This window comes from Kribbella sp. NPDC004138 (assembly GCF_053603655.1).
Genome location: NZ_JBSGFZ010000020.1, coordinates 110,537 through 163,635 on the forward strand (window position 1 = coordinate 110,537; position 53,099 = coordinate 163,635).

61 protein-coding genes and 1 riboswitch (2 of these 62 running past the window's edge) are annotated in these 53,099 nt (G+C 69.6%); of the genes, 37 read left to right on the forward strand and 24 right to left on the reverse strand.

What is annotated here, in order from left to right:
• The 4 genes in view from ACWEOO_RS27005 to ACWEOO_RS27020 are tightly spaced (each overlapping or abutting the next) and all read left to right on the forward strand, a layout consistent with a single transcriptional unit that may run on beyond the window.
• Positions 1–270, forward strand: partial view of a pyridoxamine 5'-phosphate oxidase family protein gene (locus ACWEOO_RS27005; RefSeq protein ID WP_359941606.1) — the 3' portion only. Its footprint begins 111 nt before the window's first position; the window shows 270 of its 381 coding nt (coding positions 112–381); its start codon lies off the left edge, out of view; the stop codon is at positions 268–270.
• Entirely contained in the window at positions 260–1,462 is a 1,203-nt protein-coding gene (gene cbiE, locus ACWEOO_RS27010; RefSeq protein WP_452145405.1) for a precorrin-6y C5,15-methyltransferase (decarboxylating) subunit CbiE, read from the forward strand. Before ACWEOO_RS27005 ends, cbiE begins: the two co-directional genes overlap by 11 nt.
• On the forward strand, positions 1,459–2,199 hold the full coding sequence (gene cobM, locus ACWEOO_RS27015; RefSeq protein ID WP_452145406.1) for a precorrin-4 C(11)-methyltransferase: 741 nt from the start codon (positions 1,459–1,461) through the stop codon (positions 2,197–2,199). The genes cbiE and cobM overlap by 4 nt, the downstream gene beginning before the upstream one ends.
• Complete coding sequence (locus ACWEOO_RS27020) at positions 2,196–2,942, forward strand: cobalt-precorrin-6A reductase (RefSeq protein WP_452145407.1); 747 nt, start codon at positions 2,196–2,198, stop codon at positions 2,940–2,942. The genes cobM and ACWEOO_RS27020 overlap by 4 nt, the downstream gene beginning before the upstream one ends.
• On the opposite strand, the gene ACWEOO_RS27025 is transcribed toward ACWEOO_RS27020, so the two are convergent.
• On the reverse strand, positions 2,903–3,658 hold the full coding sequence (locus ACWEOO_RS27025) for a TetR/AcrR family transcriptional regulator (protein WP_452145408.1): 756 nt from the start codon (positions 3,656–3,658) through the stop codon (positions 2,903–2,905). The two genes, ACWEOO_RS27020 and ACWEOO_RS27025, sit on opposite strands and share 40 nt — an antisense overlap.
• 78 nt (positions 3,659–3,736) lie before the next feature.
• On the opposite strand from ACWEOO_RS27025, the gene ACWEOO_RS27030 reads away from it, so the two are divergent.
• Entirely contained in the window at positions 3,737–4,585 is an 849-nt protein-coding gene (locus ACWEOO_RS27030; RefSeq protein WP_452145409.1) for an NAD(P)H-binding protein, read from the forward strand.
• Positions 4,586–4,619: 34 nt separating this feature from the next.
• The gene (gene rpe / locus ACWEOO_RS27035; RefSeq protein ID WP_359941589.1) at positions 4,620–5,285 is read left to right on the forward strand and encodes a ribulose-phosphate 3-epimerase; all 666 of its coding nucleotides are present in this window, start codon (positions 4,620–4,622) and stop codon (positions 5,283–5,285) included.
• Here rpe and ACWEOO_RS27040 read toward each other — a convergent pair.
• Positions 5,250–6,461: an MFS transporter gene (locus ACWEOO_RS27040; RefSeq protein ID WP_452145410.1), complete on the reverse strand. Its 1,212-nt coding sequence runs from the start codon at positions 6,459–6,461 to the stop codon at positions 5,250–5,252. The two genes, rpe and ACWEOO_RS27040, sit on opposite strands and share 36 nt — an antisense overlap.
• A 42-nt stretch (positions 6,462–6,503) precedes the next feature.
• On the opposite strand from ACWEOO_RS27040, the gene ACWEOO_RS27045 reads away from it, so the two are divergent.
• Positions 6,504–7,295, forward strand: a complete 792-nt coding sequence (locus tag ACWEOO_RS27045) for an HAD-IIA family hydrolase (protein WP_359941583.1) — start codon at positions 6,504–6,506, stop codon at positions 7,293–7,295.
• On the opposite strand, the gene ACWEOO_RS27050 is transcribed toward ACWEOO_RS27045, so the two are convergent.
• From ACWEOO_RS27050 to ACWEOO_RS27075, 6 genes are all read right to left on the reverse strand, one after another.
• On the reverse strand, positions 7,292–8,023 hold the full coding sequence (locus ACWEOO_RS27050; protein WP_452145411.1) for a polysaccharide deacetylase family protein: 732 nt from the start codon (positions 8,021–8,023) through the stop codon (positions 7,292–7,294). The genes ACWEOO_RS27045 and ACWEOO_RS27050 overlap by 4 nt on opposite strands.
• A 134-nt stretch (positions 8,024–8,157) precedes the next feature.
• Entirely contained in the window at positions 8,158–8,880 is a 723-nt protein-coding gene (locus ACWEOO_RS27055; protein ID WP_452145412.1) for a polysaccharide deacetylase family protein, read from the reverse strand.
• A 95-nt stretch (positions 8,881–8,975) separates the two neighbouring features.
• Positions 8,976–9,713, reverse strand: coding sequence for an amino acid ABC transporter ATP-binding protein (locus ACWEOO_RS27060; protein ID WP_359941574.1), 738 nt, complete (start codon positions 9,711–9,713; stop codon positions 8,976–8,978).
• Positions 9,700–10,464: an amino acid ABC transporter permease gene (locus tag ACWEOO_RS27065; protein WP_355698968.1), complete on the reverse strand. Its 765-nt coding sequence runs from the start codon at positions 10,462–10,464 to the stop codon at positions 9,700–9,702. The genes ACWEOO_RS27060 and ACWEOO_RS27065 overlap by 14 nt, the downstream gene beginning before the upstream one ends.
• Positions 10,464–11,318 carry a substrate-binding periplasmic protein gene (locus tag ACWEOO_RS27070; RefSeq protein ID WP_452145413.1) on the reverse strand — a complete coding sequence of 285 codons (855 nt, stop codon included), beginning with the start codon at positions 11,316–11,318 and terminating at the stop codon, positions 10,464–10,466. The genes ACWEOO_RS27065 and ACWEOO_RS27070 overlap by 1 nt, the downstream gene beginning before the upstream one ends.
• Positions 11,319–11,462: 144 nt before the next feature.
• Positions 11,463–12,071 (reverse strand): helix-turn-helix domain-containing protein, encoded by a 609-nt coding sequence (locus ACWEOO_RS27075; RefSeq protein WP_452145414.1) that lies wholly within the window; start codon positions 12,069–12,071, stop codon positions 11,463–11,465.
• A 109-nt stretch (positions 12,072–12,180) separates the two neighbouring features.
• Between ACWEOO_RS27075 and ACWEOO_RS27080 the strand changes: the two genes are divergently transcribed.
• The 8 genes from ACWEOO_RS27080 to ribH all read left to right on the forward strand — a co-directional run bounded on the left by ACWEOO_RS27080 (position 12,181) and on the right by ribH (position 20,866).
• The gene (locus tag ACWEOO_RS27080; protein ID WP_452145415.1) at positions 12,181–14,085 is read left to right on the forward strand and encodes a vWA domain-containing protein; all 1,905 of its coding nucleotides are present in this window, start codon (positions 12,181–12,183) and stop codon (positions 14,083–14,085) included.
• Between the two features lie 10 nt (positions 14,086–14,095).
• On the forward strand, positions 14,096–15,238 hold the full coding sequence (locus ACWEOO_RS27085; protein WP_452145416.1) for a serine/threonine-protein kinase: 1,143 nt from the start codon (positions 14,096–14,098) through the stop codon (positions 15,236–15,238).
• 47 nt (positions 15,239–15,285) lie between these two features.
• A complete protein-coding gene (locus ACWEOO_RS27090; RefSeq protein WP_452145417.1) occupies positions 15,286–16,497 on the forward strand; it encodes an MFS transporter in 1,212 nt (403 codons plus the stop codon).
• 58 nt (positions 16,498–16,555) lie between these two features.
• Positions 16,556–16,687: riboswitch (FMN riboswitch) on the forward strand.
• Between the two features lie 158 nt (positions 16,688–16,845).
• Positions 16,846–17,856, forward strand: a complete 1,011-nt coding sequence (gene ribD / locus ACWEOO_RS27095; RefSeq protein ID WP_452145468.1) for a bifunctional diaminohydroxyphosphoribosylaminopyrimidine deaminase/5-amino-6-(5-phosphoribosylamino)uracil reductase RibD — start codon at positions 16,846–16,848, stop codon at positions 17,854–17,856.
• Positions 17,857–18,483: a riboflavin synthase gene (locus ACWEOO_RS27100; RefSeq protein WP_452145418.1), complete on the forward strand. Its 627-nt coding sequence runs from the start codon at positions 17,857–17,859 to the stop codon at positions 18,481–18,483.
• Positions 18,480–19,154: a nicotinamide riboside transporter PnuC gene (gene pnuC / locus ACWEOO_RS27105; protein ID WP_355698982.1), complete on the forward strand. Its 675-nt coding sequence runs from the start codon at positions 18,480–18,482 to the stop codon at positions 19,152–19,154. Before ACWEOO_RS27100 ends, pnuC begins: the two co-directional genes overlap by 4 nt.
• Entirely contained in the window at positions 19,155–20,393 is a 1,239-nt protein-coding gene (locus ACWEOO_RS27110) for a bifunctional 3,4-dihydroxy-2-butanone-4-phosphate synthase/GTP cyclohydrolase II (protein ID WP_355698984.1), read from the forward strand. It begins immediately after the preceding gene.
• Positions 20,393–20,866 (forward strand): 6,7-dimethyl-8-ribityllumazine synthase, encoded by a 474-nt coding sequence (gene ribH, locus ACWEOO_RS27115; RefSeq protein ID WP_452145419.1) that lies wholly within the window; start codon positions 20,393–20,395, stop codon positions 20,864–20,866. Before ACWEOO_RS27110 ends, ribH begins: the two co-directional genes overlap by 1 nt.
• Positions 20,867–20,950: 84 nt before the next feature.
• Here ribH and ACWEOO_RS27120 read toward each other — a convergent pair whose 3' ends face one another.
• The gene (locus ACWEOO_RS27120) at positions 20,951–21,913 is read right to left on the reverse strand and encodes a hypothetical protein (protein WP_452145420.1); all 963 of its coding nucleotides are present in this window, start codon (positions 21,911–21,913) and stop codon (positions 20,951–20,953) included.
• A 61-nt stretch (positions 21,914–21,974) separates the two neighbouring features.
• On the opposite strand from ACWEOO_RS27120, the gene ACWEOO_RS27125 reads away from it, so the two are divergent.
• From ACWEOO_RS27125 to ACWEOO_RS27135, 3 genes are all read left to right on the forward strand, one after another.
• The gene (locus tag ACWEOO_RS27125) at positions 21,975–22,940 is read left to right on the forward strand and encodes a helix-turn-helix transcriptional regulator (protein ID WP_452145421.1); all 966 of its coding nucleotides are present in this window, start codon (positions 21,975–21,977) and stop codon (positions 22,938–22,940) included.
• Positions 22,941–23,025: 85 nt separating this feature from the next.
• Complete coding sequence (locus ACWEOO_RS27130) at positions 23,026–23,664, forward strand: NAD(P)-dependent oxidoreductase (protein WP_452145422.1); 639 nt, start codon at positions 23,026–23,028, stop codon at positions 23,662–23,664.
• Positions 23,664–24,158, forward strand: coding sequence for an anthrone oxygenase family protein (locus tag ACWEOO_RS27135; RefSeq protein ID WP_452145423.1), 495 nt, complete (start codon positions 23,664–23,666; stop codon positions 24,156–24,158). The genes ACWEOO_RS27130 and ACWEOO_RS27135 overlap by 1 nt, the downstream gene beginning before the upstream one ends.
• Here ACWEOO_RS27135 and ACWEOO_RS27140 read toward each other — a convergent pair.
• Positions 24,133–25,155: a P1 family peptidase gene (locus ACWEOO_RS27140; protein WP_452145424.1), complete on the reverse strand. Its 1,023-nt coding sequence runs from the start codon at positions 25,153–25,155 to the stop codon at positions 24,133–24,135. The genes ACWEOO_RS27135 and ACWEOO_RS27140 overlap by 26 nt on opposite strands.
• Before the next feature lie 18 nt (positions 25,156–25,173).
• On the opposite strand from ACWEOO_RS27140, the gene ACWEOO_RS27145 reads away from it, so the two are divergent.
• Positions 25,174–25,863 (forward strand): MBL fold metallo-hydrolase, encoded by a 690-nt coding sequence (locus ACWEOO_RS27145; RefSeq protein ID WP_452145425.1) that lies wholly within the window; start codon positions 25,174–25,176, stop codon positions 25,861–25,863.
• On the opposite strand, the gene ACWEOO_RS27150 is transcribed toward ACWEOO_RS27145, so the two are convergent.
• Positions 25,840–26,244: a VOC family protein gene (locus tag ACWEOO_RS27150; protein ID WP_452145426.1), complete on the reverse strand. Its 405-nt coding sequence runs from the start codon at positions 26,242–26,244 to the stop codon at positions 25,840–25,842. The two genes, ACWEOO_RS27145 and ACWEOO_RS27150, sit on opposite strands and share 24 nt — an antisense overlap.
• Positions 26,245–26,325: 81 nt before the next feature.
• Here ACWEOO_RS27150 and ACWEOO_RS27155 point away from each other — a divergent pair, with 81 nt between their 5' ends.
• The 3 genes from ACWEOO_RS27155 to ACWEOO_RS27165 are packed head-to-tail and all read left to right on the forward strand — an operon-like array spanning position 26,326 to position 27,968.
• Positions 26,326–26,589, forward strand: a complete 264-nt coding sequence (locus tag ACWEOO_RS27155; RefSeq protein WP_355475986.1) for a phosphoribosyl-ATP diphosphatase — start codon at positions 26,326–26,328, stop codon at positions 26,587–26,589.
• A gap of 51 nt (positions 26,590–26,640) precedes the next feature.
• Positions 26,641–27,489 (forward strand): ATP phosphoribosyltransferase, encoded by an 849-nt coding sequence (gene hisG / locus ACWEOO_RS27160; RefSeq protein WP_452145427.1) that lies wholly within the window; start codon positions 26,641–26,643, stop codon positions 27,487–27,489.
• A gap of 11 nt (positions 27,490–27,500) precedes the next feature.
• The gene (locus ACWEOO_RS27165) at positions 27,501–27,968 is read left to right on the forward strand and encodes a PH domain-containing protein (RefSeq protein WP_452145428.1); all 468 of its coding nucleotides are present in this window, start codon (positions 27,501–27,503) and stop codon (positions 27,966–27,968) included.
• Here ACWEOO_RS27165 and ACWEOO_RS27170 read toward each other — a convergent pair.
• Positions 27,946–28,830 carry an aldose 1-epimerase family protein gene (locus tag ACWEOO_RS27170; protein ID WP_452145429.1) on the reverse strand — a complete coding sequence of 295 codons (885 nt, stop codon included), beginning with the start codon at positions 28,828–28,830 and terminating at the stop codon, positions 27,946–27,948. The genes ACWEOO_RS27165 and ACWEOO_RS27170 overlap by 23 nt on opposite strands.
• Before the next feature lie 89 nt (positions 28,831–28,919).
• Here ACWEOO_RS27170 and ACWEOO_RS27175 point away from each other — a divergent pair, with 89 nt between their 5' ends.
• The gene (locus ACWEOO_RS27175; protein WP_452145469.1) at positions 28,920–29,255 is read left to right on the forward strand and encodes a YciI family protein; all 336 of its coding nucleotides are present in this window, start codon (positions 28,920–28,922) and stop codon (positions 29,253–29,255) included.
• Positions 29,255–30,934 (forward strand): DUF6596 domain-containing protein, encoded by a 1,680-nt coding sequence (locus tag ACWEOO_RS27180; RefSeq protein ID WP_452145430.1) that lies wholly within the window; start codon positions 29,255–29,257, stop codon positions 30,932–30,934. The genes ACWEOO_RS27175 and ACWEOO_RS27180 overlap by 1 nt, the downstream gene beginning before the upstream one ends.
• On the opposite strand, the gene ACWEOO_RS27185 is transcribed toward ACWEOO_RS27180, so the two are convergent.
• A complete protein-coding gene (locus ACWEOO_RS27185) occupies positions 30,913–31,587 on the reverse strand; it encodes a uridine kinase family protein (protein ID WP_452145431.1) in 675 nt (224 codons plus the stop codon). The genes ACWEOO_RS27180 and ACWEOO_RS27185 overlap by 22 nt on opposite strands.
• Complete coding sequence (locus ACWEOO_RS27190) at positions 31,574–32,065, reverse strand: hypothetical protein (RefSeq protein WP_452145432.1); 492 nt, start codon at positions 32,063–32,065, stop codon at positions 31,574–31,576. The genes ACWEOO_RS27185 and ACWEOO_RS27190 overlap by 14 nt, the downstream gene beginning before the upstream one ends.
• Positions 32,066–32,153: 88 nt before the next feature.
• Here ACWEOO_RS27190 and ACWEOO_RS27195 point away from each other — a divergent pair, with 88 nt between their 5' ends.
• The gene (locus tag ACWEOO_RS27195; protein WP_452145433.1) at positions 32,154–32,651 is read left to right on the forward strand and encodes an SseB family protein; all 498 of its coding nucleotides are present in this window, start codon (positions 32,154–32,156) and stop codon (positions 32,649–32,651) included.
• A gap of 144 nt (positions 32,652–32,795) precedes the next feature.
• On the opposite strand, the gene rph is transcribed toward ACWEOO_RS27195, so the two are convergent.
• The gene (rph, locus tag ACWEOO_RS27200; protein WP_452145434.1) at positions 32,796–35,396 is read right to left on the reverse strand and encodes a rifamycin-inactivating phosphotransferase; all 2,601 of its coding nucleotides are present in this window, start codon (positions 35,394–35,396) and stop codon (positions 32,796–32,798) included.
• Positions 35,393–37,276, reverse strand: a complete 1,884-nt coding sequence (locus ACWEOO_RS27205; protein WP_452145435.1) for a prolyl oligopeptidase family serine peptidase — start codon at positions 37,274–37,276, stop codon at positions 35,393–35,395. The genes rph and ACWEOO_RS27205 overlap by 4 nt, the downstream gene beginning before the upstream one ends.
• Before the next feature lie 303 nt (positions 37,277–37,579).
• Between ACWEOO_RS27205 and ACWEOO_RS27210 the strand changes: the two genes are divergently transcribed.
• Positions 37,580–38,356: an LLM class F420-dependent oxidoreductase gene (locus tag ACWEOO_RS27210; protein ID WP_452145436.1), complete on the forward strand. Its 777-nt coding sequence runs from the start codon at positions 37,580–37,582 to the stop codon at positions 38,354–38,356.
• A 290-nt stretch (positions 38,357–38,646) separates the two neighbouring features.
• Here ACWEOO_RS27210 and ACWEOO_RS27215 read toward each other — a convergent pair whose 3' ends face one another.
• Entirely contained in the window at positions 38,647–39,072 is a 426-nt protein-coding gene (locus ACWEOO_RS27215) for a DUF1707 SHOCT-like domain-containing protein (RefSeq protein ID WP_452145437.1), read from the reverse strand.
• Positions 39,073–39,213: 141 nt separating this feature from the next.
• Here ACWEOO_RS27215 and ACWEOO_RS27220 point away from each other — a divergent pair, with 141 nt between their 5' ends.
• Complete coding sequence (locus ACWEOO_RS27220; RefSeq protein WP_452145438.1) at positions 39,214–39,930, forward strand: TetR/AcrR family transcriptional regulator; 717 nt, start codon at positions 39,214–39,216, stop codon at positions 39,928–39,930.
• A gap of 110 nt (positions 39,931–40,040) precedes the next feature.
• Here ACWEOO_RS27220 and ACWEOO_RS27225 read toward each other — a convergent pair whose 3' ends face one another.
• Together ACWEOO_RS27225 and ACWEOO_RS27230 are read right to left on the reverse strand one after the other, a co-directional pair.
• On the reverse strand, positions 40,041–41,204 hold the full coding sequence (locus ACWEOO_RS27225) for a glycoside hydrolase 5 family protein (protein WP_452145439.1): 1,164 nt from the start codon (positions 41,202–41,204) through the stop codon (positions 40,041–40,043).
• A gap of 38 nt (positions 41,205–41,242) precedes the next feature.
• Positions 41,243–42,259: a LacI family DNA-binding transcriptional regulator gene (locus ACWEOO_RS27230; RefSeq protein ID WP_452145440.1), complete on the reverse strand. Its 1,017-nt coding sequence runs from the start codon at positions 42,257–42,259 to the stop codon at positions 41,243–41,245.
• An 87-nt stretch (positions 42,260–42,346) separates the two neighbouring features.
• On the opposite strand from ACWEOO_RS27230, the gene ACWEOO_RS27235 reads away from it, so the two are divergent.
• The 3 genes from ACWEOO_RS27235 to ACWEOO_RS27245 are packed head-to-tail and all read left to right on the forward strand — an operon-like array spanning position 42,347 to position 45,428.
• Positions 42,347–43,642, forward strand: a complete 1,296-nt coding sequence (locus tag ACWEOO_RS27235; RefSeq protein WP_355699022.1) for an ABC transporter substrate-binding protein — start codon at positions 42,347–42,349, stop codon at positions 43,640–43,642.
• A complete protein-coding gene (locus ACWEOO_RS27240; protein WP_359941491.1) occupies positions 43,642–44,520 on the forward strand; it encodes a carbohydrate ABC transporter permease in 879 nt (292 codons plus the stop codon). The genes ACWEOO_RS27235 and ACWEOO_RS27240 overlap by 1 nt, the downstream gene beginning before the upstream one ends.
• Positions 44,517–45,428, forward strand: coding sequence for a carbohydrate ABC transporter permease (locus ACWEOO_RS27245; RefSeq protein ID WP_452145441.1), 912 nt, complete (start codon positions 44,517–44,519; stop codon positions 45,426–45,428). Before ACWEOO_RS27240 ends, ACWEOO_RS27245 begins: the two co-directional genes overlap by 4 nt.
• 53 nt (positions 45,429–45,481) lie before the next feature.
• On the opposite strand, the gene ACWEOO_RS27250 is transcribed toward ACWEOO_RS27245, so the two are convergent.
• A complete protein-coding gene (locus ACWEOO_RS27250) occupies positions 45,482–45,871 on the reverse strand; it encodes a hypothetical protein (RefSeq protein ID WP_359941485.1) in 390 nt (129 codons plus the stop codon).
• A gap of 117 nt (positions 45,872–45,988) precedes the next feature.
• Positions 45,989–46,849: a phosphotransferase gene (locus tag ACWEOO_RS27255; protein WP_452145442.1), complete on the reverse strand. Its 861-nt coding sequence runs from the start codon at positions 46,847–46,849 to the stop codon at positions 45,989–45,991.
• Positions 46,850–46,902: 53 nt separating this feature from the next.
• Between ACWEOO_RS27255 and ACWEOO_RS27260 the strand changes: the two genes are divergently transcribed.
• Positions 46,903–47,277, forward strand: a complete 375-nt coding sequence (locus tag ACWEOO_RS27260; protein ID WP_452145443.1) for a MerR family transcriptional regulator — start codon at positions 46,903–46,905, stop codon at positions 47,275–47,277.
• On the opposite strand, the gene ACWEOO_RS27265 is transcribed toward ACWEOO_RS27260, so the two are convergent.
• The gene (locus ACWEOO_RS27265; protein WP_452145444.1) at positions 47,262–48,239 is read right to left on the reverse strand and encodes an aldo/keto reductase; all 978 of its coding nucleotides are present in this window, start codon (positions 48,237–48,239) and stop codon (positions 47,262–47,264) included. The two genes, ACWEOO_RS27260 and ACWEOO_RS27265, sit on opposite strands and share 16 nt — an antisense overlap.
• Positions 48,240–48,273: 34 nt before the next feature.
• Positions 48,274–48,690: a DUF1844 domain-containing protein gene (locus ACWEOO_RS27270; RefSeq protein WP_452145445.1), complete on the reverse strand. Its 417-nt coding sequence runs from the start codon at positions 48,688–48,690 to the stop codon at positions 48,274–48,276.
• Between the two features lie 296 nt (positions 48,691–48,986).
• On the opposite strand from ACWEOO_RS27270, the gene infC reads away from it, so the two are divergent.
• The 5 genes from infC to ACWEOO_RS27295 all read left to right on the forward strand — a co-directional run bounded on the left by infC (position 48,987) and on the right by ACWEOO_RS27295 (position 52,126).
• Positions 48,987–49,664 (forward strand): translation initiation factor IF-3, encoded by a 678-nt coding sequence (gene infC, locus ACWEOO_RS27275; protein ID WP_452145446.1) that lies wholly within the window; start codon positions 48,987–48,989, stop codon positions 49,662–49,664.
• 81 nt (positions 49,665–49,745) lie between these two features.
• A complete protein-coding gene (gene rpmI, locus ACWEOO_RS27280; RefSeq protein ID WP_184842517.1) occupies positions 49,746–49,940 on the forward strand; it encodes a 50S ribosomal protein L35 in 195 nt (64 codons plus the stop codon).
• Positions 49,941–50,019: 79 nt separating this feature from the next.
• The gene (gene rplT, locus ACWEOO_RS27285; protein WP_452145447.1) at positions 50,020–50,409 is read left to right on the forward strand and encodes a 50S ribosomal protein L20; all 390 of its coding nucleotides are present in this window, start codon (positions 50,020–50,022) and stop codon (positions 50,407–50,409) included.
• 20 nt (positions 50,410–50,429) lie between these two features.
• Positions 50,430–51,233 (forward strand): TrmH family RNA methyltransferase, encoded by an 804-nt coding sequence (locus ACWEOO_RS27290; protein ID WP_452145448.1) that lies wholly within the window; start codon positions 50,430–50,432, stop codon positions 51,231–51,233.
• Entirely contained in the window at positions 51,230–52,126 is an 897-nt protein-coding gene (locus ACWEOO_RS27295; RefSeq protein WP_452145449.1) for a CehA/McbA family metallohydrolase, read from the forward strand. The genes ACWEOO_RS27290 and ACWEOO_RS27295 overlap by 4 nt, the downstream gene beginning before the upstream one ends.
• Here the strand turns inward: ACWEOO_RS27295 and ACWEOO_RS27300 are convergent.
• Positions 52,116–52,820 carry a TetR/AcrR family transcriptional regulator C-terminal domain-containing protein gene (locus tag ACWEOO_RS27300; RefSeq protein WP_452145450.1) on the reverse strand — a complete coding sequence of 235 codons (705 nt, stop codon included), beginning with the start codon at positions 52,818–52,820 and terminating at the stop codon, positions 52,116–52,118. The genes ACWEOO_RS27295 and ACWEOO_RS27300 overlap by 11 nt on opposite strands.
• 57 nt (positions 52,821–52,877) lie before the next feature.
• Here ACWEOO_RS27300 and ACWEOO_RS27305 point away from each other — a divergent pair, with 57 nt between their 5' ends.
• Positions 52,878–53,099 carry the 5' end (the start) of an MFS transporter gene (locus tag ACWEOO_RS27305; protein WP_452145451.1) on the forward strand. It continues 1,293 nt past the right edge of the window, so 222 of the gene's 1,515 nt are visible here — the first part of the coding sequence; it begins with the start codon at positions 52,878–52,880; its stop codon lies beyond the right edge, outside the window.

A 53,099-nucleotide genomic window follows, 5' to 3' on the forward strand; every position in this document is an offset into this window, starting at 1 on the left:
GTCGAGGCGGGGCTGGTGCGGGTGATCTGCTCCGGTACGTCGTACAAGGCGCGCGCGATCCGGCGGCTGGGCGAGGCGGCGGTCGCGGTCACCCAGGTCGACGGCCGGCGCTGGAGCACGATCGAGGGCCGCGCCGTGGTGAGCGACGACCCTGCGCACGTCCGCGAAGCCGAACGGCGCTACGCCAAGCGCTACCGGGAGCCGCGCGTCAATCCGCAACGCGTGGTCATCGAGATCACCATCACGAAGGTCCTCGGCAATGCCGGCTGACCCCATCATCGTCATAGGCATCATCCCCGACGGCTGGCGCACCCTCTCCCCAGCCGCCCGCGATGCCATCCAGTCCGCCGAAGTAATCCTCGGTAGCTCCCGCCAACTAGCTCTCCTCCCAACTGAATCCTCTGGGGCCGTGCGGGTCGCGTGGGGCTCGCCGTTGTCCGAGGCTTTGCCTCGGTTGCTGGAGGAGCACCGAGGACGGCGGATCTGTGTGCTGGCGAGTGGGGATCCGACGTTCTACGGGATCGGTACGACGCTCGTTCGGTTGCTGGGGGCCGACGCCGTGCGGGTGATTCCGCAGCCGTCGAGTGTCTCGCTGGCGAGTGCGCGCCTGGGCTGGGCGCAGGATCAGGTGCAGGTTGTGAGCCTGGTGAGCAACCCGGTCGAGCGGCTCCATCCGAATCTCCAGCCCGGGCGGCGCGTGCTGATTCTCAGCCGCGGTGCGCAGACCCCGGCCGAGGTGGCCGCCCTGATGGTCGCGCGCGGCTACGGCGCCGGCGAGTTCACCGTCCTCGAACAGCTCGGCGGCCCGGCCGAACGCGTCCGTACGGCGACCGCGGCCGACTGGTCCCACGAGGTCGATCCGCTCAACGTGATCGCGATCCGATGCCCGGCCGACGCTCCCGTCCTGTCCACCGCACCCGGCCTGCCCGACGACGCGTACGAGAACGACGGCCAGCTCACCAAACGCGAAGTACGCGCCGTCACCCTGTCCCGCCTCGCGCCCGTCCCCGGCCAACTGTTGTGGGACATCGGCGGCGGAGCAGGCAGCATCGCGATCGAATGGTCGCGGCACCACCCGTCCTGCCGCGCGATCGCCGTCGAACGCGACCCCGACCGGGCGAAACGCCTTCAGCGGAACGCGGCCGCGCTCGGGGCCGCGGTGGACGTGGTGGAAGGCGCCGCGCCGGCGGTCCTCGACGGTCTCGAGCCACCGGACGCGATTTTCATCGGCGGCGGGGCGACCGCGGCGGGCATGTTCGACGCCTGCTGGAACGCGCTGAAGCCCGGTGGCCGCCTGGTCGCCAACGGCGTCACGCTGGAGACCGAGTCCCTGATCGCCCAGTGGTACAAGGCCGTCGGCGGCGACCTCGTCCGCCTCGACGTACAACGCGCCTCCGCCGTCGGCACCATGACCGGCTGGCGCCCCGCCATGCCGGTGACCATCTGGAGCGTGACCAAATGACGGTTCACTTCATCGGCGCCGGCCCCGGCGCCGCCGACCTGATCACCGTCCGCGGGCGCGATCTGATCGCCGCGTCGCCGGTCTGTCTGTACGCCGGCGCGCTCGTCCCGGTCGAGCTTCTCGAACGCTGCCCGCCCGGCGCCCGCAAGGTCGACACGGCGAACCTGACTCTCGACGAGATCATCGCCGAGCTCGCCACCGCGCACGCGGCCGGCCTCGACGTCGCCCGGCTGCACTCCGGCGACCCGTCGGTCTTCAGCGCGATGGCCGAACAGCTGCGCCGCCTCGACGCGCTCGAGATCCCGTACGACGTGACGCCCGGCGTCCCGGCGTACGCCGCCGCCGCGGCGACTCTCGGTCGTGAGCTGACCGTCCCCGAGGTCGGGCAGACCGTCGTGCTCACGCGGATCGGCGGCAGCGCCAGCGCGATGCCGGACGGCGAGGATCTCGCGACACTGGGCGCCGGCCGGGCGACGATCGTCCTCCACCTCGCCGTCCAGCAGATCGATCGGGTCGTCGCGGATCTCGTGCCGAACTACGGCGCCGACTGCCCGGTCGCGGTCGTCGCACGCGCCTCCCGCGACGACGAGGTGGTCCTGCGCGGGACGCTCGCCGACATCGCGGAGCAGGTGAAGGCGGCAGGTGTTCGCCGTACCGCGGTCATCATCGCCGGAAAGGTGCTGTCCGCAACGGCTTTCCGGGACAGCCATCTGTACTCGGCCGACCGCAGCCGATGAAGGTTCTGCTGCTCGGCGGAACGGGGGAGGCCCGCGAACTCGCGGGTGGGCTGGCCGGTGTCCCCGGGGTCGAGGTCGTGTCGTCGTTGGCGGGACGGACCTCGGGCGCGCGGCTGCCTGCCGGTGAGGTGCGGGTCGGTGGGTTCGGCGGTGCGAGCGGTCTGGCGGCCTGGCTGCGGGAGCATCCGGTGGACGCGGTGGTCGACGCGACGCATCCGTTCGCGGCAACGATGACCGCGAACGCACTCACGGCGACTCGCGAGGTCGGTACGCCGCTGGTCGTACTGCGTCGGCCGGGCTGGACGCCGGCGCCCGGCGACAACTGGCACTGGGCCGACTCCACGTCGGCGGCCGCCAACTTGCTGCCGCGGATCGGCACCCGCGCTTTCCTGACCATCGGGCGCCAAGGCCTCGACGCCTTCGCCGACACCGGCCTGTGGACGCTCGCCCGCTGCGTCGATCCGCCCGACCCGCGACCGACCTGGTGTGAACTGATCCTCGCCCGCGGGCCGTTCGCCATCGCCGACGAGCAGGCGATTCTCCGCGACCATCGCATCGACGTCCTGGTCACCAAAGACAGCGGCGGTCCCGCCACGGCCGCGAAACTCACCGCGACCCGTGAGCTCGGAATCCCGGTCGTCGTGATCCGTCGCCCGCCGCTGCCGGTCGGGCACGAGGCGGTCGAGACGGTCGAGGAGGCTGTTCAGTGGGTGATCCGGGCGAGCCATTCGCCGAGGACGTGACGCTCGCCGTCGGTCAGCATCCCGAGCTCCGCCAACCGCACCCGCAACGCATTCGCCGCAGCCACCGCACCCGCGTCCGCCCGCGCGACCGCCCGGGCCTCACTGTCCGCCGCACCTGCGGTCGCTCCGTCCGCCGTGCGCGGGAAGGCCGGAGCGGTGGTGATCGCTGAGACAACGGCGTGGAACATCGCGTCCGCCAGGCGTGGGTCACGGCGGTCGGCCTCTTCGGCCAGCAGGGTCAGTACGGCGCCTGAGCCGGCCGCCTGCACCATGTCCGCGGCCAGATCCTCGTCGACCCGCAGTCGTCCGACGGCGGCAATGTTGCGGATCCGGGTCCGCAGGATCGCGATTCCGGCCTCGGCCGCCGCGGGACGCTTTCCCGGCTGCGTGTCGGCGTACATCAGCAGGAACAGGGCCGGGTTCGCCAGCCCGAACTCGATGTGCAGGTCCCAGCCCGACCGGAGGTCCGCGATCGGGTCGGTCGTCGGATCGAGCGGCGGCTTGTCCGCGAGGTACGTCGCGAACCCGTACTCCAGCACCGCCGCGAGCAGTCCGTCCTTGTCGCCGAACAGCCGGTAGATCGTCGGCGCCTGCGTCCCCGCCGCGGCCGCGACCGCCCGGGTGGACACGGCGTCGCGCCCGCCGCTCGCCAGCAGCGCGGCAGCGACCTCGACGATCTGCGCCCGCATCCGGTCCCGCCCGCTCGCATCCTCCACGCGCCCAACCGTAGCGGTCGGCGCATCGTGCTAACAGTGATAGCGTATCTCTGTATTCACTGATAACAAGGAGTCCGGATGATCATCGTTACCGGAGCGACCGGGCGCCTCGGCCGTGCTGTGGTCGACCGCCTGACCGAACGCGTCCCGGCCGATCAGCTCGGGGTGAGCGTGCGTGACCCGGAGAAGGTCGCGGACCTCGCGGCGCAGGGCATCCGGGTCCGGCGTGGCGACTTCGACGATCCCGACTCGCTGGCGTACGCCTTCGAGGGCGCCCGCCAGGTGCTGGTCGTCTCGGGTCCGGCCGACCCGGCGCCGCATCACGTCGCGATCGATACCGCCAAGACCGCCGGCGCCGAGCGCGTCCTCTACACCAGCCACCAGGCCGCGAACCCGGACTCGCTCTTCATCGCGACCCGTGGCCACGCCGCGACAGAACAGGACCTGCTGAACTCCGGCGTACCGTTCACGGCCCTGCGCAACGGCTTCTACGCGAGTACTCCGGTGTTCATGGTGCGGTCCGCGCTGGAGACCGGCGAGCTGATCCTGCCGGAGGACGGGCCGTTCTCCTGGACCGCGCACCGGGACCTGGCCGACGCGGCCGCGATCGCCCTGACGGAGCCGGGGCGCGTCGACGGCGTCACGCCACCGCTGACCGGCCCGGAACTGTTCGACTACGCGGACGTCGCCGCGATCGCCTCGGACCTCCTCGGGCGGAAGGTCACCCGGATCACGGTGCCGGACGAGGAATGGCGACAGGCCGCGCTCGGCCGTGGCATGCCGGAGTTCCTCGTCGACCTGACCCTGGGCATCTTCGCGGCCGCGCGGCGTGGCGAGTTCGCGGTTGTTGATCCCGCCCTGCCCGCACTGATCGGTCGCCCCGCCACGACGCTGCGTGAGGTGCTCGCCGCCGAGCTCCCCACCTGACGCTCACCGGTCGGCGGCTCGATAGATTGACGCCATGGGGATTCAGATCGCGCCGAGCATCCTGTCCGCCGACTTCGCGCGGCTGTCCGACGAGGCGGCGGCGGTGTCGAACGCCGACTGGCTGCACGTCGACGTCATGGACAACCACTTCGTGCCCAACCTGACCCTCGGACTGCCGGTGGTCGAGTCGCTGGCCAAGGCGACCGACATGCCGCTCGACTGTCACCTGATGATCGAGGACCCGGACCGCTGGGCGCCCGGGTACGTCGAGGCGGGCGCGTCGAGCGTCACCTTCCACGTCGAGGCCTGCCGGGCGCCGATCCGAACCGCGCGGGAGATCCGCGCCAAGGGCGCGCGCGCCGCGATGGCGCTTCGACCGGCCACGCCGATCGAGCCGTACGAGGACCTGCTGTCCGAGCTCGACATGATCCTGATCATGACCGTCGAGCCCGGCTTCGGCGGGCAGAAGTTCCTCGACGTCTGCGTACCGAAGATCCGCCGCACCCGGCAGCTGCTCGACAAGCACGGCCTCGACCTGTGGATCGAGATCGACGGCGGCGTCTCGGCCGAGACGATCGAGCGCTGCGCCGAGGCCGGCGCCGACGTGTTCGTGGCCGGCTCGGCCGTCTACGCCGCCGACGACCCGAACGCGATGGTCGAGCAGCTACGCGGTCTCGCCGAGCAGTCCGCCGGTCGCTAACTCAGGCTCCACCTCGGGCGGCACCCGCAGCAGCAACACGGTCGAGATCGCCGCGAGTACGGCGGCCAGCAGCCACACGTACTGCACGCCGAAGCCCTCGATCACCGCACCCGCTACCGCGGACCCGATCGCCGCACCGCCCATCGCCGCGCTGCCCATCCACCCGAACACCTCGGTCCGCGCCACGTCCGGCGTCAACGCGCCCAGCCGCTCGTACAGCGCGCCGATCGCCGGCGCCAGCGTCAGCCCCGACAACGCCAACGCGATCCCGAGCGTGACCGGCGACGAGGTCGCGAACACGCACAGCAGCATGCCCACCCCGACCAGCGCGGCCCGCCGCCACAGGTACGACGTACGGCGGCCCGGCAACGCGCCCGCGACGGCACCGCCGACCAGGCTGCCGAACGCCCAGACGGCCTCGAAGATCCCGGCGATCAACCGCTGCCCGTGATCGTCGGCGAACGCGACGATCGCCAGCGAGATCCCGTTGAACGACATGATCCACAGGCCGAACGCGAGGATCAGCGGTAACCGGTGCCGATGCCACAGCAGCTGCCGCGCGGTCAACGGCACCGCGGCGTGATTGTCGTGGGTGAGCGGCATCGGTTGTCGGAGCGCATACCACCAGATGAAGAGCGCGGACATCGCCGCCGCGAGCAGCACGCCCAGTCGCGGGCTCGCCACGCTCACCGCGGTCGCGCCGAGCATCGGCCCGACCATGAACAGCAGCTCCTGCGCGGTCGCGTCCACGGCGTACGCCGTCCGCAGCGCGGGGCCCTGCACCACTCGGGGCCAGGCTGCCCGCAACGTCTGCATCACCGGCGGAACTAGGGCTCCCGCGATGATTGTGAGCACAGGCAGCAACCGGTACAGCCCGGCGGGTAGCAGCGCGATCGCGAACAGAGCGACGCTCCACGACAGCCCGGTGATCAGCAGCACGCCTCGCGGGCCCCGGCGGTCGGCGGCCCGGGACCACAACGGCCCGGCGATCGCCATGCCGACCGAATACGCCCCCGCGACGACGCCTGCCCAGCGGAACGAACCGCTCGCGTCCTTGGCCAGGAACGCCACCGGAACCATCGTCGCGAGCACGGGCAGGCGAGCGAGCAGCGAGGACAACAGCAACGCCGTCACGCCGTGCGTTCGCCACAACTCCCGGTACCCACCCAAGTCCATGCCCTCATCCTGAACGCCGCCACCGACATTTACGATGACGAGATGACCGACCCCAAACCGGTGGAGAGCTGGCTGACCGACATGGACGGCGTCCTCGTGCACGAGGAGCGCGCCATCCCCGGAGCCAGTGACTTCATCGGAGCGCTGCAGGCGTCCGGCAAGAAGTTCCTGGTGCTCACCAACAACTCGATCTTCACCCCGCGCGACCTACGCGCCCGCCTGCTTGCCGCGGGCATCGACATCCCGGAGACGTCGATCTGGACGAGTGCGCTCGCCACCGCGCAGTTCCTCGAGGACCAGCGGCCGCGCGGGACGGCGTACGTGATCGGTGAGGCCGGGCTGACCACGGCGCTGCACGAGATCGGATACGTGCTGACCGACCGCGACCCGGACTACGTGGTCCTCGGCGAGACCAGGACGTACTCGTTCGAGGCGATCACCAGGGCGATCCGCCTGATCGCGGAGGGTGCGCGGTTCATCGCGACCAACCCGGACCCGACCGGCCCGTCGCAGGAGGGCCCGCTGCCGGCGACCGGCTCGGTGGCCGCGCTGATCACCCGGGCGACGGGCGTCGCGCCGTACTTCGTCGGCAAGCCGAACCCGTTGATGATGCGCAGCGCGCTGAACCGGATCGAGGGGCATTCCGAGACGACCGTGATGATCGGCGACCGGATGGACACCGACATCATCAGCGGTCTCGAGGCGGGCCTGCGCAGCGTGCTCGTGCTGTCCGGTTCGACCGGCGAGCACGAGGTCGAGCGCTTCCCGTACCGCCCGACCCGCGTCGTCCAGTCGATCGCCGACGTCGTACCGCTGGTCACCGCCCTGGCCTAACAGGTCAGCGTGCGGAACCCGTACCCCTGCGCCTTCAGAGCCTGAAGGATCACCGGCAGGGCGGCCACGGTCTGGGTGCGGTTGCCGCCGCCGTCGTGCATCAGAATGACCGAGCCGCTGTGCACGTTCTTCAGCACCCGTTGCTCGATCGCCGCGACGCCCGGCTTCGTCCAGTCCCGCGAGTCCACGGTCCACACGACGAGGTCCTTGCCGAGCGCCTTCGCCCGCTGCCGGACGGCCGCGCTCACCCCGCCGTACGGAGGCCGCAGGCAGCCCGGCGTACTACCGGTCTGGGCCTGGATCGCCTGGTCCGTCGACACCACCTGCTGCCGGAACGCCGCCGCGTCGAGGTGCCGGAGATCGGCGTGCGTCCACGTGTGGTTCTGCACGCTGTGGCCGGCGGCGTGGATCCGCTTGGTCAGCTCTGGATGCTTCCGGACGCTCTGGCCGACCTCGAAGAACGTCGCCTTGGCGTCGTACTTCGCGAGGATGTCGAGCACCTTCGGGGTGTACCCGGCATCGGGCCCGTCGTCGAACGTCAAGACGACGTACTTGGACGGCAGCGGTGTCGGCGTCGGCGTGACCGCGACCGCCGCCGCGGGTGGAGTGGGTGTGGGCGTGGGTGGCTTGGCCGGTGACTTCGCCGCCGCGACGACCACCGTGCCGATCACCGCGCTCACCAGCATCATCATCGCCAGACCGATGACCCTGTTCCCCGTGCGCGTCAAGCGAACGTCCATCTTCCCCCCAGGGCGGTGGGTGGCCACATCCTCACAATGACCTGACTGCATCTTTGGCCAACTACCGCCGAAAACCAGCGCCCACGCCGCTTCCGCGTCAATCAATCACGCATAGCGGACGGTCAGGCGCACCACATCCGGTAGAAGACGTACCCGCGAGCCTTCAGGGTGCGCAGGATGGTCGGCAGCGCGGCGACGGTCTGGCTGCGGTTGCCGCCGCCATCGTGCAGAAGGATCACCGAGCCGCTGTGCACGTTGTCCAGGACCCGTCGCACGATCACCGACGAGCCTGGACGCGACCAGTCGCGCGGGTCGACGGTCCAGAGCCGGATCTTCTTGCCGAGCGCGGCCGCACGGCTGTAGACCCTGCTGTTCACGGCGCCGTACGGCGGGCGCAGGCAACGCGGCGTGTATCCGGTCTGATACCGGATGTACCGGTCGGTGGTCAGCACCTGGTACTTGAACGTGGTCCAGGAGACGTACCGCAGGTCCGGGTGCGACCAGGTGTGGTTCTGGACGCTGTTGCCCCGCAGGTACACCCGCCGGGTCAGCCACGGGTACCGGGCCACGTGCTGCCCGATCTCGAAGAACGTGGCCCGGACACCGTACCTGCGGAGGATGTCGAGGATCGCCGGCGTGTACCGCGGATCCGGACCGTCGTCGAACGTCAGGTAGACGTACTTCGTCGCCGCCGATGCCGCCGTGGTTGTGGACGCTGTCGACGAGGCCGACGCCGAGGTCCCTGCTGATCCGACCGATCCGGCCATGGTCAGGCCGAGGGAGGCGATCAGGCCGAGCAGGACTGCGATCAATGACAGTCGCGCCCGCCGTAGACGGTGTGTCATGAGAACCCCCTGAGCAATGGAGCAGGCAGTTACACCGTCACCACCGGGGTATCGGCCGACCAGTGACCAAAGTCCCGTCGCCAGGGGGTACGTCCTCAGAGCACCTGCGACAGGAACTGACGGAGCCTCGGTGACTCGGCCGCGCCGAAGATCTGTCCGGGTGCGCCGGACTCGACCACGATGCCGTGGTCCATGAACGCGACCTGGTCCGCGACCTCGCGGGCGAAACCCATCTCGTGGGTGACCACGACCATCGTCATCCCGGTCTCGGCGAGGTCGGCCATCAGCGCCAGCACACCCTTGACCAGCTCAGGGTCGAGCGCCGAGGTGGCCTCGTCGAACAGCATCACCTCGGGCTCCATCGCCAGCGCCCGCGCGATCGCGACCCGCTGCTGCTGGCCGCCGGACAGGTTTCCGGGCCGGGCGTCCGCCTTGTGCTCGAGGCCGACCAGCTCGAGTTGCGCGCGGGCCGCGGCGCGCGCCGGCTCCACGTCGAGCTTCTTGAGCTTGCGCAGCGGCAGCGTGATGTTGTCGAGCACGCTCTTGTGCGGGAACAGGTTGAAGTGCTGGAACACCATCCCGATCCGGCGCCGCAGGACGTCGGGATCACCCCGCAGTACCGACTCGCCGCCCAGTTTCACGTCGCCGGCGTCCGGTTCGAGCAGCCGGTTGATGGCGCGCAGCAAGGTCGACTTGCCGGACCCGGACGGGCCGATCACGCATGCGGTCTGCCCGGCCGGTACGGCGAGGTCGACGCCGCGCAGCACCTTGTTGCTGCCGAAGGCCAGCTCGACGCCGGACACCTCCAGGCTCGTGGCCTCAATGGTTCGCATGGGCGAGCTCCTCCAGCTTGACGTCCTCCGGCCCCGACGGTTCGGCGGGCCGGCCTTCGCGCAGCCGCTTGTCGAAGTGGTTCACCAGGTGCGTGAGCGGCACGGTGATCACCAGGTAGAAGATGCCGGCCAGCAGCAGCGGGGACAGGTTGCCGTTGGTCGCGGCCGCGTCCTGCCCGATCCGGAACAGTTCGCGCTGGCTCGCCAGCAGCCCGAGGAAGTAGACCAGGCTGGACTCCTTCACGAGCGCGATGAACTGGTTCACGAGCGCGGGCAGCACCCGCCGCACGCCTTGCGGGATGACGACCAGCCGCATGCCGCTGGTGTAGCTGAAGCCGAGCGCCCGGGCGGCCTCGAGCTGGCCCTTCTCCACGCTCTGGATGCCGGAGCGGAAGATCTCGCCGATGTACGCCGCGGCGATCAGCGAGAGTGCGAGGATGCCCAGCGGGTACGGGTTCGGGCCCCACCAGTGCCGGGTGATCGGCGACAGGCCCTGGCCGATCAGCAGGATGGTCAGGATCGCGGGCAGGCCGCGGAAGATGTCGGTGTAGATCTTCGCGGGCCAGCGCAGCCAGCGCTTCGTGGACAGGGCGAGGACCGCCACGACCATGCCGAGCAGGGTGCCCAGCACGACCGAGGCGGCCGCCAGGATGAGGGTGTTGACCAGTCCCACCTTCAGCATCTCGGGCAGGACCGCCTTCATCGACTCCCAGTCGAGGAAGGTGTCACTCAGGGTGGACCAGATGTCCATCAGGCTTTGGGAGCCGTGAACTTGACCGATCCGCTGCCCGGCGTGAAGTTCGCCGGTACGGCGCGGCCCGGGTAGTACTGCTCGACGAGCTTGGTCCAGGTGCCGTCGGCGATGACCTCGTCGAGCGCCTTGTTGACGGCCTCGCGGAGTTTGTCGTTGTTCTTGGCCACGGCGAACGCCATCGGTGCGTCACTGAGCTCCTTCGCGGCCAGGATCACCGTGCCGCCGCCCTGCTCCTTGGCCATCTTCTCGCCGATCTCGGCCGGTGAGACCCAGGCGTCCGCCGTACCGGCCTTGAGCTGGCCGAGCGCGGCGTTGTAGTTCGGCACCCGGACCGGGTTCAGGTTCTTGCCGGTGGCGTAGTCGTCCTGGACGGTGCCCTGGACCACGACGACCCGCTTGCCGGTGAGCTGGTCGAAGTTCGTGATCCCGGAGTCCTTGGTCGTGTTCAGCCCGAGGTAGCCGAAGTCGTAGCCGTTGCTGAATGCAACGGTCTTCTTGCGGGCCTCGGTGATCGTGATCGACGAGCTGCCGAGGTCGAACTGACCGCCGTTGACCTGCGACAGCAGCGCGGAGAAGTCGGTCCCGACGAACTCGGGCTTCAGGTTCAGCTTCGCCGCCACCGCGGTGATCAGGTCGTTGTCGAAGCCGGTGAACTTCCCGTCCTTCACGTACACGTTCGGCGGCGCGTCGGTGAGCGTGCCGATCCGCAGCGTGCCCGCCGACATCAGGCCCAGATCCTGGCCGCCCGCCGCGGCGTCGTCCCCGTTGCTGCCACAGGCAACCATCGCGCTCGCCAAGGTGATGGCCCCGACCACTGCGACAACCCGCCGAAAAGCGCCGAACGCGCGCACAACTGTCTCCTCACAACGTCAACGAAGGCAGGGCGGTTCGCCGCTGCCGCAGCAAGCCAACACCAGCGCTGCGACGCGCATTCCGTGCCGACGAAGGGTGAGACGGGGCCGAATGTCTACTCGGGTTGTGCTATATCAGAGCGATCAGCCGTGATGCTGGTCATAGTGCGCGAGCGCGTCCGCGGTCCGACCGGTGCCATAGGCAAGTAACAGCTCGGCCACCCCGGGTGACACCGCGGCCGCCGCCGTGGCTGCCCGCTGGATCTCGTCGGCAGACGCGACCGCGCGGAAGAGATCCTGGATCTCTCTCACGACGGAGCGTGCGGACGGTGCTTGCGTGTCGGGTGGCCCGCCGGGAATCGTCAGCGGCCGCACGAACCTGGCCGGCGGATCGACGGGCTGGCCGGCCGTGGCCGATCGCTGGAGGTGGGTCGTCGTCGGCCGTGTGTAGGCGCTGGTGGCGGCGCGGATGCCGTCGAGCTCGTGCGCGACGTGCTCGGGCTCGATGCCGCCGGCCACTGCCAGGTCGGCGAGCTCGGAGACGGCCCGCAGCCGGGACACGACGGCCGGATTGCCGATCTTCACCCGCTGCGCGCTGACCAGCTGCGAGAGCATCGGCGCCGACAGCCCGATCACCTGGGCGAGCCCGCCCTGGGTCAGGCCGAGCGTCGTGGTGATCCGCCGGACCACCTCGCCGAGCGGCTCGCCGTACAACTCGACCTGCTGCTGCAGGTTCTGCGCCGTCTGCTCCATGCAAAGATCTTCGCATTTGCGAACCCGAATTTCCAGCCTGGAACCGGCTTGACATTTGCGATAGCAAACTGCCAAGGTTTGCGGCAGCGAATCTCAGCGGAGGACAACGATGACGACTCACCAGGCTCACCGCCGCACCGCGGTGTGGGCGCTCCTCGCCGTCACGCTCGCCGCCGTCCTGGGCGGTCTGACGGCGCCGACGGCACTGGCGGACCCGGCCCCGAGCGGCGGCAAGCTCGTGCTGGTGCTGGACTCGTCCGGCTCGATGGCGGAGCCGGCCGGTGACGGGCAGACCAAGATCGCGGCCGCGCGGACGGCGCTGACGAGTGTGGTGCGCAAGCTGCCGGACGGCGCCGAGGTCGGACTCCGGGTGTATGGCGCGACCGTGTTCAAGCGCACGCAGGCCGGCGCCTGCACCGACACCCAGCTCACCGTCCCGATCGGCACCGGCAACCGGCCGCAGTTGCTGGCAGCCATCGCCAAGTACAAGCCGTATGGCGAGACGCCGATCGCTTACGCGCTCCAGCAGGCCGCGAAGGACGTCGGCCCGGTCGGCCAGCGCACGATCGTCCTGGTCTCCGACGGTGAGGCCACCTGTGCACCCGAGCCGTGCGCGGTCGCGCGGTCGATCGCCCAGCAGGGCATCGATGTGAAGATCGACGTCGTCGGGTTCCGCGTCGGCGGGAAGGCGCGCAGCCAGCTCCAGTGCGTGGCCCGCGAAGGCCGTGGCGACTACTACGACGCCGACTCGACCGTCGACCTGGAGGCGGGGCTGGACCGATTGTCCACCCGGGCGTTCCGGCCGTTCCGGCTGTCGGGCACGCCGGTGCGCGGGGCCGCGCAGCAGGAGGGTGCTCCGGTGCTTGCCCCCGGCCACTACCTGGACACGTTCGGTACTGACCGGACCGCGAAGTACTACACGATCAAGCGGACGATGGCGAAGTCGACGCTGCGCGCGGGGATCAGCTTCCGCCGGCCGGTTCCCGGCGGCACCGTGATCGAGGCCGCGGTCAAGCTCAACACGCTGAGCGGTGAGGCGTGCGGCTGGAGCTATCCGCTGTCGTTCGAGGGCGAGCAGGGCATCGCCACCGGCTCGGCGTCGAGCTGGACCGGCGACTACCCGAAGGAGTGCGAGACCGACGAGCAGCTCGTGCTCACGGTCTCCGGCGGCAGGGACTACGCCCAGCTGAAGTCTGCGCCGTACGAGCTGCGTGTTGACGAGGAGCCGGCCGTCGAGTCCACCGCGAACCTGCCGGCCGAGGCGGGCGACCCGACCTGGACACCGATGCCGGGTTCGACGCCGCGCGAGATCGTCCCGGGTTCGAGCTTCGCCGACGCGCCGCTGGTCGCCGCCGGCAGCTACAAGACCACGCTGATGCCCGGAGAGGTCCAGCTGTACAAGGTGAAGGCGGACTGGGGGCAGCGGATCCAGGCACAGGTGTCCATTCCGCAGCTCGGTGCGGCGACCGCGAAGGCAGTGGACGTCGGGCGGTATGTCGACCTCGACGTGATCTCGCCGACCGGTGAGGACGTGTACGCCGTGTTCGCGAAGAAGGTGCCCGGCGGGGCCGGCAAGCGCACCGTGCTCGACCCGCACGGCACGGTCAAGGCGATCACCACGAAGGAGATCCGGTACCTGAACCGCGACGGCGCGAACAACCAGGACACCGGGACCTCGCTGCCGGGGGAGTACTACGTCGCGGTGTCGATGACGCGGAAGACCGACGACAAGGCCTTCACCGTTCCGATGACGCTGACCATCGGCTTCGTCGGCACGCCGGGCACGGGCAAACCGACGTACGTGGACGGTGCGACGCCGGTCGCCGGCGAGTCCGTGACACCGAGCACCACGCCGTCCCAAGATCCGGGTCAGCCCAACCAGGCGAGTGGTCCGGTGCAGGGGCGCGTCGACGGCGACGCCGGTCCGCCGGTCGCGCTGGTGGCGGGCTTGGGCGGTGGGGGTCTGCTGCTCCTGATGGTCGGCGTGCTGCTGGTGGTCCGGCTGCGGCGGTAAGTTCTGGGCGGTGGAGGCGTTTGCGGGCCGGTATCGGCTGATCGACCTGATCGGGACGGGCGGGATGGGCTCGGTCTGGCGGGCCTGGGACCTGCGGCGGGCGACCTTCGTCGCCGCGAAGGTTCTCGGCCAGCACGATGCGGCGACGCTGCTGCGGTTCGTCCGGGAGCAGTCGCTGCGGATCGAGCATCCGCACGTGGTCGCTCCGCACGGGTGGGCCGCGGACGACGACCGGGTCGTGTTCGCGATGGACCTGGTCCGCGGCGGCTCGGTGGCGACCCTCCTCGGCGACCACGGCCCGCTGCCCCCGGCGTACGTCGCCGTGCTGTTGGATCAGCTGCTGCACGCACTGTCCGCGGTGCATGCCGCCCGGGTCGTGCACCGGGACGTGAAGCCGGCCAACCTGCTGCTCGACGTCACCGGGACGGGGCGGCCGCACCTGCGCCTGTCGGACTTCGGCGTCGCCGGTCTGCTCGACGAGCCCCGGATGACCCGCCACAGCACTGTCCTCGGGACGCCCGGCTACCTCGCACCCGAGCAGCTCACGGGTGCGGACCCCGACCCGCGCCAGGACCTGTACGCCGTCGGCGCCGTCGCCGTCGAACTCCTCACCGGCGAACGCCCCGGCGCAACCGACCCGCTCCCGCAACTGGACGGCCCACTGGGCGACTTCATCAACAACCTCACGGCCAAAGACCCGTCCGACCGCCCCGACTCCGCCACCACCGCCGGCCGCCTCCTGTCCGCAACCGGCGCCGTCCCACCCCAGCCCGCCACTCCCTGGGCCCAAACCCCCGACACCCCCGAAGTCTTCGACCAACTCCCACCCCTCCCCGCCGATTGGACTCCCACGCCCCCGCCGAACGCACCCAACGCACCGACCCCGCCGCACGCCCTGGCCACCGCCGTCGGCGCGACCGCCGTGGCTGGCTACCCCGCCCCCGTCAGGTGGGCTCCCGCGCTCCCGCCGAACGCACCCGATGCACCCAACCCACCGCACGCCCAGACCGCCTCGGGCGGCCGGGCCACCGCCGGGCGAATTTTGTCTGGCGAGCGGGGTGGGTCGGGCAGGTTGTTGTGGGGGGTTGCTGTGGCTTGTTTCGTGGGAGCTGTCGGGCTGCTGGGGAGTGCTGCCTGGTTGCTGTTGCGCTGACGGAAATCCACCGGACGGCGGGCGCGTGGCGTGGAAGACTTTTGGTGATGGAGCCGTTAGTGGTCACCGCGCCGACGACGGGTCGGCTGCGGTTTCTGATCGCCGCGCTGGCGATCACGACGACCGTCGGGTACGGCGTGCTCACGTACGCGTTCAGCGCCCTCGTCGGCCCGATGAGCCACGAGCTGTCCATCTCCACCACGACCGCGGTCGGCGCGTCGACGATCGCCGTGCTGGTCAGCGGCCTCATCTCGATCCCTGTCGGTCGCCGCCTGGACGTCCGCGGCGGACGCGGTCTGATGGCGTCCGGCTCGGCCCTGGCCGCGGCCGCCGTCCTCGGCTGGTCGCAGGTCCAGAACACCGTCCAGCTGTACGCCGTCTTCGTCCTGGTCGGCGTCGCCTGCGCGATGGTCCTCTACCCGCCCGCCTTCGCCGTCGTGGTCGCCGTCGCGGCCCCGACCGCCCGGACGAACTCGATCCTCACCATCACGATGGTCGGCGGACTGGCCAGCTCGATCTTCATCCCACTCACCGGTTACCTCGCCCACAGCCTCGGCTGGCGCTCCGCCCTCGTCGTGCTGGCCGGCACCCTCGCCGTCACCACAGTCCCGCTGCACTTCCTCGCCGTACCGCGGCAAGCGCCACGGCCCACAACCACGCGGCACCCGAAGTCGCCGACCAGAGTTCTGCGCGATCCCGGGTTCTGGCTGCTCGCCGGCGCGTTCGTCGTACACAGCGCGGCGCTCGCCGTGATCGCCGTCCACCTGGTCCTCTACCTTGTCAGTCTGGGCCACCCGCCGGCGCGAGCGGCGAGCCTGGCGGGGCTGCTCGGCCTGATGTCGGTGACCGGGCGGCTGGTGGCCAGCGTGTCCGCCCGGTGGTTGCCGATGGCGACGATCACTGCGCTGATCCTGCTCGTCCAGGGCGTCGCGGTCGCGCTGCTGCCCGCCGTCGGAGAGCGCGTCGGCGGGGCGATCGGGTGCCTGGTGCTGTTCGGCCTGGGGTTCGGGGTGTCGTCGATCGCGACCCCGGCGATCCTGCTCGACCGGTACGGCGCGAGCGGCTTCGGCACGATCGCCGGGATGCTCGGCACCCCGACGACGATCGCGAAGGCGGTCGGGCCGCTCGTCGGCGCCGGGCTGGCCGGCGCGTTCGGGTATCGGCCGCTGATCCTCGCGGTGGCCGCCGGCTGCGCGCTGGCCGGTGCGGCGCTGGCCCTCACCCGCCGGCTGGTGCCGCCGGCGTCGACCAGGATGTGACCTGGGTCGTGGTGCGAGTTGCGGCAGAGGGCATACTTGAAGCACGAGTGAACCCACTCGCGTGCTCCGGGGTCGGTGTAATTCCGAGCCGGCGGTAACAGTCCGCGACCCGGTCGCTGCGGTATGGCGATCGGTTGACCTGGTGGAATTCCAGGACCGACGGTGAAAGTCCGGATGGGAGGCGCACGCGGTCGACGGGTGCGCTCTGGCGCCCGATGGCGCGGAGCGTGGGCTGTGACGGCCCGCGCGACGCGGTTCCCCGTGGGCGGCGGAGCGGACGTGCCGGCCGGAGGCCCCGGAGTGCGTCCGTGACGACGAGGGGCCCGAGCAGTGAACGACGCGTCGCCGATCGACATCGCCTGGATGAGGCGTGCTGTCGAGCTGGCTGCGAGAGGTGTCGGCAGCACCCATCCCAACCCGGTGGTCGGGTGCGTGATCACCGGCCGCGACGGGCATCCGGTGGGCGAGGGCTTCCATGCCGTTGCGGGCGGCCCGCACGCCGAGGTCGAGGCGCTCCGGATGGCCGGTGCCCGCGCCCGCGGCGGTACGGCGTACGTCACGCTCGAGCCGTGCAACCACACCGGCCGGACCGGTCCGTGCGCGGACGCCCTGATCGAAGCCGGGATCGCGCGCGTCGTGTACGCCGTACCCGACCCGAATCCGACCGCCGCGGGCGGCGCCGAGAAGCTGCGGACCAAGAACATCGAGGTCGTGGAGGGCGTACTGCGCTCCGAGGCCGAGGCGGTCAATCACGTCTGGCTGCACAGCGTGCGGGTCGGTCGCCCGTTCGTCACCTGGAAGTTCGCGACCACGCTCGACGGGCGGTCCGCGGCGCCGGACGGGACCAGCAAGTGGATCACCGGCCCGATCGCGCGGGCCGACGTCCACCGGCTGCGCGCCGAGTGCGACGCGATCGTCGTCGGCACCCAGACGGTGCTGAACGACGACCCTGAGCTGACGGTCCGCGACGAGAACGACGTCCCCGCGGCGCGGCAGCCGCTGCGGGTGGTCGTCGGTGACCGCGAGATCCCGCCGACCGCGCGCGTCCGCAACGACCGCGCCGAGACGTTGCTGCTGCCGACCCACGATCCCGCCGAGGTGCTCCGGCAGCTGGACGACCGGCAGATCCGGCACCTCTGGCTCGAAGGCGGCCCGACGCTGGCCGCCGCGTTCCTGCGCGCCGGTCTGGTCGACCAGATCGTCGCGTACGTCGCTCCGGCCGTCCTCGGCTCCGGCTACGCCGCGGTCGGCGACCTCGGCGCGGAATCGATCGACCACCTGCGGCGGTTCAAGCTAGCGGACGTCACCCGCCTCGGCGACGACGTCCGGCTGACCCTGGTTCCTCTGGGAGGAAAGTAGATGTTCACCGGCATCATCGAAGAACTCGGCACCGTCGAGTCCCTGGATCTACTGGATGGTGACGCCGCGCGGCTCACCATCCGGGGTCCGAAGGTGACCGAGGACGCCGCGCACGGCGCCTCGATCGCGGTCAACGGCTGCTGCCTGACGGTGGTGGAGTACGGCGGGGGCCTGTTCACCGCGGATGTGATGCGCGAGACGCTGCAGCGGACCAGCCTCGGCGGCCTGGAGAAGGGTTCGCCGCTCAACCTCGAGCGGGCCGTCGCCGCGCACGAACGGCTCGGCGGCCACATCGTCCAGGGCCACGTCGACGGCACCGGCACGATCGCCTCCCGGACCCCGGCGGAGCGCTGGGAGGACGTCCGGGTCGCGACGTCCCCGGAGATCCTGCGGTACATCGCCGAGAAGGGCTCGATCGCGATCGACGGCGTCTCGCTGACCGTGACCGACGTCGACGACGCGACCGGGACGTTCGGGGTCAGCCTGATCCCGACCACGCTGGAGCTGACCGTGCTCGGCGCGAACAAGGTGGGCGACACCGTCAACCTCGAGGTCGACGTGATCGCCAAGTACGTCGAGCGGCTGCTGACCGCCGGCACAGTGCAGGACAACGGAGGCGAAAAGTGAACGCGATCGACTGGCTGCTGCACTCCCAGGTGACGATCGCCGGGTCGCCGGTGCTCGTCCGGGAGATCGTCGGCAACGTGTTCGGTCTGGCCAGCGCACTGTTCGGCATGCGCCGGCTGGTCGCCGCGTGGCCGGTCGGCATCGTCGGCAACGTGCTGCTGTTCACGGTCTTCGTCGGCGGGATCTTCGACACCCCGCAGGACAAGGACCTCTGGGGCCAGGCCGGCCGGCAGGTGTTCTTCGCGCTCGTCAGCCTGTACGGGTGGTACCGCTGGTACCAGACCCGGCACCACGGCGCCGACAAGGCCGTGCAGCCGCGCTGGGCGACCGCGCGCGAGCGGCTCGAGCTCGGCGGTGTCGCCGTGGTGCTGTACGCGATCTCGTACTTCGTGCTGCGCGAGCTCGGCTCGTGGGGCCCGCAGTGGGACGCGTGGATCCTCACCGGCTCGATCCTGGCGACGTACGGGATGGCGCGTGGCTTCGTCGAGTTCTGGCTGATCTGGATCGCCGTCGACGTGGTCGGCGTACCGCTGCTGGTGCAGGCGAAGTTCTACCCGTCCGCGACGATGTACATCGTGTACGGCCTCTTCTGCGTCCTCGGATTCGCGTCGTGGTGGAAGATCCAGAACCGTGAGCGGATCCAGACTCCTGAACCGGTGGTGGTGGGTTAGATGGGTGACGTGCTGAAGCTCGACACGATCGAGCACGCGATCGAGGAGATCCGCGCCGGGCGGCCGGTGATCGTCGTCGACGACGAGGACCGCGAGAACGAGGGTGACCTGATCTTCGCCGCGTCCAAGGCGACGCCCGAACTGCTGGCGTTCCTGATCCGGTACAGCTCCGGTGTGGTGTGCGTGCCGATGGAGGGCGCGGAGCTCGACCGGCTCGGGATCCCGCTGATGACGCCGCACAACCGCGAGCGGATGCGGACGGCGTACACGATCTCCGTCGACGCGCGCGACGGCATCTCCACCGGGATCTCGGCGGCCGACCGGGCCCGGACGATCCGGGTGCTGGCCGACTCCGCCTCGGAGCCGTACGACCTGGTGCAGCCGGGGCACGTGTTCCCGCTGCGCGGTCGCGAAGGCGGCGTACTGGTTCGGCCCGGGCACACCGAGGCGTCCATCGACCTGGCGCGACTGGCCGGGTTGACGCCGGCCGCGGTGATCTCCGAGATGGTGAACGACGACGGGACCATGAAGCGCGGTCCGGAGCTGCGGGAGTTCGCCGACGAGCACGGGCTCGTGCTGGTGTCGATCGACGACCTGATCCGGTACCGGCGTCGTACCGAGTCCCAGATCCAGCGGGTCGCGACGACGACGCTGCCGACGCGGTACGGCGATTTCGTTGCCCACGGCTACCGGAACGTCGTGGACGGGTCGGAGCAGCTCGCGCTGGTCCGCGGCGAGATCGGGGACGGGCCGACGCTGGTGCGGCTGCACTCGGAGTGCCTGACCGGCGACGTGTTCGGTTCGCTGCGCTGCGACTGCGGGCCGCAACTGGACGAGGCGCTTCGGCAGGTCGCTGCCGAGGGCGGTGTCGTCGTTTATCTGCGCGGCCATGAAGGGCGCGGGATCGGGCTGCTGCACAAGCTGCAGGCGTACGAGCTGCAGGACGCGGGGCGGGACACCGTCGACGCGAACCTGGACCTCGGCTTGCCGGCCGACGCGCGCGACTACGGCACCGGGGCGCAGATCCTCGCCGACCTCGGGGTGACGTCGGCGCGGCTGCTGACGAACAATCCCGACAAGCTCGCGGGCGTCCAGGGGTACGGCATCGACGTCGTCGAGCGCCGCGGGATCTTCATCGACCCGACCGAGCACAACCTGCGGTACCTGCGCACCAAGCGCGACCGGATGGGCCACCACCTGCCGGGTGGCGTGTTGACCGAAGAGAACGGAGCCGGCTGATGTCGGGCAGTGGAGCACCCACCATCGAGGCCCCCCGCGTGGACGGCGCCCGGGTCGCGATCGTCGCCGCCCAGTGGCACCCGAAAGTCACCGACGGCCTGCTCGCCGGCGCCCTCCGCGCACTGGAGGACTCCGGCGTCACCGACCACACCGTCATCCGCGTGCCCGGATCGTTCGAACTCCCCGTCGCGGCCCTGCACGCCGCGAAGTCCGGGTACGACGCCGTGGTCGCGCTCGGCGTGGTGATCCGCGGCGACACCCCGCACTTCGAATACGTCTGCCAGGCGGCGACCGAAGGCCTCATGCAGGTCGGCGTCAGCACCGGCGTCCCCGTCGGCTTCGGCGTCCTCACCTGCGACAACGACCCCCAGGCCCTGGACCGAGCCGGCCTCCCCGACAGCCGAGAAGACAAAGGCTACGAAGCCACCCAGGCAGCCCTCTCGACCCTGGCCGCCGTCCGCCAACTGGGGTAGGGCGAACCTGAGCTCATACGACACCCTATGGGGTCGGTGAACAGCTAATAACCTGTTCACCGACCCCATGCCTGTTCACAGACCTCAGTCGACGCGGGTGTGTTCCATGAGCCAGTTGGTTGTCCAGGTTTTGCCTTGGTCGATGGAGAAGGATTGTTGCCAGGCGGCTTTGTCGGTGCCGGGGGTCCAGAGGAAGCGGACGTCGATCGGTTGGCCGTTCCAGTCGTCGGGGCCTTCGAAGGTGCCGGTGCCGTCGGGGGTGAAGGAGCCGATGACGGGGGATTCGAGGCGGCCGCGTTGGCTGTTGATCCAGTGGATGGACCAGGTTTTGGCCTCGGGGTCGTAGCGGCGGAAAGTCGCGCCGCGGAAGCCTTCGCTCGGGAACCAGCCTTCGTCGAAGCTGATCGCGCCGTCGAAGTACGTGGTGGCTTCCATCGTGGCGTCGTGTTCGTACCACTCGAACGGCTCGCCGAGCACGGGACGCCGGCGCCGGTTGTGGAAGGACCAGCGGCCGACGAGGAAGTCGAAGTCGTCGGTGAGCTTGGGTACGTCGAGTGCGGGCGGGGGAGTGGAGCGCCGGGTGAAGTCCATGATCCAGTTGGTTTCCCAGGTCTCGCCGCCGTCGGCGGAGTACGCCTGCTCCCAGTGGGCGGTCTCCGGGGTGATGTCCGACCATTCGTAGCTGCACAGGATGGGCCGCCCGTCGTGGGTGTCTTCGCCGACCAGGCGGCAGCGGGACCCGTCGGCGGCCCATCCGCCGTGCACCGGCGGGTACAGCTTCATCGTCGTGCTGTTGACCCACCAGATGCTCCACTGCTCGCTGACCGGGTCGAACAGCCGCAGCGACAGTCCGTACGACCCCTTGGTCGGGAACCGCATCTCGTCGATGCTGATCTGCCCGTCGAAGTACGTGCGGGCGGTCGTGGTCCCGTCGTACTCGAGCCATTCGTCGCACCCCGCGAACGCCTGCTTGAGCGTGCGGTGGTGGACGTCGAAGTACCCGTTGAGGAAGTCGAAGTCGCCGGTCAGCTTGGTCCAAGTCGTCATGGTGCCAGCCTGCGAGCTAAACCTGACAACCCATGGCAGCGATCAGGACTAACCTCGGAGTATGCGTTCGAGCCGGCTGTTGTCGATCCTGCTGTTGCTGCAGACGCGCCGGCGGTTGACCGCGCGTGAGCTCGCCGACGAGCTGGAGGTGTCGCTGCGGACGATCTATCGCGACGTCGAGGCGCTCGCCGCGGCGGGAGTTCCGGTGTACGCCGACCAGGGCCGAGCGGGCGGGTATCGCCTGGTCGAGGGCTACCGCACCCGCCTGACCGGTCTGACCGAACAGGAAGCGGCCGCGCTGTTCCTCGTCGGTATGCCGGGCGCGGCCGCGGCGCTCGGGCTGACCGCGGAGACGAGCGCCGCCGAACTCAAACTGCTGGCCGCGCTGGCTCCCGATCAGCGGGACCGCGCCGGCCGGCTGAAGAACCGCTTTCACCTCGACCTGCCCGCCTGGTACCAGGACGCCGAGGACTCCCCGCGCCTGTCCGCGATCGCCGACGCCGTGCTCCACGACCGTCGGGTGCAGGTCCGGTACCGCCGCTGGGAGGAGCCTCGCGAGGTCGAGCGGGTCCTCGAGCCGTACGGACTGGTCCTGAAGAACGGCAGCTGGTACGTCGTGGCGTCCACGCCGGGCGGGCTGCGAACGTACCGCGTCTCCAACATCCTCGAGCTGACGCCGACCGACGAGACGTTCGAGCGGGCGGCCGACTTCCACCTCGCGGACTTCTGGCAGCACCACCTGACGGGATTCGATCGCCTGCGCTTCACCGGCGACGCCGTCGTCCGGGTGGCGGCGGGGCTCGCGGGCAGGATGTACGACGTCTCCTACCCGACTCTCGTCAAGGCGGTCGCCGCGGCGACGCCGGAGCCCGACGGCAGTGTCGTGGTCACGATCCCGATCGAGTCGATCGGCAACGCCGCCGCGTCGCTGAGCCGGTTCGGCGACGCGGTCGAGGTCCTGGAACCGCCTGAACTGCGGGCCGAGATCGCCGAGCTGGCCCGCAAGGTCCTCCGGCTCTACTCCTGAGCCCACGGTGGCGCGCGTCACCCGATTCTGTCTTTTCCATATATTACGAGTTTCGTACTATATGGATAACGGAAGAGGAGGCGCGATGAGGATCACGGTGTTCGGCGCGACGGGCGGGATCGGCGGCCACGTCGTACGGCAGGCGCTCGATGCGGGTCACAAGGTGACGGCAGTGGTGCGGACGGCGTCCGCGTTCGAGCTGGAGCACCCGTCGCTGGAGGTGGTACGGGTGCCGGGGCTGGATGCGGCCGAGCCGCTGCGCGAGGCGGTCGACGGCAGTACGGCGGTGATTTCGGGAGTGGGGCCGCGCGGGCGGAAGGACGGGCCGGTCGCGTCGCGCAGTACGCAGTCGATCCTGGGCGCGATGGCGGCGGCCGGGGTACGGCGGTTCGTCGCGGTGAGCGCTGCGCCGCTCGGGCCGATCCCGGCGGACGAGGGCTTTCTGAACCGGCGGCTGCTCTATCCGGCGATCAACGCGTTCGCCGCGGACGTGTACGCCGACCTCCGGGTGATGGAGGCCGACATCCGGGCGAGCGCGACGGACTGGACGATCGTGCGGCCGCCGAAGCTGACCAACAGACCGCTGACCGGCCGGTACCGGACCGTCGTCGGCGGCACAGTGCCGCGCAGCTACTCGATCTCGCGCGCGGACGCGGCGCATCTGATGCTGGCGGTGCTCGACGACCCGGCAACCGTTGGTCAGCCGATCGGGGTGGGGTACTGATGGTGCTGCGTGGGGTGAGCTTGTTCTTCAGCGGGTTGTTCGCCGGATTCCTGGTGTGTGTGATGGTGCTGGAGACCTCGCTGCGCTCGTTCGGCGCTGCCGTCTACACCCAAGTGCGTCTGGTCGAGCTGGACTCGTTGGACAAGCTCGCGTCGGTGACGCTGATCCCGGCGATCGTCACGACCGTGGCGGTGGTGATCTGGAACCGCGGCAACAGCCGGCGGCTGGCGATCGCCGCGGTCGCCTTGCTGGTGATCGTGTTCGTGACGACGCTGGCGGTGAACCTGCCGATCAACTCGGACCAGTTGTCGTGGTCGGTCCAGCAGCCGCCGGCGGACTGGGCGGGTGTCCGTGATCGTTGGGAGATCGCACACGCGGTGCGTACGGTCGCGGCGGTGGCGGCGTTCGGGCTGCTGGTCGGGGCCGCCGTGCGTCAGCGCAGTGGCGGCCGGTCGAGTTCGCCGGCCATCAGCGAGGTCCGAGTCGGTCGGTGATGAGGTCGTGGGGGACGGCCTGGGCGGTGCGCCCCTGGAAGCCGGTGGTGGTTCGAGCCATGGTCAGTGAGTTGAGCAGGGCTTCTTCGACCGACTCGGTGACGGCCTGGAACGGGCCGCGGAGATCGCGGTCGGCGTAGGACGGCGTACGGGAGGTGGTGAAGGCGATCGCGTAGTCGCCGCTGCCGGGCGCGTAGTCGGAGCCGACGCGGCCCATCGCGAAGATCGCCCGCCTGGCCAGGCGGGCGAGCTGGCGGGAGTCGAGCGGGAGGTCCGTCGCCACCACGATCATGCAGGAGTTGCCGTCCGCATCGATCGGCTCGGCGGGAACCGGCTTGCCCAGCACAGTCAGCAGTCCGGAGAAGTTCGCCTGTACCAGAACCCCAACCGTGTACCCGTCGCCGGGGATTGGCTGGACGCCGGCAGATGCCGCCGGACCTGCGGTCGGCCCGGTGAGGGTGCGGGAGGCCGTGCCGATGCCGGCTTTGAAGCCCAGCGCGGTGGTGCCCGAGCCCGCTCCGACGCATCCTTCGGCCGGGAGGGCCGACGAGGCGGTGTCGAGGGCGTGGTGGACGTGGGCCGGGGTGATGGGGCGGCGGCGGATGTCGGAGAGGTGGCCGTCGTTGGTTTCGCCGACTACTGGGTTGAGGCTGGTGGCTCGTGGGTCGCGGTCCAGGAGCCAGGTGATCAGCGCGTCGGCGACGCGGAATGTGCTGAGGGTCCCGGTGAGCAGGATCGGCGTCTCGATCACGCCGAGCTCGTCGATCTGCGTCGTCCCGACCAGCTTCCCGTAGCCGTTGCCGACAACAACCGCGGCCGGCAGCCCGTCCGCCCACCCGGCCGGGACGATCGCGGTCACGCCGGTGTTCAGCCCGTCGCCGGTGATCGTGGTCTGGCCGACGAGCACGCCGGGTACGTCGGTGATCGCGTTGAGCGGCCCGGTGGGCAGCGTTCCGACGACGACGCCGAGTTCGCGGGCTCTCCGTGGACTGTGCATCCAGCTATCGTCGGCCACATGCTGCAGCACCTGGCCGGCCGGGTCTGGATCTACCCGCACGACCCGGATCCGGACGCGATCCGCCCGTCCGTCGCCGTGATCGCGGACGACCGCGGCGGCGTGCTCGTCGACGCCGGCAACAGTCCCGAGCACGCCCGCGCCATCCGTACGGCGATCGAGGCGGCCGGACTGCCCGCGCCGAGGTGGCTCGTCTACACCCACCACCACTGGGACCACACCTGGGGCGCCTGCGCCTGGCCGGACGTGACTGTCATTGCACACTCCAGCGCCGTCGACCTGCTGGCAAAGGAGTCCGAGCGCCCCTGGAGCCACCGCTACCTGCACGACCAGGTCGAGGCCGACCCGAAACTCGGCCCGAGCTTCCGCGCCCGCGCCTTGGCCGTCCCCGACTGGACCGATTTCCGCATCGTCCTCCCGGACGAAACCTTCGACGACACGCTGAGGCTGCCCAACGACGTCGTACTGCGGCATGTCGGCGGCAAGCACGCGCCCGACTCCCTCATCGTCCTCGCCGATGGTGTCGCCCTCCTCGGCGACGCGTTCTACCCGCCGCCGTACCACCTGCGCACCCCCGACGACACGGTCGACTACGCGATGATCAGGCAGCTCCTGGACGAGCCGTACGACTGGTACGTCGACGCGCACTCACCGCCCCGCAGCCGGTCAGCCGCGCTCGCCGGGACCTAGCGGCGACCGGTCGCCGACGAACCACAGGTGCCCGAACGGGTCCAGGAACGACCCCTGCCGATGCGTCCCCCAGGGCACGGCGTGATCGCGCACCGGATCGAAGCTCCCGTCCGCGCCCGCCTCGACGGCACGCTGGACGAAGCCGTCCGGGTCGTCCACGAACACCTCGACCCGCACCGTGGGGGCGCCGGTCGCCGCGGGCGTGTTCCAGATGTTGTTCCCGGGCTCGCCGAGGAACAGCGGGGCGCCGCCGATACTCAGCCCGATCACGCTGCCCAGGTTCCACAGTTCGACGGCGCCGAGCGCCTGTGCGTACCAGCGTGCGGCGGCCGGGGCGTCGGATACCGCCAGCATCACCGAGATCTGCGTCGGTCTGTCCATGCCCCAGTAACGCACGGCGAAGGTCCGCCCACCGGACCTGGCGGCGGGCAGCGCGACCGGGACCCGTAGGCTGGGCGCGCGATGAAGAGTTTCGAGGAGCTGTTTGCCGAGCTGGGTGAGAAGGCGGCGACACGGCCGGAGGGTTCCGGGACCGTGGCGGCGCTGGATGCCGGCGTGCACGCGATCGGCAAGAAGCTGGTCGAGGAAGCCGCCGAGTCCTGGATGGCCGCGGAGTACGAGAGCAAGGAGCGGGCCGCGGAGGAGCTGTCCCAGCTGCTCTACCACGCCCAGGTGATGATGCACGCGCTCGGCCTGGAGCTCGACGACGTGTACCGACATCTGTAGGAGCACCTCCCGCAGATCACCGGTTCACAACCCCAGAAAGGGTCAGTCGCCATGCTGCGCGTCGCAGTACCGAACAAGGGCTCGCTGAGCGAAGCCGCCACCGAGATGCTCGTCGAGGCCGGCTACAAGCAGCGCCGGAGCACCAAGGACCTCACTCTCACCGACGCGGCCAACGAGGTCGAGTTCTACTACCTCCGCCCGCGCGACATCGCCGTGTACGTCGGCGAGGGCACGCTCGACGTCGGCATCTCCGGCCGTGACCTGGTGCTCGACTCGCACGCCGACGCGGACGTGATCATGGGCCTCGGGTTCGGCTCGTCCACCTTCCGGTTCGCCGGGCGGCCCGGGGTCGCGGACTCCGTGAAGGACCTGGCCGGCAAGCGGATCGCCACGTCGTACGCCGGGGTGCTGCAGGACCACCTGGCCGAGAACGGGGTCGACGCGTCGGTCGTGCGTCTCGACGGCGCCGTGGAGACGGCCGTCCAACTGGGCGTCGCGGACGTGATCGCGGACGTCGTGGAGACCGGGACGACGCTGCGCCAGGCCGGGCTCGAGGTGTTCGGGGAGCCGATCCTGCAGTCCGAGGGAGTGCTGATCAAGCGGCACGGCGTGGAGACCCCGCCGAACGGCCTGCAGCAGCTCGTCCGCCGGCTCGAGGGCGTCCTGATCGCGCGCAACTACGTGATGATGGACTACGACATCCGCGCCGAGGACGTGGACGCGGCCACCGCGGTCGCGCCCGGTCTGGAGTCGCCGACCGTCTCGCCGCTGCACCGCCAGGGCTGGGTCGCCGTCCGCGTCATGGTCCAGCGGGCCGAGGCGCAGCGGCTGATGGACCAGCTCTGGGAGGTCGGCGCGCGCGCGATCCTCACCACCGACATCCACGCGTGCCGGATCTGAAGCCTGCCGTCATGTCCGGGTCGACAGACAGGGTGTACGCGTTCCATCCGCGGATCGTGGCGGCGATGGCGGCCGGCATGGGGTTGTCGTTGATCGCCGTGTTCGGGGTGATCTGGTTCCGGTTGTCGCCGGAGGACCGCGCCACGTTCGACTGGTTCCAGCGGATCACCCTGCTGGCGTTCTTCGGCGCCGTGCTCTGGATCCTGTACCGGATGTCGACGCTGCGGGTGACCGCGTACCCGGACCGGCTGCGGATCCGGAACGTCTTCAAGTCCTACACGCTGACCTGGTCGGAGGTCACCGCGCTGCGCTTCCGGTCCGGGGACGCGTGGCTGCAGCTGTTCGATGCCGACGACAACCGGATCGGCATCCTCGCGGTCCAGGCCGCCGAGGGCGCGCGGGCGACCCGGGCCGCCAAGAAACTGGCGGCGGTCGCCCGCGAGCACGGCGCGGGTCCTAGACAGACACCTGGAACCTAGTCGTCTGCGATTCGCCCGGCGCGAGGACGACCAGATCCTGACCGGTGCGGAACGCGTCCGGCGGGCAGGTCATCGGCTCGACCGCGAGCGCCGTACGGCCGACCGCTTCGCCGGTGAACAGTTGCATCCAGGGCGTGTCACCCGTCAGCACGGATCGCGCGCCGCTGTCCGGGTCGGTCAGGGCAACGGACCACTCCGCATCCAGCCCGGTGAAGGCGTTGTCGATCGAGGTCTCCCCGATCAGGCGGCCACCGCCGAAGTCGTACGGCGACCCGGCGACCGGCGCAAGGCCCGTCGGGGTCATCTGGTCCGCGGACACTTCCAGGCGATCGGAGGCGGTGAACTCGAGGACACAGTCGTCGATCACGCGTCCGACGGTCAGGTACGGATGTGCTCCGTAGCCGTACGGCGCCGCACTCCTGCCGATGTTCGTGGCGACAGCGGTGACCGTGAGCCGATCGGTCAGCCGGTAGGTGAGGCGTAGGTCGAGTTGGTGGGGGTAGCCGGGCTGCCCGTGCAGGCGGTGGGTGGCAACGACGACCGCCGGGTCCGAGCCGTCGTCGGCGCGGGTCCAGTTGGCCCAGCGGGTCAGGCCGTGGATGGCGTTCTGCCGGGCGGGCTCGGTCAGGTACAGCTGCTGGTCGGCGCCGTCGAACGTGTACTGCCCGTCGGTGATCCGGTTCGGCCACGGGAAGAGGTGCTGCCCGAGCCCGGCATGCGCGGCCTCGTCCTCGTCGTACCCGAGCAGGACCGGCCGCCCGTCGTACGTCAGCTCCCGCACCCCGCCCCCGACACTCACCACGGTCGCCTCGAACCCGCCGCCGCGAAGGACCCACTGCTCACCCGATGGCAAAACGTTCATGGGTCTATCCTCACCGACCTGTCCATCGGGAGCGACCCCGTTCGTGGTGATGCTGTAGACACGCTGACAGGAGGTACGACGTGAAGTACATGCTGCTGATCAACGCCGGTGAGCTGGACCTGCAGGACGCGCCGGTGGGGTGCGAGCCGGAGGACTGGATGCGGTTCGACAAGGAGATCCAGGACGCCGGCGTGGTGGTCGCGTCCGAGTCGCTGGCCGATCTGGTCACCGCGACCCGGGTCGAGGTGGCCAACGACGGCCGGCGGACCGTGACCGACGGGCCGTTCGCGGAGACCCGGGAGGTGCTCGGCGGGTTCTACGTGATCGACGTACCGGACCTGGACGTCGCGCTCGACTGGGCCGCGAAGTGCCCGGGCGCGCGGGGCGGCGGATCCGTGATCGTCCGGCCGGTCGCCGAGTTCTGATGGAGCAGGTCGAGGCGGTCTTCCGGGAGGAGCGCGGCCGGCTGCTGGCCGCGCTCGCCCGGCGCTTCGGGGACCTCGACCTGGCCGAGGAGGTCACGTCGGAGGCGATCGAGGCGGCGCTCACCCGCTGGCCGGTCGACGGCGTCCCGCCGAACCCGGGCGGCTGGCTGATGACCACCGCCCGGCGGAAGGCGGTCGACCGGCTCCGGCGGGACCAGGTGTACGCCGCCAAACTCGCGATCCTGCAGGTCGAGGCGGACCGGTCCGCGCCGCAGGCCGCCGGGGACGACCTGCCCGACGAGCGGCTGCAACTGTTCTTCACCTGCGCGCACCCCGCGCTCGCCCCGGAGGACCGCGGCGCGCTGACCCTGCGCTGCCTGGCCGGGCTGACCACGCCGGAGGTCGCGCGGGCCTTCCTGGTCCCGACCGCGACGATGGCGAAGCGGATCGTCCGCGCGAAGAAGAAGATCCGGGAGGCGCGGATCCCGTTCCGGGTGCCCGGGCCGGACGAGCTGCCGGAGCGGCTGCCCGGTGTCCTGCAGGTGATCTACTCGGTCTTCACCGAGGGGTACGCCGCCAGCGCCGGCCCGTACCTGCAACGCCTGGACCTCGCCGAGGAAGCGATCCGCCTGGCCCGCATCGTGCACCGGCTGCTCCCCGACGCGCGCGAAGTCACCGGCCTGCTCGCCCTGATGCTGCTGATCCACGCCCGCCGCGACGCCCGCACCGGCCCGGACGGCGAGATCGTGCTGCTCGAGGACCAGGACCGCGGCCGCTGGGACCACGACATGATCGCCGAAGGCCGCGACCTGGTCGTCGCCGCCCTCACCGGCGGACCGCCCGGACCGTACGCCGTCCAGGCCGCGATCAACGCCGTGCACGACGAGGCGACCGACTTCGCCGGCACCGACTGGCCGCAGATCGTCCAGCTGTACGACGTCCTGCTGGACCTCGACCCGTCCCCGGTGGTCGCCCTGAACCGCGCCGCCGCGATCGCGCTCCGCGACGGACCCGCCGCCGGCCTCCGACTCCTCGACGAGCTCGCCGCCGAACCCCGCCTCCAGGACTACCACCCGTTCGCGCTGGCGCGGGCGGACCTCCTGCAGCGCCTCGGACAGGTGCCCGAGGCGATCACCGCCTACGAGCACGCGCTTGCGCTGGCCGGTTCCGAGCCGGAACGAGCTCAGATCCGTGACCGGCTTGCCGCGTTGCAGCAGACTGACGCCATGGAGACCGTTTACGAAGCGGCGGGTGGGGCCGACGGCATGCTGCGGCTGGCTGCGGCATGGCACGAGCGGGTGATGGCGGACGAGGTCGTCAGCCACGCCTTTCACGGCGGGGCGCGGCCGGATCACACCGAGCGGCTCGCGGCGTACTGGGGAGAGGCCCTGGGCGGACCGTCCGCCTACACCCAGTCCTACGGCAGCGAGGCATCCGTCCAGCGCCGGCACGCGGGTAACGGTGAACACGACGAGATGAACCATCGCGCGATCGACTGCTTCGACGCGGCGCTGGTCGATGCCGGCATCGACGACGAGCGGGTCCGCTCGGTGCTGCACGACTACTTCTCCTGGACCACCTTCAACACGATGTACCGGCACAACGCCGAGGACATCGACGACGGCCAGGCCGTCACGCAGTGGTCGTGGGACGGACGTCAGGACGCGGCTGAGTCGTGAGGCGGTAGCGCCACCGACGTGGCGACCAGCTCGAGCGCGGGGTCGAAGGGTGTCGACGGGTTGCCGTCGACGATGACGTGGGCGCGGGAGCGGGTGGCCTGCTCGGCGAAATGGTCACGCTCCCAGCGCATCCACTCCAGCCAGTGGTCGCGCAGGGCCTCGCCGTCGCGGTCGATGCCGCGGTCCAGCCGGACCTCGTTCGACGTCTCGACCCACAGGCGCAGCGACTGCCAGTGCGCCGCGTCCCGGTCGCAGGCGGTGACCCCTTCGACGATCAGCAGATCGACGGTGCTCGGTACGACGTGCAGCTCGGCGTACGCGCCTTGGTACCAGTCGTACCGCCGGTAGCGTCCCTCGCGGCCGTCGGCCAGCCGCTGCAGGACGTGGTCGCGGAGTAGGGCGAAGCCGCGCTCCGCTCCGGTCCAGCCGTCGTACAGGTCGTCCATGTGGATGACGTACGCGTTCAGGTCGCGCAGTTTCGCGCGCGCCTCGACGTGGGCGGCGACGGTGGTCTTTCCGGAGCCGGCCGGTCCGTCGATGCCGATCAGCCGGGTGCGGCCGAGCTGGGGTGATCCGGCCTGGACGTTGTCCAGGAGCGAGTCGATGGTCAGGGGCGTGGGGCCGTGGTCAGGGGCCTTGTCAGTTGATTCCATGGCGCTTCAGGATGTCCTCGATCTCGTCGAACTCCGACGATTCCTGCTGCTTCGCCTTCCCCTTTGACGGCTTGGCAGCTTTGGCGGTCGCGGCTGACGCTGGCGTGGGGCCTGTGGACGTCAACTCTCCCGCGGGCGAGGCGGGCTTCTTCTCTGCCTTCTTCTGGTTCCCACCGCGGCCGCGGGCTACACCGGACACGACGTACAGCACGACCGAGACGCCGAACAGCGCGACACCGGCCCAGACGGTCGGCGAGAAGATCAGGTGCGTGACCCAGCTCACGGAGGAGCGGACCACGTCCCAGACCAGCTCCAGCAGCCCGGTCAGGTACAGCGAGACCGGCAGCAGGGACCAGGCCACGCCGCGCGTGCCGGCCGCGACCCCGCGGCGCCGCCACGCGGCCCACGAGCCGATCAGACCGAGCAGCGTGAGCCCTACGCAGAACGGCAGCAGCGTCAAATCGTTGAAGTCAGGCACATACCCAGGCTCGCACAGTTGGACCGCGATCCAAGAGGGGAACAGCCCTGACGGACCCCTGAAACCGCGGTCCGGGGACAATGAACCCGTGCAACCACCACAGCGGAGACTGGCGTTCACCGGGTTCGACAACGACGACGGGTCGGCGGACCCGGCGCTGGCGACCGCGCTCGCCACCGGCGACGGGGGAGCGGTGCTCGCGGCGCTCACCAAGGCACGGCTGCTGGTGCCGGTCGTCGCGATGCTCGGCGAGGTGGAGTACGACGAGAACGGGCTGGCGCACGACAAGACGTCGGACATGGCTGTCGCGCTGCTCCAGGGCCAGGACGGGCGGAACGCGCTGCTCGCGTTCACGGGCACCGATAGCCTGGCGCGCTGGAGCCCGGAGGCGCGCCCGATGCCGGCCCAGGCGCAACTGGTCGCCACGGCGGCGATCCAGGAAGGCGCGGCCGCGATCGTGCTGGACATCGCCGGCCCGGCCGCGGGCGTCATCGAGACCGACGACGTACGCCGCTTGGCCGCCGGCTTCCAGGTGGTGCGGTTGGAGGACGGTGGCTACGCGTGGATCGAATCAGCCGACGGGTGAGCTGAGCGCGTCCATCGGCTTGGGGCGCATGGCGATCCGCCCGGCGACGGCGGTGGTCGGCGGCACCAGGATCGCCGGCGTACGAGGCAGGCTGACGAACGGCAAGCTCGTGACCGGTCGGCTCAGTCCTGCGTTACTGGCGCCCTAGCCGGCCGGATCCAGGAGTTCGACGTATCCGTCGGTTCCGTGCACGCGGATCCGCTGCCCGTCCTCGATGAGCCGGGTGGCGTCGGCCACCCCGACGACGGCGGGCAGGCCGTACTCCCGTGCGATCACCGCGCCGTGAGTCATCAAGCCGCCGGCCTCGGTCACCAGCCCGGTGATCGCGACGAACAGCGGCGACCAGCTGGGGTCGGTGTGGGACGTGACCAGGATGTCGCCGGCCTCGAGGTTGGCCTTCGAGATGTCGAGGATGACGCGAGCCCTGCCTTCGACGGTCCCGGCCGAGACCGGCAGTCCGACCAGCGCACCGTCCGGCAGGTCGTCACGGCGGTACGCGCCCTGGATTGCCTCGCCGTCCGAGGTGAGTACGCGGGGCGGCGTGAGCAGCTGATCGGTTCGGAACGACTCCTTGCGTTCCTGGAGGAGTCGGCGGTCCAGCTCGTTGGTGCGCGCGAGCTCGTGGAACTCCTCGAACGTCAGATAGAAGGCGTCCTCCCGCTCGGGGAGTACCTCAGCCCCGACGAGGCGGTCGGCCTCCTCGAGCAGCGCGCGCTTGTAAACGAAGTACCGGCTGATGATGTTGTACTTCGGGTACTCGCGGTATCCGATGAAGACGCGGACCCGCTCGATCATCCGCTCGGTCTCGTCGGCCTTCTCGTCCCCGTCCGGCAGAGCGCGGAGGCGGTCCAGCAGCTCTTCCTTCTCCTGCTGTGCCTTCTGCAGTCCTTGCTCGAAGCGTCGCCGGGCGGCGCCGGGCTCGAAGAGCTTGATGTTGTCGAGGATCAGCGGTACGAGAGTCGTGGGGCGCTCGCTCCATCGCGGCCTCGTGATGTCGATCTCTCCCGAGCGGCGCATGCCGTAGCGATCGAGGTACGACTCGATGGCATCGCGCGCTGTGGTCCCGCCGGTGTACTTCGGCAGCTCGGCCAGATAGCCCTCGTCCTCGACCCCTTGCAGGAACTCGACCAGCTCGGGGTACGGGCGGATCACGTCGGCGACGTCGAGCAGCGCCAGTCCCATCTCCGAGGTGACGTTGTTCGGGGCGGACAAGGTCAGGATGTCAGCCGCGTTCTTCTCGCCCAGCCAGTCGAGCAAGTGGTCGTTGAGCCACCAGGTGGCTTCCATCCCGGCCAGGATCGCCTGGACACTCAACGGGTCGGTGAGGATCCGCTTGTGCTCCTGGAAAGCCCCGAGGAGGACATCGAACAGCGCGGGGCCGCTCAGGTCCGCGAGGTTTTGCCGCAGCTGGGCGAGGGAGGTCTGGCTGCGTTCGATGAGGCCTGTGACGATGGCCGGATCGGTCTCGATCGGCGCGCGGCCAGGGGCCGGCGTACGTCGTCTCTCGTCGGGGCGGGTCGGGATGAAGTCTCCGCGGTCGAGCAGGGTCTGCAGCGCATCTCTGATCAGCGGATCGCCTCGACCTATCAGGTCCAGGAAGGCGGCACGGCCTGACGGCGAGGTCAGACGCGCGGTGGCGTCGACGAACAACCGTCCTCCGGCAACCTTCATCGGCGCCATGGCCGTCAGCTGCCAGACAGAGATGCCCATGGGTTTCATGGCGTCGGTCATCATCTGCTGGTGACCGACGGACAGGTAGACGTGGTTGTCCTGGTCACCGCTCTCGGGAACGGGGAACAGGGTGGTGATCGGCCGGCTCTGGACGATCTGGAAGTCGTCGTCGACCAGGCACCACTCGATGTCCTGCGGCCGGCCGAAGTGCTCCCCGATCTGCCGCCCGAGCTCGACCAGCCGCAGGACCTGAGCGTCGGTGAGCGCGGGCACTTCCTGTTGCCCCGGTGCGATCGTCAGGGTCTCTGTCCCGCCGGTCGGTAGGGCACGAATGGCGAGTTGTTTGGCGGCGATGGACCTGGCGATGATCTGACCGTCACGCACCTTGAAGACATCCGGGTTCATCAGGCCGGAGACCAAGGCTTCGCCGAGGCCGAAGCCGGCGTCCACGGCGGCGACCTTCCGGTTGCCGGTGACCGGATCGGCCGTGAACAGGATGCCGGCGGCTTCTGCCAGGACCATCTGCTGCACGACCACGGCCAGCTGGACCTTCCGGTGGTCGAAGCCGTTCCGCATCCGGTACGTCACGGCCCGCTCGGTGAACAGCGATGCCCAGCATTTGCTGACGTGCTGGAGGATCGCCTCCGGGCCGACGACGTTGAGGTAGGTGTCCTGCTGGCCCGCGAAGGAGGCTGTCGGCAGATCCTCTGCTGTCGCGCTGGACCGTACGGCGTAGGCGGCATGCTCGCCGAGCCGCTTGACCGCGTCGACGATCGGCGCGGCGAGATCCTCGGGAATGGCGGCCTGCTCGAGTGAACGACGGATCTCCGCGCTGACGGCTGAGATCGCTTCGCGGTCGTCCGGGGCCAGGCGGGACAGCTGATCGAGGTGGTCGTCGATCGACGGTGGCGCTGCCATGATTCGCCGGAACGCGTTCGTCGTGACGCAGAAGCCCGCCGGGACACGCACGCCTTCGATCTGGGACAACTGAGCCAGGTTCGCGCCTTTGCCGCCGACGGCCGGGAGCTGGAGCCCGTCAGCCTCTTCGAAGTCCACTACGTAGAGTTCGCTCATTTCCTTGCCCCCGGTCGCAGCGTGTCTTGAAGGAAGGCGAGTTCGCGGTGGAGCAGGGATTCGATCGTCTGCTCGTTGCCGGGGCGGTGGCCCTCGCCGGGAAGCAGGACCAGTTCGTGCGGTCTGCCGAGGGCGTTGAAGGCGCCGGAGAGGCGGAGTGAGTGCGCGGCCCACACGTTGGTGTCGGCGAGGCCGTGAATCATCATCAACGGTCGACGCAGCCTGTCTGCGTAGGGGAGCAGCGAGGTACGCCGGTAGGCGTCCGGGTTTTTGGCCGGATGACCCAGGAACCGCTCCTTCCAATAGGCGTCGTACCAGCGCTGGTCGGCGACGGCCGCGCCGCCGATCGCGGCGTGGAAGATGTCGGGGCGGTGCAACAGCGCGCCGATCGCGAGGTATCCGCCGTAGCTCCACCCGCGGATCGCGACCCGATCGAGGTCGAGATCGCCGGCCTGCGAGGCAATCGCCTGCAGCGCGTCGACCTGGTCCTCGATCACCGGCGCGAGGATGTCGCCCACAGTCGCTCGATCGAAGGCCGGCCCACGTCCCGGCGTACCGCGGCCGTCGGTCGACAGCACGATGAAGCCGTGCTCGGCGAACCACTGCGAGATCACGTGCATCGGGGCCAGGTGCTTCTGCGCCAGTTGCACGCCCGGACCGGAGTACGGCGTGAGGAGCACCGGCAGCTTGAACGATCCAGGCTCGTGCCACGAGGGCCGGAAGACCGCGGTCCGCAGGTCCCGTGATCCGGTGCGGGCGAAGGAGACCCGAACAGCGACGACCGGGTCTTCCTCGGCGGACTCGAGCTGCTGCCCGTTGACCGTGACGGTGTGTCCGGTCAGGGTTCGCGAGTCGATCACTGTGGTGCCGTCGACGACGAGTCCGGTGTGAACGCCAGGCTCGGGCGTGAGGCGTCGTACCTCGCCGTCCCAGACGTAGAGGTGGGTCTCGGTCGGGTCGGTCTGGCCTGTGAAGGCGACCATGTCGCCGCTGACGCTGCGCAGCTCGGCAACCTGCAGGCCCGGCGGAGAGACGGCCTCCTCGCCGACCACCAAACGGTAGGTGTCGCAGGTCTGGTCTCGCTCGATCCAGACCAACCGGCCGTCCGCCAACTGCTCAGGCGTCCGTGCCGGGACGCCGACGAAGTCTGGATCGGTCACCTCGCGGACGAGGGACGTCTCACCGGAGTCGGGATCGACGGCAAGGATCCGCACACACCGTTGATCCCTTGTCTGGACAATGATCAGCGGCTGCTCGTGCGACCACAGGACGCGGACGAGGTACTCGAACCGGTCTCGGTCCCACTGCACCTCGAGCCGGTCCCCGTCCAGCGTGACGACGTACAGCCGTACGTCGGCGGTCGGGGTCCCGGTGGCCGGGTAGGTCATCGCCGTCGGCGGGACCGTCGGGTCATCCAGGACCGCGAGATAGCGCGTCTCGACCTCGCCGTCGTCGACGCGGGCCGCCAGCAACCGGTCCCCGTCCGGCGACCACCACAGACCGTCGGTGCGTCCCATCGACCCCGCGGTGACGGGCTCCGGCAGGCCCCAGGTGACATCCGCGCCGTCCGCGCCGGCGAGCAGTCGCTCGTCCCGGCCGTCCGCGCTGATCAGCCACAAGGCGCGATCCCGCGCAAAGGCCACGTTATGCCCGCCGGGATCCATCTTCGCGGCCCGCACGCCGTCGACCGGGAGCCGATCGATGCACTCGGCAACGATATCCGCGACGAACAGCTCCCTCCGCAGGACCACCGCCACCCTCGGGCCGCGGCTCGCGTCGTACGACGAAGCCGGCCCGACGTGGCGCTCGCGTCCGCCTGCGACGTCGTACGCCCACAGCGAGCCTTCGCGGAGGAAGGTGACGTAGCGGCCGCCGTCCACGACGGTATGGTTGCTCTGGGCTCCTTTCCGGAACCGATCGGTCCGCGCTGCCTGGCCTGGTAGATCCGCAACTGTCAAAATTCTCGTCCTCTGTTTTTGGTGACTTGCGCTCTCGAGATTCTCGTGGTAAGTTACTTGCGTGCCGTGTGGGCTCTTCCGGCACTTTGTTTCGACATGCTAAAGCTGATGCCTTCTGGTGTCCAGCCATTTGCCTGCGATCTGACCGCAGGTCACGGCGCGTTCGACTGACGCGCATCCTTCGCGTGTGTTCCCGTTTACGCTTCCGACATTGGAGAAACGCTCATGAAACCTGTACGTATCGGTGCTCAGGTCGCTCCGCAGAAGGCAGCGGCGTACGCCGATATCCGGCATGCCGCGGCCGCGGTCGAGGACCTCGGCGCGGACATCCTCTTCACCTGGGACCACTTCTTCCCGCTGGGCAAGTCCGCCGAGGGCACGCACTTCGAAGGCTGGACTATCCTCGCCGCGTGGGCCGAGCAGACGTCCCGCATCGGCCTCGGCGTCCTCGTCAGCTGCAACAGCTATCGCAATCCCGATCTGCTGGCCGACATGGCCAGGACGGTTGACCACATCAGCGGCGGCCGGGTCGTGCTCGGCATCGGCGCCGGGTTCAAGGAGCGCGAATTCCTCGAGTACGGCTACGAGTTTCCTTCGGCCGGCCGTCGGGTCGCCGATCTCGATGCGGCACTGCCGCGCATCGAGAAGCGGCTCGCCGCGCTGAACCCGCTGCCGATGGGTCCGATGCCGATCCTCGTCGCCGGCGGCGGCGAACAGAAGATGCTCCGGATCGTCGCCCGGCACGCCGACATCTGGAACACCTTCGCCGAGGGCGACGACCTGATCCGCAAGATCGGGCTGCTCGAGCAGTACTGCGCGGAGATCGGCCGCGACCCGTCCGCGATCGAGATCTCCGTCCACGTCGGCGGCGACCCGTGGGAGACCGGTCCCGCGTTACGCCAGCTCGGCGTCAGCCTCTTCACCATCAGCACCAGCGGCCCCGACTACGACCTCGACACCATCCACCGCTGGATCACCTGGCGCAACGAACAGAACGTCTGACTCCGCTCGTGGGTCTGCGAATGATTTCGGCGTTAGCCGAGTGGCGCCGGGGACTCGGCGTGGGGGATGAGGAGGTGTGGGTGGCCCGGCTCGTCGGCGAATGTGATCGGGGTCCGACCGGCCAGCGCGCGAGTGCGGAAGGACGACGTTCTGCCGGACCGTCAGCGCGGGCATCCATCACCGCGGTGAACGAGCCGGCCTCGAAGTCGTGGTCACACCGGCGAGGGCGTCGACCACCCCCGGGCCGGCGCTGTAGACCTTCCGGAGATCGGTGAGCCGTACGGACGCGTTCACCGGCTGACCTGTACGTCGGACTTGCGGTGGTAGGACTCGTTCGTCCACCAGAGGATCGCGACGACCGCGCCGAGGCCGAGGTCGGACCACAACCACCACGGTCCGTCGAAGTGGCCGAACATCGCCAGCGCCACCCAGACCACGAACTGGACCACGCAGGCGACCAGCCAGACGCCGGTGAACGCGCGCAGCGCCGTGGTGAGACCGCGGGGCGGGGCGGCCTCGGCGACGTCGGCGAGGATTGGCCGAAGTTCGCCGCGGGTCCGGGCGGTGAGCAGTCGCGCCCGCCGGTCGTCCGCCTGTGACGGGGCCAATGTGGCGTGCCGGACGGCGCTGTCGAGCTTGGCGGATGCGGCGCGACGGTCGGCGTCGGTCAGCTGGACCTGGTCGGGCAGCAACAGGGGGGCGAGGATCGTGTTCATGAGTGGTGGTCCTTTCAGCGAGGTTCCGATGTGAAAAGCGTAGGGATTGAACAGTTTCGGATCCCGGTGCCCAGGACCCGTCTTCGAGGTGGACCTAGCTCCCCTGTTCGCCGCGGTCCGGCGTACGTCAGGATGGGAGACATGACCGAGGACCACGCGGACCTGCCGCCGGGGCTGGCCCTGTCCTGGGGCGTGCTGCCGGTGCAGCGGCGCGGGCCGAAGCCGGCGCTGTCGATCGAGCAGATCGTGGCCACCGGCATCGAGTTCGGCGACCGGTACGGGTTCGAGGCGGTCTCGCTGCAGCGGATCGCGGCGCACCTCGGCGTCACCACGAACGCGATGTACCGCTACGTGCGGTCCAAGGAAGAGCTGATAGTGCTCGTCCACGACAAGGCGGTCGGCCTACCGCCCGAGCTGCCGTCCGGCTGGCGCGCCGCCGCGATCGCGTGGGTGGACGCGCAGGTCAAGCTGTACGCCGAGCGCCCGTGGCTGCTCGACGTACCGATCCGGGGCGCGCCCGTCACGCCGAACCTGCTGCGCTGGGTCGAGGCGATGCTCGCGGCCCTCGCCGAAACCGGGCTCAGCCAGCACGACAACCTCGGCTGCCTGGTGCTGCTGGACGGCTGGTCGCGGAACTACGCGACCCTGGCCCGTCAGCTCGGTGCGAGTGACACCACTCCGGTCCAGGCCGAGCAGGTCGGCAAGTTCCTGGTGCCGCGGCTGATCGAGGGCGGCTACCCGACGCTGACGTCGCTGTACCTCAACCACGAGTACGAGGACGAGCTCGACGACGACCTGGAGTTCGGGCTGGCCCGCATCCTCGACGGCATCGAGGTACTGATCGCCAAGCCGTCCTAGGTGTGTGTCATCTCGACAGGACGTGTCGCAACCAGTCGGCCGGTCTCACGCTCAGCCGGCGGGCGTCGGTGCCGCAGCGCGCCGAGACGTCCTGTCGACCTGGCACACGATCAAGGCAGCGCGATCCGTACCGGCCCCTCGGTGCGGGCCTCGACCCAGCGGAGGTGGAACTCGCTGCCGGGGGCAACTTCCGCGCGGCGGGCGGGCTCCGTGCGGAGGTTGATCGGCGCGGTCAGCGTGGTGGCGGGTGGTTGCGCCGGTACGCCGTCCGCGCGCACCGTCGCGATCAGGTCGGCGAGCGCGGCGGCGGCCGGCTTGCGCCGGTGGTCGACGGTGAACAGGCCGAGGTCGTACTCGCGGTCCGGGAAGTCGAGCAGGCGGCGGTCGATGTCGTGCGAGGACCACCACGTCACGCCGTACAGCGCCGGGTTGCCCAGGACTGTCTCGACGGTCCGCCGGGTGAACTCGGCCTGCAGTTCGACGGGGATGTCAGGCCCGGGCACGCCGATCTCCTGCAGCCAGACCGGGCGCTCCGGCGCCAGGGACTTCGCGAGCTCGATCAGGTAGTCCGCGTGCGTGAGGGTGGCCGGGCCGAGGGGACCGTCCACTCGTGAGACCCCGTTGAAAACCCACGAGTGGACAGTGGTCAGATCCCCGACATCCACCGCGTCGACCGGGTGGAACGGATGGTCGCCCTTGTACCAGGCGTCGTCGAAGACCGAGTGCAGCGCGAGGACGCCGGGCGCGGCCTTCTTCAGCGTGGCCAGCAGGTCCTGCGCCCAGGCGGTCGAGGCCTCCGGCGTGGTCGGGCTGTCCGGCCAGAGGTTGTTGACTTCGTTGCCGAGCGTGATCGCGAAGACGTTCGGCTTCGCGGCGACTGCCCGGGCCACGACGTCGACGTACGCCGTGAGGCCGTCGCGGACCGTGCTGTCCTCGAACAGGCTGCTCTTGTGCCAGGTCAGCACCCACGACGGGAGGAAGTCGAAGCTGGACAGGTGCCCCTGGATCAGGTCGACCGCGACGCTCAGCCCGTGTTCGGCGGCCGCGTCGATGGTGTCCAGCAGGTCGGCGATCGCGCGCTCGCGGATGATCGCCCGGTTCGGCTGGATCCACGGCCAGACCGGGAACACCCGGACGTGGTCCAGGCCGAGCCCGGCCAGGTCCGCGAAGTCCCGGCGGACCGCGTCGCCGTCGTAGTCCAGCCAGCTGTAGAACCATCCCGCCGAGGGCACGTAGTTCGCACCGAACCTGGGCACGACGGTCTCCGAAGCCATGCGGAGGATGCTAAATCGGTTTAGGCCGGCAGGCAACATCAGGCCGGGGGAGCGGTCGACTCGCGGACGGTCAGGACCGGGTCGGCGGAGCGGCGGTTGATCACCGTGCCGGGGTCGGCGATGGTCTGCAGCAGCACCTCGGCGGCCTGGCGGCCGAAGTCGAAGGTATCGCGGGACAGCGCCGTCAGCGCCGGGTGCATGAGCTGGGTGAGGATCGAGTCGTCGAACGCGACGATCGACAGGTCGCCCGGGACTGACACGCCCATCTCCATCGCGACGCCGAGCCCGGCCACCGCCATCACGTCGCTGTCGTAGACGATCGCGGTCGGCCGGTCCGGCTGGGAGAGCAGCTTGCGGGTGATCGCGGCGCCCTCCGCGTCGCTGAAGTCCGTGGTCAGCGAGGGCGCGTCCAGCAGCCCGAGCCGGGGCGCGGCGTCGCGGACGGCCCGGATCCGGCGCTGGGTGTGCTGGAAGTTCGGCGTACCGGCCACGTGGGCGATCCGGCGATGACCGAGCGCGGCCAGATACTCCACGATCGAGAGCATCGCGTCCCGGTCGTCGGCCCAGACCGAGGCCAGCGCGCCCTTGCCGCCGCGGCCGCCGATCACCACGGCCGGCAGTTCGAGCGCCTTCAGCGCCTCGACCCGCGGATCCTTCACGGTCAGGTCGACCAGGATCACGCCGTCGACCCGGTGCTCCGACGTCCAGCGCCGGTACACCTCGATCTCGGCCGCGGTGTCCTCGACGATCAGCAGTTGCAGCGAGATCGACTCCGCGGACAGCCCCGACTGGACGCCGGACAGCAGGTGCGCGAAGAACGGCTCGACGCCGAGCGTCCGGGCCGGCCGCGCGATCACCATGCCGACCGAGTCGACCCGCGACGCACCGAGCGCGCGCGCCGCGCTGTGCGGCCGCCAGCTCATCTGCTCGGCGATCTTCAGGATCCGCTCCCGGGTCGCGTCGCTGACACCCGGCCGCCCGTTCAGCGCGAACGACACCGCGCCCTTGGACACCCCGGCCCTGGTCGCGATGTCCGCGATCGTCGGTCTCGCCATGCCTGGCACCTCCTCCACCCTTGACAGCGGATTCTACGATGTGGATAGTTCGGGAGCTATACCGGTTTATCAAATCCAGGAGATCCCATGCGTAGACGCCGTTCGGCGCTCGTGGCCAGTCTTGCCGCCGCCGCTCTCACCCTCGCCGGATGCGGCCTCGGTTCCGAGGATTCCGGCGGCAGCGGCGGCGCCAAGCCGACCGTCGACGCGAACGCCCAGGTGACCGGTGAGGTCAGCTTCCAGACCTGGGCGCTCAAGCCCAAGTTCACGTCGTACGTCGAAGGCGTGATCAAGGCGTTCGAGGCGAAGTACCCGGGCACGCACGTCACCTGGCTGGACCAGCCCGGCGACGGTTACGACAAGAAGGTGCTGAGCCAGGCGTCGGCCGGCCAGCTCCCGGACGTCACGAACCTGCCGCCCGACTTCGCGCTGAGTCTCGCCAAGCAGAACATGCTGCTCGACGTGGCCGCCGCGGACCCGAAGCTGAGCGAGGAGTACGTCGAGGGCGGCGTGCAGGCGTACCAGTACCAGGGCATGGACGGCACCTTCGGCTACCCGTGGTACCTGAACACCGACATCGACTACTGGAACGCGACCAAGTTCGCCGCGGCCGGTCTGGACGCGAAGAACCCGCCGAAGACCTTCGACGAGCTGCTCGCCGCCGCGAAGACGATGCACGACAAGACCGGCGGCAAGGAATACCTGATGAGCCGGCTGCCCGGCATCGGTGACTTCACCAACGCCGGCGTCAAGATCCTGTCCGACGACGGCAAGAAGTTCGTCTTCAACACCCCCGAGGCCGCCGCGCTGCTGGACAAGTACCGCGACGCCTACAAGGCCGGGTACATGCCGCGCGACATCCTGACCAACGAGTACCTGGGCAACTCCAAGCTCTTCACCCAGGGCAAGGTCGCCTGGACCACCGGTGGCGGCAACGCGATCCAGGACTTCAACAAGGACAACCCCTCGCTGAAGGGCAAGGTCGTCCCGTCTCCGGCGCTGGACACCCCGCCGCTGTACGTACAGGGTCTGTCGGTCTCGTCCAAGACCAAGAACCAGGCCGCGGCGATCGCGCTCGCCCGGTTCGTCACCAACGCCGAGAACCAGGCCGCGTTCGCGAAGATCGTGAACATCTTCCCGTCCACCAAGGCATCCGCGTCCGACCCGTACTTCTCGAAGTCCGACGGCACGCCGGAGAGTGACGCGAAGGTGCTCGCGTTCGAGTCGCTGGCCAAGGCCAAGGTGCTGCAGCCGCCGGTGATCAGCGGCGCGACCAACGACTTCATCGGGCAGCAGATCTCGCTGGCGATCTCCGGCAAGATCTCCTCGCAGGCAGCCCTCGACGCCGCGGTGGCCAAGGCCAACCAGCTGCTGACCCAGTGATGCGTTCCAACCGTTGGTTCACCCCGTGGGTGCTGGTGATCCCAGCACTCACGTGGTTGCTGGTCTTCAACCTCTGGCCGTCGATCAACACCGTCATCCTGTCGTTCACCAACGCCAAGCCGCTGGGTGGCGGGACCTTCGTCGGCCTGAAGAACTTCGAGACCTTGCTGCACGACGAGCAGCTGCGGTGGGCGCTGCTGAACAGCGTGATCTACATGGTGGTCTGCCTACCGTTCCTGACCGTCCTGCCGCTGCTGCTCGCCGTGCTGGTGGAGAAGAAGCTGCCCGGGATGACGTTCTTCCGGACGGCGTTCTACACCCCGGTGGTGGCGTCGGCGGTCGTGGTGGCGCTGATCTGGCAGTGGATCCTGGACGACCGCGGCCTGGTCAACGGGCTGGCCGAGAAGCTCGGGGTCATCTCCGGGCCGCTGCCGTTCCTGTCCGACCAGTGGCTGTTGCTGCTGAGCGCGATCAGCCTGACGATCTGGAAGGGGCTCGGGTACTACATGATCATCTACCTGGCCGCTCTCGGGAACGTCGGGCGTGAGCTGCACGAGGCGGCCGCGGTCGACGGCGCCGGGCCGCTGCGGCGGTTCCTGCATGTGACGATCCCGGGCGTCCGCGGGACGATGATCCTGATCTCGATCCTGATCTCGGTGTCCGCGCTGCGGGTGTTCTCGGAGCTGTTCATCCTGAGCGGCGGCAAGGGCGGACCGGGCGGCCGGGACAACTCGGTGGTGATGCTGATCCAGCAGTACAGCCAGGGCTTCGAGGGCAATCTCGGGTACGCGTCCGCGTTGTCGATCGTGCTGTTCTTCGTGACGGTCGTCCCGATGCTGGTGCTGGCCCGTCTCAACCGCCGGGGAGCTGAAGCATGAGCGTTGTCACCGATCCGGCCCGGCCGGCCGTCGCCCCGGAGGCGCCGGAGCCCGTCCGGCGCAAGGGATCGTTCGGGTTCAACTCGGTCTCGCCGCGGGAGAAGGTCGCGCGGTACGTCCTGCTGGTGTTCGTGCTGCTGATCACGATCGGGCCGTTCCTCTGGCAGCTGTCGACGTCGCTGAAGGGATCCGGGGAGGACATCTACACCCGGATCCCGCGGCTGCTGCCGGCGCAACCGACGTTCGACCACTACAAGGCGGTCACCGACACGATCCCGGTCTGGGACTACGCGCGGAACTCGCTCGTGGTCGCGTTCCTGGTGGTCGGCGGCAACATCGTCGGCGCGTCGCTGGCCGGGTTCGCGATCTCCCGGCTGCAGTTCCGCGGCCGCAAGATCGTCCTCGGCCTGTTCCTCGCGACGCTGGTCCTGCCGGGTGAGGTCACGATCATTTCGCAGTACGTGACGGTCCGGGAGTTCGGGCTGGCGAACACGTTGTTCGGTGTCGCGTTGCCGGGCATGATCGGCGCCCTCAACGTGCTGCTGATGTACAACGCGTTCCGGGCGCTGCCGCTCGAGGTCGACCAGGCGGCGATCGTGGACGGCGCGAACGCGTGGCAGCGGTTCGTGTACATCGGCCTGCCGTCGGTGCGCGGGACGATCAGCGTGATCGCGATCTTCGCGTTCATCGGCGCCTGGGACGACTTCCTCTGGCCGCTGATCGTGCTGACCGATCCGGACAAGTACACGCTGACCGTCGGCCTGCAGTACCTGTCCGGCACGTTCAGCAACAACCCCCGGCTGATCGCGGCCGGCACGATGATCGCGTTCATCCCGATCGTGATCGTCTTCGCCACCCTGCAGCGCTTCTTCTTCAAGGGCGTCGAGGAAGGCGCGGTCAAGGGCTGACGCGACCCGGCTCCGGCCCCGCGGTGGCCGGAGCCCGGTCGCGTGCTGCCGGACTACTTCACCAGCACGATCGAGTTGATCGGCGTGAAGTCGTACGACGCGTACTCACCGGTGTAGCGCTGCACCGGGTAGCAGTTCGTGCCGTTGTAGCCCTTGCAGATCTGGAAGCCGGCGCCGCCGGTCTGACTGTTGATCAGGACCTTGTAGCCGGTCACGTTCTGCAGGTTGTGCGCGCCGTAGCTGTACCAGATGTTCTTGCTCAGGATGCTGCCGTTCGGCTCCCGCAGACACACTGCGCCCGACGGGCAGGTCGCCGTCGTGCCCATGGTCGCCGCGGCCCCTGCCGACGCCGTCGACGCCGCGTTGGCCGTCGGCGCCAGCGCCATCCCGGTACCGATCACAGCGGCGGCGATTCCAGCAGCAGTCATAGCAATCTTGCGCATCTCTGTCCCTCCCGAGTGGTGACCTCCGGTCGGAGGTCTCACTGTCGAAGGTAGGGGCGATGACCCTGTGCAGGCAGGGTGTTCGATCCAGTTTCGGGCTGGGCCGAAAAGGGTTGATCAGTGCAGCCGCGGTTCGGCGAAGTCGAGCCAGCGGGTGGTGTCTGCGGGTGTGTGGTGGCGGATCGACCAGTCCACCAGGCGGAGCGTCATGTGGGCCCAGTAGAGGCGCAGTACGGCGGGGTCGAGCCTGGTCTCCAGGAGGTCGTCGAACCACGCCAGGTCCGCGCCGGGCAGCCGGACGTGCGCGTCGAACCGCAACGTGACCAGGGCGAACCGGCGATCGCCGCGACCGATCCCGTCCCAGTCGACGATCCCGGTGATCCGGCCGGCGTCGGTCAGGACGTTGCCGGTGTGGAAGTCGAGGTGTACGAGGTCGTCGCCCGCCATGCCGCCCGGCTCGGCGCGGCCGATCTCCTGCAGGCGGTCCAGGAGTTTCCGCGTGCGGTCGTCGTACACCTGGAGCGACTCGTGCAGGCAGAAGCCCGGGCCGCTCTCGAACAGGTACAGCGACGGGACGGGCAGGCTGCCGCCCCGGCCGGCGAACTGGTCGGTCAGCGCGATCATCGACTCCAGCAGCGCCCGGTCGACCGTCTGCGGCGCCTGCCCTGGCAGGCGTTCCTGCACGACACCGACGCTGCCGGGAAGTTCGGCCAGCAAGTCGTACCGCGGGACGGGCAGGCCCTCCTGCCGCGCCGCGTCGAGTACCTCCGCCGTACGCCGGAGGTCGGCCGCCGAGCCGAATCCGCGGGTGAGGACGCCGTCCCGCCCGTCCGGCCACCGCACGAACGCGGCCCCGACCTCGCCCGCTGCTGCCTGCCCCAGGAACTCCAGTCCGGCGTCGGTGGCGTCGTTGACCTCCCGCAGCAGCTGCTGTGCGTCGAGCTTCGCCACCGGAGCGGGTACGCCGTCAGGACTCACGACACCCGACAGTAGTTGACCTGGAGTGCACTCCAGGTCGGAGGATGGAGGGCATGACTACGTACGCACCGGCCGAGGCCTCCGAGCGCACCGGTCTGAGCCTGGACACCTTGCGCTACTACGAACGCCTGGAACTGTTCGGGCCGGTCCACCGGGACACCGCCGGACGCCGTGTCTACAGCGACCATGACGTGGCGTGGGTCGGCCTCCTGGTGTGCCTGCGCAACGCGGGGCTGGGGATCAGCGATCTCCAGCAGTTCATGGGCCGCATGCGGGACCGCTCGAGCGGCCCGACCGGCCTGGTCGAGCTGCTCGAGGAGCACCGCTCCCGGCTGCGCGACGAAGTTGCGAAGATGAACCTCGCGCTCGGCGTACTGGACGACAAGATCGCCTACTACGGCGCCCAGGACGGTCAGTCGAAGAAGTAGGGATAAGGCACCGGCTCCGGCCGGCTGGCGGCGTCGAGCCGGTCCTGGTGATCCGGGGCCAGGACGAAGTCCGCGGCGCCGAGCAGGTCGTCGAGGTACGCCGGCGTCCGCGGACCGATGATCGGTGCCGTCACGCCGGGCCGCTGCATCAGCCAGCGGACCGCGACCTGCGGCATCGTGTGCCCGGTCTCAGCCGCAACCGCCGTCAGTTCGTCGATGACGCGCCAGGTGCGTTCGTTCGCGTACCGATCCCAGTCGTGGGTGCCGGGCGTGGAGACCTTGCTGTCCGCCGGCGGTGCGGTCATGCCGCGCCGGAACGCGCCGGACAGCCAGCCCGAACGCAGAGGAGACCAGGTGATGACGCCGAGCCCCTCGTTCTGGCAGACCGGAAGCAGCTCCCACTCGGGTGAGCGGTCCAGCAGCGTGTAGAGCGGCTGAAGACTGGCGAGCGGCTGCCATCCGTTCCGCGCGCACAGGTCGACGGCTTTCTGCAGTTGCCAGCCGCGGAAGTTGCTGACGCCGATGTAGTGGACCTTGCCGGCCTGCACGAGGCTGTCCAGCGTCGACAAGGTCTCGCCGAGGGGAGTGCTGTCGTCCCAGCGGTGGAGCTGGTACAGGTCGATGTAGTCGGTTCCGAGCCGGCGCAGGCTTGCGTCGACCGCGTCGAGAACGTGCTTACGCGACAGGCCCTGATCGCTCGGGCCCGGGCCGGTGGGCCAGTAGACCTTCGTCGCGATGACGTAGTCCTCTCGCCGCTGCGTCTTCAGCCATCGTCCCAGCACCTCCTCGGACGCGCCCGCGCCGTACACGTCCGCGGTGTCGATGAACGTACCGCCGGCGTCGGTGAACGTCTCGAGGATCTTGCGGCTGTCCTGCTCGTCGGTCCGGTCGCCGAACATCATCGCGCCCAGGCAGAGCTCGCTGACCTTCAGGCCGGTCGTTCCCAGGTTCCTGTAATCCATCTCCCCGACGCTAGGAGCTGGACCGCGCTCCAGCTCAAGACCTCTGCGTCGCCGAGGGGAAGACCGCTCCGGTGTACTTCTCGCCGGGGCCCTGACCGGGCTCGTCCGGGATGCTGCTGGCCTCGCGGAACGCGAGCTGGAGCGAGCGCAGGCCGTCGCGCAGCGGCGCGGCGTGGTGATGGCCGAGGGCCGGGGCTGAGGCGTCGAGCAGGCCTGCCAGCGAGTCGATCAGCGAGCGGGCCTCGTCGAGGTCCTTGTGGTCCGGCAGGTCCGCGGCCAGGCCGAGGTTGACGGCGGCGGCGCTCATCAGGTGCAGCGCGGCGGTGGAGATGATCTCCACGGCGGGGACCTCGGCGATGTCGCGGGACGCGGTCGAGAGCGGGCCGGGCCGGGCGTCGGACTGGGCGTCCTGGTGGGGGGCAGGCTGTGAAGTGGCATCTGCGTCGGTCATGCTGCTACTCTTGCACGGCGACCGACCCGGTCTGTTGGTGACCCCTGAGTGGAATACCTCAGGTTCGCCAGCCGTTCGAGTCTAAGCGGAGGGCCACCTCCCACCCAGTCGATGAACAGTCGGCGGGTCCCGGTCAACAGTACGGCGTACCACCCTCCCGGGTCGGGACGTCGTACCGCTGGGAATTGGGCCTTCGTGTGATCGCACGAGGGCCTTCGTGTTTTTCAGGGGGCTCGCGGTGATCACGAGGTGGCATCCAGTACGAGTTCAACCCAGGAGGACCCATCACCACTGATTTGCGCGTCAACGAGCGCATCCGCGTTCCCGAGGTGCGGCTGGTCGGACCGAACGGTGAGCAGGTAGGCATCGTCCGGATCGAGGACGCACTGCGGCTGGCCCAGGAGGCCGACCTCGACCTGGTCGAGGTCGCGGCGACCGCACGGCCTCCGGTCTGCAAGTTGATGGATTTCGGCAAGTACAAGTACGAGACCGCGCAGAAGGCGCGCGAGTCCCGCCGGAACCAGACCAACACCATCATCAAAGAGATGAAGCTGCGGCCGAAGATCGACCCGCACGACTACGAGACCAAGAAGGGTCACGTGGTGCGGTTCCTGAAGGCCGGGGACAAGGTCAAGATCACCATCATGTTCCGCGGTCGTGAGCAGTCCCGGCCGGAGCTCGGCTTCCGGCTGCTGCAGCGGCTGGCCGAGGACGTGAGCGAGCTCGGCTTCGTCGAGTCCTCGCCGCGGCAGGACGGCCGGAACATGATCATGGTGCTCGGACCGCACAAGAAGAAGTCCGAAGCGCGCGTGGACGTGGAAGCCGAGAAGGCGCAGCGGAAGGCCGAGCGCGAGGCCGAGGAGCAGGCGGAGCGCCAGGAGCGCGCCGAGCAGGCTCAGGCCCACGAGGCCGAGCGCGCCGCGGGTATCACGAAGAAGCCGAAGGGTCCGGCCGACAACCTCGACCCGGAGTGACGTCACGCTCCGGCTCGTGCAGGGCCGGAGCTCGTCGCACCGAAGTTCGAGTCAACGAAGATAATCAGGAGCTGAACAGCCATGCCGAAGATGAAGACCCACTCGGGGATGAAGAAGCGGGTCCGGGTCACCGGGTCGGGCAAGATCCGTCGTGAGCAGACCGGTGTCCGCCACCTCGCCGAGGCGAAGACCTCGAAGCGCAAGCGCCGCCTGTCCGGCACCGTCGAGGTCGCCCCGGCGTACGTGAAGAAGGCCAAGAAGCTTCTCGGCATCTGAGCACCCCACCCTCCCCGAACATCCCCCGCCGAGTGGACTCCGTCCGGCTCCGGCGCAGAAATACAAGGAGTAACACCTCATGGCACGCGTGAAGCGGGCAGTCAACGCCCACAAGAAGCGCCGGGTCGTACTCGAGCAGGCCAGCGGCTACCGCGGTCAGCGCTCGCGGCTGTACCGCAAGGCCAAGGAGCAGGTCACCCACTCGCTCGTCTACGCCTACCGTGACCGCAAGGCGCGCAAGGGCGACTTCCGGAAGCTGTGGATCCAGCGCATCAACGCCGCGGTCCGCGCCGAGGACCTGACCTACAACCGCTTCATCCAGGGCCTGCGCCTGGCCGAGGTCGAGGTGGACCGCAAGATCCTCGCCGACCTGGCCGTCAACGACCCGGCCGCGTTCTCCACGCTCGTGCAGGTGGCCAAGGCCGCCCTGCCGGCGGACGTGAACGCGCCGAAGACCGACGCGGCCTGAGCACCACCCGTAGCTGCGAAGTGGCGAGTCCCGGTCTGTTGACCGCGCAATCCGCGCGGATCAAGCAGGCTCGGCGGCTCGCCACTCGTTCGTTCCGGCGCAAGTCCGGACGCTTCCTGGTCGAGGGCCCGCAGGCTGTCCGGGAAGCGCTGGAGCACCGCGAGCTCGTCGTCGAGGTGTACGCCGAGCCCGCCGTCGCGACCCGGCATCGCGATCTCCACGACCTCGCCGTGACCGCCGGGGTCCCGTGGTTCGAGGTCGATCGTGCCGCCGTCGAGGCGTTGAGCGAGACCGTCACTTCGCAGGGCGTGGTCGCCGTCTGCTCGCTGGTGACCGTCCCGCTGCCGGCCGGCTCCCTGCAGCTCGTCGCCGCCGGCGTCCAGGTCCGCGACCCCGGCAATGTCGGTACGTTGATTCGTACGGCGGACGCTGCCGGCGCCGATGCCGTCGTACTGACGACCGAATCCGTCGACCCGCACAACCCGAAGGCGGTCCGGGCCAGCGTCGGCAGCATCTTTCATGTGCCGATCACCACGGATGTCGACCTCGGCGAGGCTGTCCGCACCTGGCGTGAGCAGGGCCTGCAGGTGCTCGCCGCCGACGGGTACGGCGCGACCGATCTGGACACCTGCATCGACGACGGCACCCTGGCGAAACCCACCGTGTGGCTGTTCGGCAACGAGGCGCACGGTCTGCCCGACGGCATCAACGCGCTCGTCGACCACTCGGTCAAGGTGCCGATCTACGGCCGCGCCGAGTCCCTGAACCTGGCTACCGCGGCCGCCATCTGTCTCTACGCGTCCGCCCGGGAGCAACGCCGATGATCTTCGACCTGCCGGGACGGTTCTGGCGTGGCAACCTGCACACCCACTCGAACCGTTCCGACGGAGCGCTGACCCCGGCCGAGACCGCTGACGTGTACCGCGGCGCCGGCTACGACTTCGTGGCGATCACCGACCACTTCCGCGCCGAGTACGGCTTCCCGATGAGCGACACCCGAGACCTCCGCACAGCCGGCTTCACCACGATCATCGGCGCCGAACTGCACGCCCCGCGCACCGAAGCAGGCCAGCAATGGCACATCGTCGCAGTCGGTCTCCCGCTGGACTTCGCGCCGCCGTCCGCTTCCGAAACCGGTCCTGAGCTGGCCCGCCGAGCCCGCTCCGCCGGCGCATTCGTCGGCATGGCCCACCCGTCAGCGTCCCTCCTGACCGCCGCCGACGCGGAGAGCCTCGACGCCGCCCACTCGATCGAGGTCTACAACGCCCTCGCCGGCCGCGAAAACCGCGGGGACAGCTGGCACCTGACGGATGTCCTCCTCAACCGAGGCCACCGCTTCACCACCTACGCCGCCGATGACGCACACCTCCAACCCCAGGACCCGCCACCCTGCCAAGCCTGGGTCCACGTCCGCGCCGAATCCCTCGCGCCGGACGCTCTCCTGACCGCCCTCAAAGCCGGCCACTTCTACTCGAGCACCGGCCCCGAGCTGTACGACGTACGCATCGAAGGCGACACGATCACGGTGCAGTGCTCACCCGCGGCCAAGATCCTCCTGAGCGGAGGCCACCCCGGCGCCGAGTGGGCCGAGGGCACCGACCTCACCGAGGCCACGTTCCCCCTGAAGCTTTTCCGCGCGACCCATTGCCGCGTCACGGTCGAAGACGCCTCCGGCCGTCGAGCCTGGACGAACCCGATCTACCCGGTCAGCGTTTGACGCGGGTCTCGAGGCCGTCGAGGAGGGCGTCGAGGCCGAAGACGAAGTTCTGGGTGAGGCCGGCGTCGAGGCCTACGGCGGTGCGACGGCGGACGGAGGCCTGCATCTCGGGGTAGTCGCCGGCGACGGCCTCGGCCTGTTCGACCATCTCGGTGACCCAGTTGTCCTCGGAGCAGCCGGACTTGCGGACCATCTCGCGGGTCGCGACCTCGGCGCTGACGGTACCGAGGACGTACGACATGACGCTGCTCATCGCCAGGTCGATCTCGTGCTCGGTGAACCCGGCGGCGCCGAACAGCACCAGGCCGCGGGAGCCGAGGGACATCGCGTTCGGGCCGATGCTCGGGCGGGTGTACATCACCTCGGGCAGCCACGGGTGCCGCAGGACGGCGGACCGCAGGCTGTGCCCGAACAGCAGCGCGCCGGCCCGCCATCCGGCGAGCTCCGGCTCGGGTACGTCGATCTCGCCCCAGACCTCGTCGATCAGCAGGTCGACGAGGTCGTCCTTGGTCGGCACGTGCCAGTACAGGCTGGTCGCGCCGGCGTCGAGCTTCGCGGCCAGTTTGCGCATGCTCAGCCCGGCGACGCCGTCGGTGTCGAGGATCGTCATCGCGGCGGCCACGATCTGCTCCCGGCTGAGCGTCTCCCGGGCGGGGGAGGCCTTGCGCTCCCGGGTCCAGATCCAGTCCTTCATGACACCATCCTACAAAAAGGACTCGCACGCCGTTCGAGTAGGTCGTACAGTGTGCGAGTGACTAGTACACCGTTCGAGTCCACCACCGAGGGGCACCCTCGTCGCTGGTGGATCCTGTTGATCCTTTGCTTGAGCCTGATGGTGCTGGTCGTCGACAACACCGTCCTGAACCTGGCGATCCCGTCGCTGATGCGCGATCTGGGCGCGACGCCCGCGGACATCCAGTGGGTGATCGACGCCTACATCCTGGCCTTCGCCGGGCTGCTGCTGACCGCCGGA

Coding starts and splice junctions, on each gene's coding strand:
- ACWEOO_RS27140 (WP_452145424.1), bottom strand. CDS start 25,155: ATGCACAGTCCACGGAGAGCCCGCGAACTCGGCGTCGTCGTCGGAACG.
- ACWEOO_RS27225 (WP_452145439.1), bottom strand. CDS start 41,204: ATGGCTTCGGAGACCGTCGTGCCCAGGTTCGGTGCGAACTACGTGCCC.
- ACWEOO_RS27230 (WP_452145440.1), bottom strand. CDS start 42,259: ATGGCGAGACCGACGATCGCGGACATCGCGACCAGGGCCGGGGTGTCC.
- ACWEOO_RS27250 (WP_359941485.1), bottom strand. CDS start 45,871: ATGCGCAAGATTGCTATGACTGCTGCTGGAATCGCCGCCGCTGTGATC.
- ACWEOO_RS27130 (WP_452145422.1), top strand. CDS start 23,026: ATGAGGATCACGGTGTTCGGCGCGACGGGCGGGATCGGCGGCCACGTC.
- ACWEOO_RS27270 (WP_452145445.1), bottom strand. CDS start 48,690: ATGACCGACGCAGATGCCACTTCACAGCCTGCCCCCCACCAGGACGCC.
- ACWEOO_RS27185 (WP_452145431.1), bottom strand. CDS start 31,587: ATGGAATCAACTGACAAGGCCCCTGACCACGGCCCCACGCCCCTGACC.
- ACWEOO_RS27040 (WP_452145410.1), bottom strand. CDS start 6,461: ATGGACTTGGGTGGGTACCGGGAGTTGTGGCGAACGCACGGCGTGACG.
- ACWEOO_RS27180 (WP_452145430.1), top strand. CDS start 29,255: ATGGAGCAGGTCGAGGCGGTCTTCCGGGAGGAGCGCGGCCGGCTGCTG.
- ribH (WP_452145419.1), top strand. CDS start 20,393: ATGTCGGGCAGTGGAGCACCCACCATCGAGGCCCCCCGCGTGGACGGC.
- ACWEOO_RS27240 (WP_359941491.1), top strand. CDS start 43,642: ATGCGTTCCAACCGTTGGTTCACCCCGTGGGTGCTGGTGATCCCAGCA.
- ACWEOO_RS27170 (WP_452145429.1), bottom strand. CDS start 28,830: ATGAACGTTTTGCCATCGGGTGAGCAGTGGGTCCTTCGCGGCGGCGGG.
- cobM (WP_452145406.1), top strand. CDS start 1,459: ATGACGGTTCACTTCATCGGCGCCGGCCCCGGCGCCGCCGACCTGATC.
- ACWEOO_RS27065 (WP_355698968.1), bottom strand. CDS start 10,464: ATGGACATCTGGTCCACCCTGAGTGACACCTTCCTCGACTGGGAGTCG.
- ACWEOO_RS27265 (WP_452145444.1), bottom strand. CDS start 48,239: ATGGATTACAGGAACCTGGGAACGACCGGCCTGAAGGTCAGCGAGCTC.
- ACWEOO_RS27235 (WP_355699022.1), top strand. CDS start 42,347: ATGCGTAGACGCCGTTCGGCGCTCGTGGCCAGTCTTGCCGCCGCCGCT.
- ACWEOO_RS27100 (WP_452145418.1), top strand. CDS start 17,857: ATGTTCACCGGCATCATCGAAGAACTCGGCACCGTCGAGTCCCTGGAT.
- ACWEOO_RS27075 (WP_452145414.1), bottom strand. CDS start 12,071: ATGGAGCAGACGGCGCAGAACCTGCAGCAGCAGGTCGAGTTGTACGGC.
- ACWEOO_RS27245 (WP_452145441.1), top strand. CDS start 44,517: ATGAGCGTTGTCACCGATCCGGCCCGGCCGGCCGTCGCCCCGGAGGCG.
- ACWEOO_RS27120 (WP_452145420.1), bottom strand. CDS start 21,913: ATGACGACTTGGACCAAGCTGACCGGCGACTTCGACTTCCTCAACGGG.
- ACWEOO_RS27055 (WP_452145412.1), bottom strand. CDS start 8,880: ATGACACACCGTCTACGGCGGGCGCGACTGTCATTGATCGCAGTCCTG.
- ACWEOO_RS27030 (WP_452145409.1), top strand. CDS start 3,737: ATGATCATCGTTACCGGAGCGACCGGGCGCCTCGGCCGTGCTGTGGTC.
- ACWEOO_RS27125 (WP_452145421.1), top strand. CDS start 21,975: ATGCGTTCGAGCCGGCTGTTGTCGATCCTGCTGTTGCTGCAGACGCGC.
- ACWEOO_RS27090 (WP_452145417.1), top strand. CDS start 15,286: ATGGAGCCGTTAGTGGTCACCGCGCCGACGACGGGTCGGCTGCGGTTT.
- ACWEOO_RS27210 (WP_452145436.1), top strand. CDS start 37,580: ATGAAACCTGTACGTATCGGTGCTCAGGTCGCTCCGCAGAAGGCAGCG.
- rplT (WP_452145447.1), top strand. CDS start 50,020: ATGGCACGCGTGAAGCGGGCAGTCAACGCCCACAAGAAGCGCCGGGTC.
- ACWEOO_RS27135 (WP_452145423.1), top strand. CDS start 23,664: ATGGTGCTGCGTGGGGTGAGCTTGTTCTTCAGCGGGTTGTTCGCCGGA.
- ACWEOO_RS27295 (WP_452145449.1), top strand. CDS start 51,230: ATGATCTTCGACCTGCCGGGACGGTTCTGGCGTGGCAACCTGCACACC.
- cbiE (WP_452145405.1), top strand. CDS start 260: ATGCCGGCTGACCCCATCATCGTCATAGGCATCATCCCCGACGGCTGG.
- rpmI (WP_184842517.1), top strand. CDS start 49,746: ATGCCGAAGATGAAGACCCACTCGGGGATGAAGAAGCGGGTCCGGGTC.
- ACWEOO_RS27260 (WP_452145443.1), top strand. CDS start 46,903: ATGACTACGTACGCACCGGCCGAGGCCTCCGAGCGCACCGGTCTGAGC.
- ACWEOO_RS27155 (WP_355475986.1), top strand. CDS start 26,326: ATGAAGAGTTTCGAGGAGCTGTTTGCCGAGCTGGGTGAGAAGGCGGCG.
- ACWEOO_RS27300 (WP_452145450.1), bottom strand. CDS start 52,820: ATGAAGGACTGGATCTGGACCCGGGAGCGCAAGGCCTCCCCCGCCCGG.
- ACWEOO_RS27020 (WP_452145407.1), top strand. CDS start 2,196: ATGAAGGTTCTGCTGCTCGGCGGAACGGGGGAGGCCCGCGAACTCGCG.
- ACWEOO_RS27215 (WP_452145437.1), bottom strand. CDS start 39,072: ATGAACACGATCCTCGCCCCCCTGTTGCTGCCCGACCAGGTCCAGCTG.
- rph (WP_452145434.1), bottom strand. CDS start 35,396: ATGAGCGAACTCTACGTAGTGGACTTCGAAGAGGCTGACGGGCTCCAG.
- ACWEOO_RS27060 (WP_359941574.1), bottom strand. CDS start 9,713: ATGCGAACCATTGAGGCCACGAGCCTGGAGGTGTCCGGCGTCGAGCTG.
- ACWEOO_RS27080 (WP_452145415.1), top strand. CDS start 12,181: ATGACGACTCACCAGGCTCACCGCCGCACCGCGGTGTGGGCGCTCCTC.
- ACWEOO_RS27165 (WP_452145428.1), top strand. CDS start 27,501: ATGTCCGGGTCGACAGACAGGGTGTACGCGTTCCATCCGCGGATCGTG.
- ACWEOO_RS27220 (WP_452145438.1), top strand. CDS start 39,214: ATGACCGAGGACCACGCGGACCTGCCGCCGGGGCTGGCCCTGTCCTGG.
- ACWEOO_RS27145 (WP_452145425.1), top strand. CDS start 25,174: ATGCTGCAGCACCTGGCCGGCCGGGTCTGGATCTACCCGCACGACCCG.
- ACWEOO_RS27045 (WP_359941583.1), top strand. CDS start 6,504: ATGACCGACCCCAAACCGGTGGAGAGCTGGCTGACCGACATGGACGGC.
- hisG (WP_452145427.1), top strand. CDS start 26,641: ATGCTGCGCGTCGCAGTACCGAACAAGGGCTCGCTGAGCGAAGCCGCC.
- ACWEOO_RS27175 (WP_452145469.1), top strand. CDS start 28,920: ATGCTGCTGATCAACGCCGGTGAGCTGGACCTGCAGGACGCGCCGGTG.
- ACWEOO_RS27150 (WP_452145426.1), bottom strand. CDS start 26,244: ATGGACAGACCGACGCAGATCTCGGTGATGCTGGCGGTATCCGACGCC.
- rpe (WP_359941589.1), top strand. CDS start 4,620: ATGGGGATTCAGATCGCGCCGAGCATCCTGTCCGCCGACTTCGCGCGG.
- ACWEOO_RS27110 (WP_355698984.1), top strand. CDS start 19,155: ATGGGTGACGTGCTGAAGCTCGACACGATCGAGCACGCGATCGAGGAG.